This is a genomic window from Nonomuraea sp. NPDC002799, from assembly GCF_053592075.1.
Window position 1 is genome coordinate 453,864 of sequence record NZ_JBSFVA010000002.1, and the last position, 56,328, is coordinate 510,191.

Consider the following 56,328-nt stretch of genomic DNA (forward strand, 5'->3'; position numbering starts at 1 on the left):
ACGGCGACGCCGGCCTGCTGGCCCGAGCTGTCGAGCTGTATCAGGACATCCCCCGGCCGCTGGTGCTGGCGAGCGCCTTGGAGGACACCGGTACGGTCCCCTGTCTGGACGCCGCACTGCGGCTCTACGAGCAGTCGGGGGCCGAGTGCGACGCGGCCCGCGTGCGTGATCGTCTCAAAAGTATGGGCGAGCGCCGATCGCGGGCCGTCTCCAGCGGGCCGGCCGAGGGCTGGGACAGCCTCACCGTCTCCGAACTGCAGATCGTCCGGCTGGTCGCGGGCGGCGCCACCAACAAGCAGGCCGCCGACCGGCTCTTCCTGTCCCCGCACACGGTCAGCACGCATCTGTGGCATGCCTTCACCAAGCTCGGGATCAGCTCACGTGTCGAGCTCACCCGGCTCGTCCTCGTCCACGACGGTCCCTGACCACCTCAGCGGCTTGCTCGGCGAGGTTCGAGCGGCAGGCGAACGGGGCAGGGTGGCGGTGTCACAGATCGGGGCGCTGTCTGGTCTGAGCTGGTACACGGCCGGATCCGTACCGGCCACCCTTTCGCGAAGGAAGCCTCATGAGCAGCGATCACACGCACGCCCTGGAGAACCCCGACAAGAGCGGGCCGCCGCCGAAGATCGAGGTGGTCGCCACCGTGCCGGGAGCGCCGCCCGCGCCCGCAGGGGCCGAGGCGATGACGATCCTGATCACGTTGCCGCCGAACAGCCCTGGCGCGCCGCCGCACCGGCACTCCGGGCCCGCGTACGGGTTCGTGATCAAAGGGGCCATCGACTTCGAGCTCGAAGGCGACCCCGTACGGGTCGTCCGGGCCGGTGAGGCGTTCTGGGAGCCCGGTGGGGACGTGATCCACTACCGGGACGGCAACCACCTCGCCGAGGAGGAGTCGGCGTTCGTGGTGACGATGTTCTGCGCGCCCGGCCAGCCGATGCTGACCCCGGTCAGCGCGGAAGAGCTGGAAGCCCGGCGAGACCGCCGGGCGCCGCAGTCATGATCAGGGTTTCGCTGACCGCGCTCGTGGACGATCTGCTCACGCTGGCCCGTGCGGCGGACAGCGGTCGCAGTGCCACCACCGTCCATGGCGGACACGATCGGTCGTTGCGGCAGACCGTGATGGCGTTACGGCAGGGCGAGCACATCCATGAACCCGATCATCCTGGCGAGGTCACGGTGCACGTGCTGCACGGGCGGGTGCGGCTGGTCGCCGGGCCTGAGTCGTGGGACGGGCTGCCCGGCGACCTGCTGGTCATGCCCGAACGCCGGCACCGCGTGGAGGCCGTGGAGGACTGCGCGTTCCTGTTCAGCACCGCACGGTGAAAGCGGAGGGGCGGGAGGTCGTGACTTATCGGCGGGCCGGGATGATCGCCACGGGGCAGGTGGCGTGGTGCAGGACGGCCTGGCTGACCGAGCCGTGCAGCAGCGCGCTGAGCTCGTGGCGACGGTGAGATCCGACGACGAGCAGAGACGCCTGTGACGTGGCCTGCGTCAGCGCCTTGCCCGGATGGCCGGTGAGCGTTTCCTGGTCGATCGTGACCGAGGGAAAGCGCTCCTGCCACCGGGCCAGGTCGCGTTCGGACAAGGGCGGGCGATGCGAACGGGCTGAGCCCTCCGCACCGACATGCGCCAGCATCAGGGGGTTCGAGGTCTGGGCCGCGTGTTCGAACGCGAAGCGGAGGAGGGCGTCGCTCTCGCCAAGGTCCGCGATGCCGGCCATGACGGGCCCGCGTGGCGTGACGGCCTCGCCTGGCTTGACGGCCTCGCCTGGCTTGACGGGCCCGCGTGGTGTGACGGGTCCGCGCACGACGACGACAGGGCAGGCGGACTCGGTCCCCAGCCGGGCGCCCACCGAGCTCAGGAGCAGGCCGCCTACTTCGCCGAGCCCGCGGCTGCCCACCACGAGGAGCTCCGCTTGATGAGAGTGGTGCAGCAGGGCGGCGACGGGCTCGCTCTCCGGCAGGCCGGTGGTCACCTCGATCTCCGGCGCGACCTCCCGCGCGCGGGCCAGTGCGGTGACCAGGACGTGTTCGGCGGCGTGACGGAGGCCGCCTTCGGGCGGCGCTCCCGGCGCCGGCCCGAGGGGTGCTCCGAGGAGAGGCCAGATGAAGGCGTGCAGGATGTGCAGCGGCCGCCGCCGGCGTCCGGCCTCCCGGGCGGCCCACTCCACAGCCCGCAGGCTGTCCTCGGAGTCGTCCACGCCTACGACTATGGGGCTCATCGTGGTCGTCCTTTCGTCAGCGGTAGGCGGTGTTCCCCTGTGCCGGTCATTCGACGAGCTTGCCGGTGGTCGAGACCTCGCGCATCAGCGCCGCGATCTCGGCGGGAATCGGGGAGATGGCCTCCCGCCGCACCGATCCGGGACCGGACCACACGAGGTTGACCTGCAGTGCGGGGTCGAGCTCGGGGTAGTCGGAGCGGTTGTGGCAGCCGCGGGTCTCCCGGCGTTCGAGTGCGGTCTCGACCGTCGCACGTGCGGCGAGCGTCGCGGACTTCAGGTCGAAGGCGTGCGCCAGGTCCTGGAAGCCGGCGAGGTCCGGATGTACGCCCAGGTCGTCGATGCGCGCCTCCACGGCGGCGAGCCGGTCAAGGCCCTTCAGCAGGCCGCTCTCGTCGCGTACCACGCCGGCGTGCTCCGTCATGAGGTCGCGGAGCGCTCTCTGGAGCGTCCGCACGTTCTCGGGACCGTCGGCGGCGAGGAGCTCGTCGACCTCCGCCCGCGCCGCGTCGAGCGCCTCGGCCGAACGGCGCTGGGCGCCGAGGCCCGCGGAGTACCCGGCCGCCGCCTGCCCGGCGATGCGGCCGTAGACCAGGAGCTCGATGAGGGAGTTGCCGCCGAGGCGGTTGGCGCCGTGCAGGCCGCTGGCCGCCTCCCCGATCGCGTACAGGCCGTCGACCCCGGTGCCGTGGTCCTCGGGCCGCACCCAGACGCCGCCCATCGAGTAATGCGCGGTCGGTGCGATCTCGATCGGCTTCCTGGTGATGTCGAGCATCTGCAGCTCCAGAAGCGTCTGGTAGACGCGGGGCAGGCGCGTCATGATCGTCTCGCGCGGCAGATGCGACACATCCAGCCAGACGCCGCCATTCGGGGTTCCGCGGCCTTCCTGAATCTCCGTGTAGGCGGCCAGGGCGACACGATCTCGCGTGGACAACTCCATGCGCTGCGCGTCGTACCGCGTCATGAACCGTTCGCCGAGCTGGTTGCGCAGGATGCCGCCCTCTCCCCGGGCCGCCTCGGAGACGAGGGTGCCGGCCGCGTTCTCGGGTGCGATGAGACCGGACGGGTGGAACTGCACCAGCTCGGGATCACGGATGCGGCAGCCGGCCAGGACCGCGAGGCGGAAGGAGTCGCCGGTGTTCTCGTCTCTCCGTGAGGAGGTGCGCCGCCAGATCCGGGTGTGGCCGCCGGCGGCCAGGAGCACCGCATCGGCATGGATGACGTAGCGGCTGCCGTCGGTCAGGTCGAACCCGTACGCGCCGAAGACGGCGTTGTCGCGGACGAGGATGCGGGTGACGTACACGGTGTCGAGGACGGGGACCTCAAGCTGGGACGCCCGGTTGATCAGGGTGCGCTGGATCTCCAGCCCGGTGTAGTCGCCGGCGAAGGCGGTGCGCCGGTAGGTGTGGGCCCCGAAGAACCGTTGCGAGATCCGCCCGTCCGCCTCGCGCGCGAACGGCATCCCGAAGCGCTCAAGGTCCTCGATGCCCCGCGCCGCCCCCTCGGTGACGATGCGCACCGTGCGGGGATCGGCGAGCAGGTAACTCTCCTTGAGGGTGTCCGCCGCGTGTTGCCGCCAGTCGTCCTCGGGGTCCATCGTGGCCAGCGCCGCGTTGATGCCGCCCGCCGCGAGTGCGGTGTGCGCGTCCGCCTTCGGCCGCTTGCCCACCGCGAGGACGTCGACCCCCCGCTCGGCGAGCTCGATCGCGGCCCGCAGCCCGGCTCCTCCTGTGCCGATGACCAGGACTGACGTGGCGATCCGGTGTTCTGGCGAATGCATGATGCTCCTTTGACCAGGTCGGCGAAAGCGCTTGCGCGAAGAAGACCGGGTAGCGGCGTGCGTTGTGCATCCGTGCCTGTGCGCACGGTCGCCGGGGATCAGGCGGTGGCCAGCCGCCGGCGGGCACGGAGCCGGCGGCGCTCGGCCGGAGTGGTGCCGCCCCACATGCCGTCCGGTTCGCCGGTGCGCAGGGCCCAGTCGAGGCAGGCCGCCTGGACGGGGCAGGTCTGGCAGATGCGCCGTACCTGCTCTTCGCGTTGACCGGGATGGTCGTCCCACGTGATCGGGAAGAACAGGCCGGGGTCCGCGTCCTGGCAGGCCGCGCGGGCGGTCCAGCGCAGCGGGGACGGGGGCTCTCGGTCCTGACGAAGCTGATGAACGGTCATGATCTCCACCTCGTGAACGATGGGTCGGCAGGGGTTGTGTACGGCGGTTGGTCCCAGGCTGCGGCGAGGGCCTGCTCGACCGTGCCGTACACCGGCAGGAGCGCGTGCAGCCGGACGAGCTGGAGCAGCCGGGCGGGGCCGCCACGGACCCCCGCCAGGCGCGTGCCCGCGTGGCCGGCGGCGGCCCGCCGGGCGATGGACATCAGGGCCCGCAGACCGGCGCAGTCCAGGAAGGACACCTCGGTCAGATCGAGGACCACGTGGTCGCCGGGCCGGCGGACCCGGTTGACGTAGCGGGCCAGCCGGCCGCTGGTGGCGATGTCGATCTCACCGCCGACCGCGATCAGGCTCGTGCCGGGAAGGCGGCGATGCCTCAGGGTCAGCGCCGTGCCGGCGGCTCTCGCGGGATCGGCCGGTAGTTCGAGTCGCAGGGAGGCGGCCATGGGCGCACCGTGAACCTTTCGTGTCGGCGTCCGTTGCCCGGATCTCGGGATGCGGCCGGGGAGCCGAGGACCCCGGCCTCAGGAGGCACGGAAGATCCCGTCCGGGTCGTAGCGGTTCCAGAGGCGGCGGACGCGCTCACCGGTGACGCCGGGGTAGATCCGCGCGAAGGCGTCCGGGCGGGGGTGGCTCTCGGAGCCGATGCGGGCTCCGTCGAACCGACCGGCCAGCGGCTCCCAGGCCGTGTCGGGTTCCGTTGCGAACGCCGAGGCGATGACCAGCGTGTTCTGATGCCGGTGCGGGTACGCGGTCGCGCCGGCGGGCACGTCGTTGACCGCCCCGCCCACGGAGCGCAACTCGACCGAGGGGTGATGAGGCGCTGTCGCGGCCGCCATGATCGCCACCGCGTCATCCTCGGTCATGGCCGTGAGCAGGCCGCCGGCGGTGGTGCTGGGCTGCTGCCCGGGATACCGGCACGTGGTGGCGACCAGGGCGTCGTACGGAGTGAGCCGCACGTTCATGTCCAGCAGCCTGGTGCCGATCCGCAGCAGCGGTTCGACCGCGGTCCGCAGGTGACTTCCGCCCGGGTCGGCGAACACGGCGTCGATGGCCGCGACCAGGGTGGAGCCGCGGGACTGCAGGGTGACGGCGGTGGTCAGCTCGCGCGCGGCGGACGCCATGTGGTCGGCCCACTGCCGCAGCGCGCGGCCGTTCCGCTTGATCTCCACGGCGATCTGCGCGTACGCGACGTCACGCAACTCCATCGCCTCGATCTCGAACGCCACCGCGATGCCCGCCCCCGAGCCGGCACCGCGCACCGCCCACAGCAGGTCGGGTTCGTGCTCGGCGTCGGCACGCACGGTCGTTCCGTCGGCCAGGACGACGTCGGCGGCGCGGACGTGGTCGATGGCCAGTCCGTAGTCGCGGACCAGCCAGCCGACGCCGCCGCCGGTGGCCAGGCCGCCGGCGTCGACGTCGCCGTGGTCGCCGGAGCTGATCGCCAGCCCGTACGGCGCGAGCGCCTGCGCGACCGACGCCCAGCGGGCCCCGGCCTCCACCCGGACCAGCCGCGCGCGCCGGTCGAGCACCTCGACGCGGTTCATCGCCGACAGGTCGATGACCACGCCGCCGTCGTCGGAGGCACGCCCGGACAGGCGGCGCCCTCCGCTGCGCACGGTCACGGGCAGGTCCCGATCGCGGGCGAAGCGGAGCGCGGCGACCACCTCGGCGGTGCTCCCGGGAAGCAGGACGACCGCCGGCTCGGCCACCGTCGCGTACGTGGCGCACATGACGAGATACCGCGGGTCCCTGGGAGTGACGATCTTGCCTTCCAGTTCGGCTGGGGCCGTGGCCAGGTTCGGCGTCATCGCCGGCCCCGGGTCGTGGTCCGGTCGGCGTCCTGTCCGCCGGGTTCGAGGGTCAAGGGGCGTTCGTGGTCGGTCACGGTTCCAGCTTTCTGTGGCGGATCGACGGGTCCGTGGGCAGCGGCCGAGACAATGCGGTGCCCGGCTAGGCGGTGGGCCGGAACAGGGAACCGTTCTCCAGCACCGTGATCGCGGCCAGCAGGCCGCGCAGCCCCACCCGCTCGCGCTCGGTCTCGACGGGATCGACCAGCCACTCGGTGACCGGCAGGTCACGGGGGCTCTGCGAATGACACACGTCGGCCGTGGTCAGTTCGATCGCCACCACGGCCTTGAGCTCGTGCAGGAAGGCGTTCTCATTCGTGGGGCAGCTCATCCTCGATCACTCCCGCGCGTGGTCGGCGGCGTCGCGGATGACGGCGGTCACGGCGTCGGGCTGCGAGACGGCGACCGCGTGTGAGGCGCCGGCGACCTCGCGAGTGCCACGGGAGCCGGCGCGTCCGGCCATGAAGCGCAGCGCCGCGGCCGGGATGTTGAGGTCACGCTCGCCGTGGACGAACCAGGACGGGGTGGTACGCCAGGCGGGCTCGTCCGCCGTCAGGGCGTCGGTCAGCGCCCGCTCGGTCACCGGCCGCTGGGTCGCGGCCATCAGGGCGGCCTCGCCGGGGTCGAGGTCGGCGCAGAACTGGTGGTGGAACTTGTCCGTGGCGATGCGGAACTCGTTGCCGCCGGAGGCGACCGGGTAGGCCTCCAGCGCGCCGCCGAGGGTGCTGCCCTCGAACTTGCCCGACAGCAGGAACGCGTTCTCGCCGGGTTCCGGGGCGAAGGCGGCGACGTAGACCAGGGCGCGCACGGCCGGATTGCCGGCCGCGGCCTGGGTGATCACGATGCCGCCGTAGGAGTGGCCGGCCAGGACGACCGGGCGGCCGATGCCGGCGATCACGTCCCGCACGTACGCGGCGTCGCCCTCCACACCGCGCAGCGGGTTGGCCACGGCGACGGCGGTGAGCCCGTGGCCGTGCAGCCGCTGGATGACGCGGTTCCAGCTGGCCGATTCGGCGAAGGCGCCGTGGACCAGGACGATGACGGGCTGCTCGCTCATGCGCCGGCCTTTCCGGTGTTCAGGGCGGTGCTGATGACGTCGATGGCCTGGGCGGTGGCGGCGCGCGAGGCCTGGGTGTCGCGGACCGGGTTGAGCATCATGAAGTCGTGCAGGGTGCCGTTGTAGCGGACACTCGTGGTGGGGACGCCGGCCGCGATCAGCTTGCGGGCGTAGGCCTCGCCCTCGTCGCGCAGGACGTCGTTCTCGTCGACGATGACGAACGCGGGCGGCAGTCCTTCGAGGTCGTCGAGGGTGGCGCGCAGGGGTGAGGCGGTGATCTCGGCGCGTTGGGCGGGGTCGGTGGTGTAGGCGTCCCAGAACCAGGCCATGGCCTTGGCGGTCAGGTGGGGGCCGTCGGCGAACTCGCGGTAGCTGGCGGTGTCCTGGGCGGCGTCGGTGACCGGGTAGTACAGCGACTGGTGCACGAAGGTCACGTCGCCGCGCCGCTTGGCCAGGATGGTCAGCGCGGCGGTCATGTTCCCGCCGACCGAGTCGCCCGCCACCGCCAGCCGGGAGGCGTCCAGCCCTTCTTGCGCGCCGTGCCGGGTGATCCACTGCGCGGTCGCGTACGCCTGCTCGATCGCCACCGGATAGCGGGCCTCGGGCGAGCGGTCGTACTCCACGAACACCAGCGCCGCTCCCGTGCCCGCGGCCAGCTCGCGCACCAGCCGGTCATGGGTGCCGGCGTCGCCCAGCACCCAGCCGCCGCCGTGGACGTACAGGACGGCCGGGAGCGGGCCGGACGAGGCGGCCGGTTTGACGATCCGCACCCGCACGTCACCGACCGCGGCCGGCACGATGATCCACTTTTCGTCCACGTCCGGCTTGGCGACCGGGGCGGCCTGCAGGTCGTCCAGCACCTTGCGGGCGCCGTCGTAACCCAGTTCGTACAGGAAGGGGGGCTTGGAGGTCGCCTCGGCGAACTGCTGTGCCGCCGGCTCCAGGGTGGGGTTGCTCATGCGAAATGCTCCTTTTCGGCGTGTTTCTCCGTTTGGCTCGCCCCTCTTGGACCGGGCGGCCCCCCGGATCTGTGACACCGGATATCGAGAGACGGGAGTTGTCACGAACACGCGCGATGGCCGGTCTTAGAAGCGAGCCGCGCAGAGCGTCCGGCAAGACGAGAGCGGGGCCGAGGACCGGGTGCGGGAGACGTGGCTGCGATGGACCCGTCAGCGCCGGGCTTCGGCCCGCTCGTTCGTTACTGGGTCTGGTCGGTCGGGCGGATGAGGATCTCGTTGACCGCGACGTGCTGCGGCTGGGTGACCGCGTACACGACAGCGGTGGCGATGTCCTCAGGTCGCAGGGTGCGCATGGCGGCGGCGATCTTCTGCGCGGCGGCCTGCATCATCGGGTCGGTGATGTGGTCGGTCAGTTCGGTCGTGACGAAGCCGGGCTCGACGACCACGACCCGCACACCCCGGGCGGTGACCTCCTGCCGCAGCGACTCGGAGAAGGCGGTGATGCCGAACTTCGTCGCGGCGTAGACGCCGTTGCCGGCGGAGGCGATGCGCCCCGAGGTCGAGGAGACCTGCACGACGACGCCCTGACGTTCCAGCAGGTGCGGCAGCGCCGCGTGGACCATGTACATCGACCCGAGCAGGTTGGTCTCGACCATGCGCGTCCATTCCGTGGTGTCCGCACCCCCGATCAGGCCGGCGAGCATCACCCCGGCGTTGTTCACCAGGACGTCCAGAGCGCCGAAGCGCTCCACGGTCGCCGCGACCGCGGCCCGCACCGACTCCTGGTCGGTCACGTCCAGGTCGAGGGCCAGCACCTCGCCGGGCGCCTTGCGCACCAGGGACGCCAGCCGGTCGGCGCGCCGGGCCCCGATCACGACGCCGGCCCCCTCCGCGGAGAGGGCCAGCGCGGTGGCCTCGCCGATGCCCGACGACGCACCGGTGACGAGGGCGACCTTGCCCTCCAACGTGTTGCTCATGTGCTTCCTCACGATTCCCTTGGGTCCGCCGGGTCACCCGGGTCACCCGGTCGCCAGCTAAGACCGGACAGCCTCCCCGCTTGTGACAGCGGCCGGACAGGCCCGGGCTGAGGTCACGTGAGTCGCTTCTGCCGATGAGCGGTGACCGGGCGGCTGACTATGCTCCTGGCATGAGCGAACCGACTCCCCAGCCTTTCCCGCCTGCGGCCCCCACCGAGGCGGAGTCCCTGCTCTCCATCCTCCAGCGCAACCGGCGAACCTTCGCTTGGAAGACGTCGGAGCTCGACGAGCAGGGTCTGCGTGCGACGACGGCCGCCAGCACGATGACGCTAGGTGGTCTCGTCAAGCATGTGGCTCTGGTCGAGGCGGACTGGCTGGCCGTGAAACTGGCCGGCCGCGAGTACGGCGCCCCTTGGGACACGGTGGACTTCGACGCCGACCCTGACTGGGAATGGCGCACCGGGGCGCTCGACTCTCCGGAAGAGGTCTACGCAGTGTGGCAAGCCGCGGTCGAGCGGTCGCGCGAGATCGTGGCCGAGGTCGTCAAGGAGCGCGGGCTCGATGGACCGGCCTCCTTCACCTGGCCGGACGGCCGCACACCCACGGTCCGCGTCATGCTCCTGGACATGATCGAGGAATACGCGCGGCACACCGGCCACGCGGACATTCTTCGTGAGGCGGTGGACGGCCGCGTGGGTGAAGGCGCGCCCGAGGACTTCGTCTTCTAGCGGGTCCTCGACCGCCAGGGGCGGCGGCGAGCAGGCGGGCCGGCTGCTGCCGGCCAGATCGTGACGGCGACCAGCAACACGCAGACGGCCGCGATCAGCGCGACCACGGCGGCCACGCCGATCCAGGGCGTCGCGAGCGGCAGCAGCAGGACGACGATGACGCATCCCAGAACCGCGGCGGGGAAGATGACGGGTTGCGCGCTGACCAGCACGTGCACCGCCCACAGCAGGGCAAGATACACACCGACCGGGACGGCGACCGCGTAGCCGAGCGCCAGCCGTGACACCGCGGCGTCGTGCCCGCCCTGCTCCACCGCCACTTCGAGCCCGGCGCCGAGGGCGGCCAGGGCGGCGAAGATGCCATAGTGGCCGTATCCCCACAGGTAGGACCGATGGCGGCGGTCACTGAGACCGTCCCCGGCCGGCCCGAGGAAGTACAACCACCAAAGGGCGAACAGCAGGACGAGGCCCGAGATGGCGATGACGACGAAGGGGCCGCTGACGTCACCCGTTTCGAGCGCTCCTTCGACTCCCCGGCTCGCGGCCAGGATGCTCTCACCGAGCAGGATGATCGTGAACAGGCCGTAGCGCTCGGCGATGTGATGCGGATGCCAGTTGGTGGCCCTGACCCGCTCCGCCCACCGTGGCACCGCGAGTTCCAGGGCGACCAGGCAGACGAAGAACGGCAGGGCGAAGGACGAGGGCAGGGCTCCCGTCTCCACGAGGACGAGCCGGACCAGCCAGCCCACCTGCAGGACGGTGATGCCGCCGGCGTAGCGGAACGCGGTGCGGCGGCTCTCCGGGTCCTCGAAACCGGCCCGCAGCCATTGGGCGACGAGCCCGGCCCGCATGATGAGGTAGCCCAGCGTGATGACCCCGTAGTCGGAGTGGGCCGTCGCGCTGGGCACGCCGGCGGCCAGCACCAGCACACCGGCCATCTGCACCACTGTCAGCAGCCGGTAGGCGACGTCGTCGGTGTCGTAGGACGAGGCGAACCAGGTGAAGTTCATCCACGCCCACCAGATCGCGAAGAACACCTGGAGGAACGGCACCAGCCCGGCCAGGCCGTGACCGCCGGCGATGCCGTGCGCGAACTGCGCGGTGACGGCCGCGACCGCGACCACGAAGGTGAGGTCGAACAGCAGCTCCAACTGGCTCGAAACGCGGTGCGGCTCATCGATGGCACGAGCGCTCATCCGGATGCGGATCCGGATCGTGGTGCCTGCTGGGGGCAAGGTCCTGCTCCTGTCGCTTCGCAACGTACGGTCCGTCTCAAAGACAGGATGACGTTCCGATTCGTGACAACACGGCCTTCACGCCGGGGGAGCGGCCCGGCGGTGCCGTGTCCGCTCGCTCATGAGCCGGCCGTCTCCTCGCGGAAGCCGATCTCCCGGTGAGTGCCGTCGCACAGCGGTTTGTTGCCGGAACGGCCACACCGGCACAGTGTCATCCGGTTGCGCGTCTCCAGCGGCCGGCCGTCCGCCCGCAGGACCGGCACGGAGCCGGTGACCCACAACGCGCCGGCCAGCCCGTTCTCCTCCTCCAGGACCGAGATGGCCTGCGGGAGGTCGGGCTCGATCGTCTCGCCGCCGCGTTCGAGCGCGTAGCTGTAGGAACCGGACGGGCAGTGATCGATGCGGCCCATGATGTTCGAGCGTACGTCGCTGTCGCCGGCGTCGGCGAGCATCGAGGCGATCGGCCTGGTGCGGCCGATGCAGAAGGCGGCGTGGATGCACAACTCGCCCACCCGCTGCGCCGAGATGCCCACACCGTCGTGCACGTGCTGCAACTCCTCGTACGGACGCATGACCGGGCCCTCGGCGCCGTCGAACCCGATCACGGCGTGGGTCCCGTCGCAGAACGGCTTGGCGCGCGAGTGGCCGCAGCGGCACAGCGCGTAGGTGCCCTCGGTCTCCAGCGGCTCGCCGGTCTTCCAGGTCAGCGCGTCGTCCTCGGGGGAGACGATCTTGCGTTTGCGCCGGAGCGGGACGCCGCCGTACACGACGTACGGGCCGTCGCGCAGGGCCACGACGCGCCGCTGGTCGCCTACGCTCCACCGCCGGCGTTCCGGCGACACGTACGCGAAGGTGGGGCCGGCCGTGCCGCCCTCGCCGTCAGGCATCGCCATCAGGGCCCGTGCCTGGGCCTTGAGCGCGTACATGGTGCCGGTGGCGACCGGGAGCAGCTTCGGGCTGCCGTTGAACGCCTGCTCCAGCAGATGCAGGATCGCGCCGTAGGTGTGGTTGAACTCGTCCTGGGCCTTACGGATCGTGCTGCCCGGGGCGGCGGGCCGGGGGTTGGGCCGCATCGGGTGTATACCGGCGGGATCGACCCAGATGCTCTCGCCGGTGGGTCCGGACTGCGGGGTGTCGCCTCGCTGGTAGCGCCGGCCGAGCTTGAGCTCCTGGAAGCGGTAGTAATGGGCGACCTCGTCGCGTTCGGGGTGGAAGACGTCCTGGTCGCCGTCCCAGACCTCGCCCCGGGCGGTGCCTTCGCCTTGCTCCACGATCTCCGCCAGCGCGCCCAGCGCGGACTCCAGGTCTTCCACCGCGAACAGTGACCCGGCGGTGTGCCGGAAGTGGCTGCCGCGTATCTGGCGGGCGGGGTCGCCGCAGAAGAGCTTCCGCTCGCCGTGCTGCTCGCACAGGTGGCGCAGTCCTTGTTCGACGGCGTGGTAGAACTGCCCGATCGTCTCGTAGCCGTCGCCCTCTGCCGGGGCGCCGGGCGGTGCGGGCCGTTCCAGGCGCAGGAACATCTCCAGGGCCTGCGGGCCGAAGGGGAGCAGCGACAACTCCAGCTCGCCGTGCGGAAGCTTGCGGGGATGCGGGGGAAGCAGCCGTGGCAGGTCGAGGCGCGGCCGGCCGCCGACGGCGTTGAGCAGGTTGGCCGCCAGCGTCAGGTGCAGCATCTCCTCGGCGAAGACGCTGCCCACCACCTGTGTCGCCTCGGGGTTGCGCTCGGGGTCGAGGGAGTACAGGGCGCACAGGTACGGCGGCAGCGTCGCGTGTTCCAGCTCGATCGCCCACTGCAGGTGCTCGCGCAGGCTGTCGATCGTGTCGATCCGTGTCTCACGCCCCATGATCGCCTGGCCTTGAGCCGTCCTCCAGCACCTCGATCGCGCCGAGCAGACCCCGCAGGCCGATCTCCTCGCGTTCGGCGTCCGCCGGATCGAACAGCCACTCGGTGACCGACAGGTCGACGACCTCCTCCGCGTGACTGGACTCGACCAGGGTCACTTCCGCCTCGACCTCGATCTCCAGTTCGTGCAGATAGTCGTTCTCGCCGCTCGGAGCGCTCATCATTCCTCCATACGTGGCTTGAGTGGTTCCCGGCCGACCACGGCCGCTCGGGGCGGTCGCGACGGCCGCCGCCACTTGCTCGGCGGCGTCGCGACCACGACGGCGGCACCCGGCTGGTGGCGGACCCCGGGCTACTTTCCGGTCGAGTTCTGGCCGATCCAGTCGCGGTAGTGGATCGTGCCGAGAGTGGCGCCGTCCTCAGGAACCAGCGACCGCTCGCTCAACTCGCTGCCGAAATAGCGCGCGTGCGGGTCGGTGACCACTTCGCGCGAGTCGCCCCAGGCGGCCAGCGCCTTACGGAAGAACTCGTCCATCCGGAGCTGATCGGGCCCGGCGATCTCGACCCGGCCGTTCAGCGGCGATCCGACCGCGGTCCTGCCGACCGCCTGGGCCACATCGTCGCCGGCGATCGGCTGGAAGAGCACGGGCGCCACGTGCACCTTGCCGTCCACCGTGGCCTCGTCGGCGATGCCCCGGGCGAACTCGAAGAACTGGGTCGAGTGCACGAGCGAGAACGGGATCCCCGACTTCTCGATCAGCCGCTCCTGAGCGATCTTCGCCGCGAAGTAGCCGTTGTCCGGCATCCGCTCCGTGCCCACGATCGACACCGCGACGTGGTGTCCCACGCCCGCCGCCGCCTCCGCCGCGAGCAGGTTGCCCGTGGAGGTCTCGAAGAAACGCAACACCGCGGCCCGCTCGAACGACGGCGAGTTCGACACGTCGATCACGACCTGCGCACCCTTCAGCACCTCGGCCAGGCCCTCGCCGGTCAGCGTGTTGACGCCGGTGTTCGGCGCCGCGGCCACCGCCTCGTGACCGTGCTCGCCCAGCTTCGTGACCAGCTTCGATCCGATCAGGCCCGTCCCGCCGATAACCACGATCTTCATCGCGACCCCTTCCGTCTGCCAGGCCACCTCGTTGCCACCCGGTCGCCGACTAAGACCGGACAGCCTCCAGGGTTGTGACAGCCGTCGCGAAATTCCTTTCAGCGCGCTGATGACGCCACGTCAGGACGGCTCCGCGCGTATCGGGGGTGGTCAGGCGAAGTAGTGGCCCTCCTTGAGATCGGCGGTCAGTGCCGGGCGGGTCGGCTGCCAGGGGAGCAGGTCGCGGGTGATCTGCGCGGAGGCGGGGCCGTCGAGCCCCCAGAAGGCGCCGAGCCAGCCGACGTACTCTCCGGCCTGTTCGGGGGTGACGGAGACCGCCGGAACGCCGAGGTGCGCGGCGAAGACCTCGGCGACCTCGCGGATCGGCACGCCCTCGTCGCCGACGGCGTGCAGGACCGATCCGGCCGGCGCTGACTCCAGCGCGAGGCGGAACAGGCGCGCGGCGTCGTCGCGGTGCACCGCCGGCCAGCGGTTGGCGCCGTCGCCGACGTAGGCGGCGGCGCCCTTGTGGCGGGCGAAGCCGATCGCGGCCGGGATGAATCCGTTGTCGCCGTCGCCGTGCGTGGCCGGCGGGAGCCGGACGACCGAGGAGCGGACGCCGCGGCCGGCGAGCGCGAGTGTGTAAGCGGCGTTGCCCAGCCGTCCCTGGGCGCCGGCGAGCGGGACTTCGCGGTCCCCGGTGCCGGCCAGCCCGTCCTGCTCGGTGGCGACGGCTCCGGGCGGGAGCCCGAGCACGCCGAGGATGCCGGAGGCGATGACGAACGGCCTGCCGGTGCCGGCGAGGGCTTCGCCGAGAGCCTCGATCGCGGCGCGGTCGGCGTCGCTGGCACCGGCGAAGTCGCCGGAGAAGGCGAGGTCGTGCTTGAACGCGAGGTGGATGACGCCATCGGCGGAGGCGGCGGCCTCATGCAGGATGGCGAGGTCGTCGAGCGATCCTGGCAGGGGCTCGGCGCCCGCGGCGCGCAGGGCCTGGGCCGCCGCTTCGGAGCGGGCGAGCCCGATGACCTCGTGGCCGGCGGCGGTCAGCTCGGGGACGAGCCCGCGGCCGACCCAGCCCGACGCTCCGGTGACGAAAACACGCATGGGGACCTCCAAAACCTGGGCGGCCGCCGGGCTGGTACGCGGCCCGTCGCGTCGGCTGCCATTTCTAGTACGATCGTGATAGGAATTATTGTTAGTACAGTCGTTCTGGAAATGTCAAGGTGAGACGGGGCCCTGGAGGCAGCGATGGCAGGACGGCCCGTAGACCATCAGCGACGGGCCGACCTGCTCGACGCGGTGGTCGACTACACGGTCGAGCATGGTTTCTCGGACCTGTCGTGGCGGCCGGTCGCCGCCGCACTCGGAGTCTCGGCCACCACGCTGGTGCATCATTTCGGCGCCAAGGAGCAGATGCTGGAGGCCATCCTCGGGCGGCTGCGGGAGCGCGTCTTCGAAGCCACCAGCGACGCGCTGGGCGGGCAGCCCGACCTGGCGACGGCGGCGCGGACCGTCTGGACGCGGACCTCCAGCCCGCGACGGGAGCCGGAGTTCCGGCTGTTCTTCGCGGTCTACGGACGCGCTCTGCAGGCGCCGCAGCAGTTCGCGGAGTTCCTGGAGCATGTCGTGGCCGACTGGATGAGAGCCCTGACCGACGCGCAGGGACCAGGCACCGACCCGGCGACGGCGGCGCGCACGGCCACCCTGGTGATCGCGACGATCCGCGGGCTGCTGCTGGACCTGCTCGCCACCGGCGACCGGGACCGCGTCCAGGCCGCCGCCGAAAGTTTCCTCGCCACCCTCGAACCTGAGAGCTAGCTGCCGAGGCGCTCCTCCCAGTCGAGATAACGGATCATGTCGTCGCGGTCGCGTTCGAGCACCCTGGCGCGCCGAGCGAGCAGTTCGACCTCTTCCTTGGCCTCGGCCAGGGGCACGTCGGCGCCATCGAGACCGTCCTCGGTCGGCCCTCCAGCCGCGATCCAGCCGTTGAGGCCACCCTTGAGGATCGCGACGTCCCGATAGCCCAGGTCCAGCAGCGTCCGGGCGGCGAGCGCCGAGCGGAGCTCCCGATCGGAAACGACGACAACGCTGGTCCCGGTCTGTGCGTAGGCGCCGATCCGGCGTTCTAGGTCGCCCCGCGGCAGCCATACCGACCCGGGTATGTGGCTCAGCGCGTATTCGCTGCTTCGCCGCACGTCGACCAGCACGCCGACGTTCGCCCGCAGCCGGTCATGATCGATCGTGCGGACGCCGGGGCCGGTGAACGTGAGGTCGTCCAGGTAGGCGTGCGGGCCGCCGGCGACGACGGCGCCGGTTTCGGCCCACCGGTCAAGGCCGCCGGCCAGCCAGGCGACCCGGTGGTAGCCGATGCGCGACAGCAGGCCGGCGCCGATCCTGGCGCGGGTCTCGTCGTTGGAGTAACACACGAGCACGGCGTCACGCACGGCGACCTGCTCCTCAAGCGCGTTGACGAGCAGCCCCGCAGGGCAGGACAGAGCGCCCGGGAGGTGGCCCGCGGCGTACTCCTCGGCCAGGCGCACGTCGATGACGTAGCAAGCCTGCCCGGCCTCGGCCATGGCGGCGACCTCGGAAGCCTGGATCGGGGCGGCGTCGGTGTCACTGACGAAGGAGCTCGCGAACGCGGCGGCTCTCTCCGGCCCTGCGGGGTCGGCGACCGGGGCGATCCACGGCCTCGGCTCGGTTTCGAGTTCGCGACCCGACAACACCCACGCCATCGTTCCGTTGCGCAGCGCGAAGACGTTGTCGAAGCCGGCCTGCTTCAGCAGGTATGCGCCGACGATGCTCCGCGTCCGACCGGCACAGTGGAGGACGATGGGTGCGGCATGGTCGATGCCGGCGGCGAAGAGGCTGGGGACCAGTTCTTCGGCGGGGACGTGGTGGGCGCCGGGAACGTGGCCTTTCAGATATTCGCCGGCGGTGCGGAGGTCAAAGAGCAGCGGCTTCCCGCTGTCGGCGAGTCCGGCCACCTCATCGATGCCGAGCTGCTGGACCTGGTCGGTGCTCGACAACTTTTCGGCGAACGTCTTGCCGGTGACACTGACTCCGTAGAGCGGCGTGTGTCCCGCTTCCGTCCAGCGGCGGAGCCCGCCTTCGAGGATGGTGACGTCGCGGTGGCCCAGACGCCGGCAGGTCAGCGCGGCCAGGCCGCTTCGATGCTCGTCGTTCGAGTACAGCACCAGCGGGGTGTCCTGCCACGGCACCAGCCGGGGCAGGTGGATCTCGATCAGGCCACGGGGGAGTGGGCAACTGCCGGGGATCTTGCCGAGCGCGTACTCGCCACGCTCGCGCACGTCGAAGAGCGCATGAGGCCGGCTTTCCGCACGCCACCGCTCGATCTCGGCAAAGGTGACAGTCGTCATGGTGCGGTTCCTGTCGTGTCGGTGTCTGCGGCCTGCCGCGTCGTCTAGACGACGGAGAATCCTCCGTCCACGGTGACGGTGGAGCCGGACATGTAGCTGGACTGGTCGCCGACGAGGAAGGCCACGGCGGCGGCGATCTCCTGGGGCTGCCCCATGCGTCCCACGGGCTGCCGGGACGACCAGGTCTCCCGGGTGGCCGCCGGGTCGGCGGAGGAGTCGATGATCATCTTGACCATGGGGGTCTCGGTCGTGCCGGGGTTGACGGCGTTGATACGGACTCCCGACGCGCCGTGGTCGGCCGCCATCGCCCGGGTCAGGCCGAGCACACCGGCCTTGGCCGCGCAGTACGCGGCGCGTTCCCGCAGGCCGATCACGCCGCCGATGCTCGCCAGGTTCACGATGACGCCCGCGCCGCGGGCCAGCAGGTGCGGGAGGATCGCCCGGCTCATCCGGAACGGCGCTGTCAGGTTACTGGTGAGCACATGGGCCCACTCGTCGTCCGATGTGGCGAGGGCGTCGCCCATGTGCAGGACGCCCGCGTTGTTGACGAGCCCGTAGAGGCCGCCCAGCGTCGAGGCGATGTGGCCGACGCAGCGCTCGGCCTCGGTGGTCAGGTCGAAGGGGAAGGTCGCCAGCGGGGCGGCGTCGCCGTGTCGTCGTCCGAGCCGCTCAAGTCCCTGCGCGTCGACGTCGACGGCGGCGACGGCGAATCCGTCGGCGAGCAGCCGGGCGGTGATGGCGGATCCGATGCCGCCCGCCGCGCCGGTGACGATGACGACGCGCCGCCCGTCGTCCGGGCGCGGGCCTGACGTCTGGTTCACCTGGAGGTCCTCCTTGGAGTCAGCCATGATGGAGCTGCGCCCGCCGCTGGTAGATGTTGATCATCTCGTAGGCGATCCCGGCGTCGTAGCCGTCGTTGAAGCGTTGCCGTACGGGCTGGTTGAGGATGCGCTTGGTCCAGGCGAGGGCGTAGAAGGGCCGCCGGATGAGCCGTTCGCACAGGTCCCGCACGGTCGCGTCGAGCTCGTCGCGCGGGACGGCGTAGTTGATCATTCCGGCGGCGGCCATCTCCGTGGTCGTCCAGGTGCGCGCGGCCATCAGGTACTCCTTCGCCACGGGCGGCGGCATGTGGAGCGGGACGAAGATGTTGCCGCCGTCACCCGGGACGAAGCCGAAATCGGACCGCCCGTAGGGCAGATCGCCCATGCCGAGATGATGGTCGCCGATCAGCGCGTCCTGGCTGGCCACGATGAAGTCGCAGGCGAAGACCAGGCTGGAGCCGTAGCCGATGGCATCGCCGTTGACGCGGGCGATCACCGGCTTCTCCAGGTCGATGATCGACAGCAGGGTACGCCGCAGCCCCTCCATCAGCCCCCAGTCCTCCTCCGGCGGCAGGTCCTTGAGCGTCACGGACCGGGTTTTCGACGGGGTGACGAACACCTCCGCGCTTCCCGTGAGGACCACGACGCGGGTCTGCTCGTCGGTCGCCAGCCAGTGGAGCGCCTGCCCGATCTCCTTGTGCTGAGCGAAGAGGACGACGGGCCCGCCCTCTTTCTCCCGGAGGTCGGCGCCGTCGTCGCGCAGCATGCTGACCGTCGTGACGCCGCCGGTCCTGGACAGGCGGATGGACTGGAATCCGTCCGGGCTGATCTGGTGGCCGAGTTCTTCCGCGGGCATGATCCTCCTTCTCGAGTGTGGTCAGAGCCGCTGGTCGGCGAACGCCGACCGCAGCGCCGCGAAGGCGCGGGCCTTGTGGGTGAGGAACTGCTCGGACAGCAGGAAGTCCGGGGTACGCGGCTTGGGCTCGCCGATGACGATCTCGTCCACGACGCGACCGGGCCGGGCGCTCATGACGATGACCCGGTCGCTGACGTAGACCGCCTCGTCGACGTCGTGGGTGATGAACAGGATCGTGGAGCCGTACTCCACCTGCACCCGCATGAGGAACTGCTGCATGCGCAGCCGCAACTGCGCGTCCAGCGCGCTGAACGGCTCGTCCATGAGCAGGACCGCCGGGTCGTTCATGAGGACGCGGGCGATGGCGGCGCGCTGCTGCATGCCGCCCGACAACTGGGAGGGCAGATGACCGGCGAAGTCCGCCAGGCCGAACTCCTCGATCAGGCGCGCCGCGCGTTCCCGGTGGTGTGCGGTGAAGTCGCGGCGGGCCCGCGGGCCGAAGGTGACGTTGTCCTGGAGGGTGAGCCAGGGGAACAGGGCGGCCTGCTGGAAGCAGACGCCGCGGTCCGGGCCGGGCCCGGAGACCTCGCGGCCGGCCACCCGTACGGTTCCGCCGGTCGGCTGCGTGAACCCCGCGACGATGTTCAGGACCGTGGACTTGCCGCAGCCACTCGGGCCGAGGATGGACACGAACTCGCCTTCGGCGATGCTCAGGGTGAAGTCGTCGACGACAGGCAGGCCGGAGAAGCTCTTCGACACGCCTTCGATGGTGACAGCGGACATGGTTCCCGGCTCCTCAGCTCAGGCGCGGATCAGTTTGCGGCCCAGCAGGCCGACCAGCCGGTCCGAGACGAGGCCCAGCAGCCCCAGGGTGAACATGGTGGCGATCATCACGTCCATCCGGCCGAACTGGTACGTCTGATACAGGCTGTATCCGAGGCCGCTCTTGACCCCCACCAGTTCGCTGACCACGACGGCGATCCACGCCATGCCCACGCCGAGCCGCAGCCCGACGAAGATGAACGGCAGAGAGGCGGGCAGGAAGACGCGCAACCAGACGGTCAGCCTCGGCGCGCCGAGCATCCGCGCGGCGTTCGTGTACACGCCGGGGACCTGCTGCACGCCGCTGATGGTGTTGACCACGATGGGGAAGAACGCGACGAGGGAGATCAGCCAGATCGCCGTGATGGGGTTGAGCCCGAAGAACGCCAGCGAGAACGGCACCCAGGCGGGCGCCGGCACGGTGCGGGCGGCGTTGATGAGGGGATCGAGCAGCGACAGCGCGACACGGCTGGCCCCGATGAGCACCCCGGCCGGGATGCCGATCGCCGCCGCGAGCAGGAAGCCCGCCAGGACCCGCTGGCCGCTGGCCGCCACCTGCTCCCACCAGGTCCCGGCGTAGAGGTCGGCGCCGGACTTGGGCGTGCCGGTCACCCAGTGGGCCAGCGCCTCGGCGACGACGGAGGGTGCGGGCACGGTGGCGGTCATCAGCTCCAGGTCCGCGAGGATCTGCCACGCGATGACACCGATGATCGGGAGCACCCAGGACAGTGCCAGGCGCCCCCAGGGGCGGGCCGCCCCGGCCACGCCGTCCTTCGCGCGCGTGCCGGCGGCCGGCGGCGCCACGGCCATCACTCCCGGTCCATGTCAAGGCGGTGGGAACTCATCCGGTCTTCCCCAGTTCCGGCTCGGACTTACCGGTGACCTCGGCCAGGAAGCCGTACTGGTAGCGGTCCTTGACGATCTCCGGCAGCTTCGGGTTTCTCGCGATCCCCTTGCCGACGAGGAACGTGGCGAACGCGCTCAGCTCGTCCTGGGAGAAGCGCACGCCGAGCTGGATGCGCTTGAGTGACTCGTCGGCCACGGACTTGTCGATCCCCGTGTAGCCCTGGAAGGTCGTCGCCCACAGCGCTCGATCGGCGGACAGGCGTTCGATCTGGTCGACGTAATCGCGCAGGACCTTCTTCACGACTTCGGGCCGCTCCAGCATTTTCTCGTTGGCCACGAACAGGGAGTTCTGGCCGCCGAGTGCGGAGGAGTTGATGTCGAGTTCGTCGGCGTACTCGGCGTAGCCCTCCTTCACCCCCTGCGCGATGGCGGGATCGACGTTCATCACGACCTGCGTCCCGCCGGACTTGAGCGTCTGCATGACGTCGAAGATGCTGCCGGCGACCTTGATCTCATCGACGTCGCCGATGTCATATCCCTGTTCGCCGAGCGTCGCGACGGTCTTGACCCAGGCGATGCCCGCTCCGAAGCTGCCGAAGGGGACCTTGCCGGAGGCGAGGTCCTTCCAGGTCAGCGGGCCGGCGCCGGCGCGCTTGGCGATCAGGTCCGCGCCCGTCGCCTCGCCTGCGAGCGCCACCATGCTGGACCTGCCCGTGTCGGCGGACAGCGCCATGTCTCCCGGGCCGATGGTGCCGAAGTCGATCGATCCGTTCTCCAGCGCCACGCGCATGTCGGTGTAGCGGTTGAATTCGACGAGTTCGATGTCCAGCCCGTATTTGCGGCCTTCTTGGGCCATCAGGTAGTTGGCGGAGGTCATCGGCACCTTCTGCCACCCGAGTTTGATTTTCGGCAGGCTGCCGGGGCTGTCTTCTTGCGCGCTGGTTCCCCCGCAGCCGGCGGCCGATATGGCCAGCACGACTCCCAGCGCGATGGCCATCCTTCTCCGCATTCGAACTCCAATAAATAGGTAGGAACAGTGGGTTATGGCCGTGGACGGCCCTGGCGCTCCCCATTTTGGTCACGCCCGGCTCCCGGTTGAGGTCTTGTCATAAGACTGTGCCCTCAGGCGCTTTCGAAGCGCTGATGCTCCGCTGAGGGTGCCTTGACCACCTGCGGAGGTGTGTACGGTGCTTGCATGCGGTTCGGAGTGCTCGGCTCACTGATGGTGTGGGACGACGAGGGTGACCCGGTGAAGGTGCCCGAAATCAAGGTGCGGGCCCTGCTCACCGATCTGCTCACGCACGAGGGCCAGCCGGTCTCCGCGGACCGGCTCATCGATGACCTGTGGGGCGAGGAGCCACCCGGCAATCCGGCCAACGCCCTTCAGGTGAAGGTGTCCCAGTTGCGCCGCGTGCTCGGCCGGGACCGGGTGATGTATCAGCCGGTCGGCTACCGGCTGCGCCTCGGCGACGCCGACGAGGTCGACGCCGTCCTCTTCCAGTCTCTGGTGGCCCAGGCGCGGACGGCCGGCGAAGCGCCGGCGCGGGCCGCGCTGCTCACCCGGGCACTCGACCTGTGGCGCGGGCCCGCCTACGCGGACTTCGCCGACGAGGAGTTCGTGCAGGCGGCCGCACAACGCCTGGCGGAACAGCGCCTGACCGCGCTGGAGGACCAGGCCGAGGCCCGGCTGGAGTCGGGCGAACACCCCCTGCTCATCAGCGAGCTCGCCGACCTGGTGGCTCAGCACCCCCTGCGCGAACGGCTGCGCGCCGTCCAGCTCCGGGCGTTGTACCTGGCCGGGCGGCAGAGCGAGGCGCTGGCCTCGTACGCGCAGCTGCGCATCACCCTCGCGGACGAATTCGGCCTCGACCCCAGCCCCGACCTGGCCGCCCTGTACGAGGCGATCCTGCGCCAGGACCCGTCGCTCACCCCGGCACGCCATCCCGGCGCTGACGGCCCCGCCGAGCAGCCGGCGGCGCCGCAGCCGGACAAGACGACGCCGCGGCCGGACAAGACGACGGCAGTCCGGCCGCGCACGAACCTGCCAGCGCCGCTGAGCACGTTGATCGGCCGCGACCAGGTGCTGAAGGAGCTCGATCGGCGCCTGCACGACACGCGCCTCATCACGCTCACCGGCCCCGGGGGAGTGGGCAAGACCCGGCTCGCCCTGGCGGCCTCCCGTCTCATCCACGATGCCAACGACGACACCCCCCATGAGGTCTGGCTGGTCGAGCTGGCCTCCCAATACGGAGGCGTGACCGAACTCGTCCAGCTCATCGCCGCCACTCTCGGCATCCGGGACATCGCGCCCTCGGGTCCGCCACGGCTCGGCCTGCCGGCCACACCCCCAGAAAGGCTGGCCACCGCGTTGGGCGGCCGCCGGGTCCTGCTGGTCCTGGACAACTGCGAGCACATCGTCGACGCCGTGGCCGAGCTCACGCGCCTGCTGCTGCGTGCCGCGCCCAGGCTGCGCGTCCTGGCCACGAGCCGCGAGCCGCTCAACCTGACGGGCGAGCTCCTCGTCCTCGTCGAACCGCTGGCGCCGTCCGACGCGAGACGGCTCTTCGCCGAGCGCGCCGCGGCGGCCGCGCCGGGTTTCACCCTCGATGGCGCCGGCCCGGACGTTCACGAGGCGGTGACCGAGATCTGCCGCCGCCTCGACGGGATCCCCCTTGCTCTGGAGCTGGCGGCGACCCGGGTTCGCGGGCTGGGCGTGCGCGAGCTGGCCGCGCGCCTGGAGAACCGGTTCCGGGTCCTGACCTTCGGCCGGCGCGGCGCGCCGGCCCGGCAGCAGACGCTGCAGGCGGTGATCGACTGGAGCTGGGAACTGCTCAGCGCTCCCGAGCGGATCGTGCTGCGCCGCCTCGCGGTCCATCAGGACGGATGCACCCTGGCCGCCGCGGAAGCGGTGTGCGCCGGCGACGGGGTCGCGCGTGAGGAGGTCCTCGACCTGATGACGCGCCTGATCGACCGCTCTCTCGTCGTCATGGTCGACGGTCCGGCCGGGCCCCGTTACCGGCTGCTGGAGTCGGTGGCGGCGTACGCGATGGAGCGCCTGCGGGAGATGACCGATCTCGAACCCACCCGGCGCCGGCACCTGTGCCACTACCTGAACCTCGCGGAGACGGCCGAGCCGTATCTGCGGGGCGCCGGCCAGCAGCGGTGGCTGGCCGTGCTGGACGCCGAGGCCGCCAATCTCCGGGCGGCCCTGGACGAGGCGGTGCGCGGGCCCGCCCCGCACGCGGACCACGCCGAGGCCGTCCGTCTCGTCAGCGCGGTGTCCTGGTGGTGGCTGCTTCGCGGGCGGCTGGGAGAGGGACGCCGAGCACTGTCGGCGGTGCTGGAGGTCACGCCCGGGGCCGGCGAGCTGCATGCGCTGCGGGACGCGTTCACGCTGCTGACCGGGCACAAACCGGAGGCGGCGGGTCCTCGCGAGGACGAGATCGACGACCCTGTCCGCCGTGGCCGCGCGTTGTGGCTCCGCGCGTACGCGCTGTTCAGCGCCGGTGCGCCGATCGTGGCGAGTGAGGAGCTCAACGCGCGTGCGCTCTCCTTGTTCACCGAGGCCGGCGACGACTGGGGGATCGCGGCCACGTTGGCGCTCCGGGCCATGCACGCGCTGATCCGGGGCGACCTCGACGCTCTCGCCCGCGACGGAGCGCACAGCGCGGAGATCTTCCGGAAGATGGGCGACCGCTGGGGCGAACTCCAGTCCGTGACGCCGCTGTCGATTCTCGCCGAGATCAAGGGGGACTACGCGGAGGCCGCACGCCGCCAGCATGAGGGCCTGCGCATCGCGCGGGAGCTCGACCTGTCGGCGGAGGTCTCGGCCCGCTACTCCGGTCTCGGCCGGCTGGCCCTGCTCGCCAAGGACTGGGACCGCGCCCGGGACCTGCACGAGCGGGCCCGGCGGCTCGCCTTCGAGCAGGGCTACATCTACGGCGAGATCCACGCGGTGATGGGACTCGCGCTCGGAGCACGCCGGACCGGGGACTTCGACCGCGCGCAGGTCTACCTGAGCCGGCTGCAGAGCGAATATCCGTCGTCGAGTGTGGGGGAGCACCTGCTGCTGGCGGAGATGGGGTTCATCGCCGAGCTGCGCGGGGACGGCGTTCGGGCGGCCGAGCATCACCTGCGCGGGATGGAGGTCGCCCAGGCCATCGCAGAACCCCGGGCGCTGGCTCTCTCCCTGGAGGGCCTGGCAGGCGTCGCGGCGCTGTCCGGCGACGCGGACCGCGTGCGGCTCGCCGGGATCCTGCTCGGCGCGGCGGACGCCGCCCGGCGCAGTGTCGACGCCCCGCTTCCCCGCGCCGAGCGTGGCGACGTCGAGCGGATCACCGCGGCCGCGATCGCTGTCCTGGGGCAGGAGGCGTTCTCCGCGGCATTTCGGCAAGGGGCGGACCTGCCGCCGCAGCAGGCGGCGCACGCCGCCCGGACCGCGCTTCATCGTCGGACGGTTCGCTGACGGAAGGGCCGTCAGCGAACCCTCAGGGCGTCTGTCTACGCTCGGCCCGTCCATGACGAAGACGGGAGTCGCCGAGGCAGACCGGGAAACACCCCACGCTGCTCAGCGCGACCAGGTTGCCGACGAGTGCTTCTCCCGGCCATGCAGGAGGCGAAATGACCCAGCCGCTCTACCCCTACTCCCCGATCGTCTCCAGACCGCCGCTCAGCTTCCCTGACGGCAAGCGGCTGGCCTTCTACGTCGGGCTCAACATCGAGCATTTCCGCACCGACGTACCGCTCGATCGGGCGAACGGCCCCGTGCCGGACCCGCTGTCGTTCGGCTGGCGCGACTACGGCAACCGGGTCGGCATCTGGCGCATGATCGACGTGTTCGACCAGGTCGGCATCCGCGCCTCGGCGATCGTCAACTCCGACGTGTGCACGCGGTATCCAGAGATCATCCAGGCCGGGGTCGAGCGTGGCTGGGCCTGGGTCGCGCACGGCCAGACCAACTCCACGTTCCTGACCGGGATGGCGCTGAAGGACGAGGAGCAACATCTCAAGGAGATGTTCGCGACGCTGGACGCCACCCTTCCCGCGCGTCCCAAGGGCTGGCTCGGTCCCGGGCTGGCCGAGACGCACGACACGCCGAAGCTGCTCGCCGAGGCCGGCCTGACGTACGTCCTCGACTGGTGCGCCGACGACCAGCCGTTCCCGCTGAACGTGCCAGGCCTGATCTCGGTGCCCTACTCGATCGACGTCAACGACTTCCTGATGTACGTGACGAACCCCGGCCTGACCGGCCCGGACTTCGAGCGGGTCGTCCTCGACCAGTTCGAGGTGCTGCTTGAGGAGTCGGCCACCACCGGGAAGGTGATGGCGCTGCCCCTGCACACCTTCATCATGGGCCAGCCGCACCGTGCCAAGTACCTGGCACGCATCCTGAAGACGATCACCTCGACGCCCGAGGTATGGGTGTGCACGAGCGACGACATCGCCGAGCACTATCTCTCCGCCCCGTAACGAGCCGACCTGCCTGGGCGGAGTGACCGGCACGCCTAGAGTGTCGGCATGTGGCCGCGCATGGACGGACGGAGAGTCCTCGAACTGGGCACGGCTGTTAGCCGCTGTCAGCGGTCTGTCGGCGCCGCGTCAGCGGCCACCGGCATCGTCTTCCTCATCGAGGACGAGGAGAGACGATGTACGCGATTCGGGCCGAGGGGCTGGTCAAGCGGTACGGCGACATGCTCGCCCTGGACGGGGTCGATCTGGAGGTCCCCGCGGGCAAGGTGATGGCGGTGCTCGGGCCGAACGGCGCGGGGAAGACCACCGCCGTGCGGATCCTGGCGACGCTGCTGCGCGCCGATGGCGGCCAGGCGGAGGTCGGCGGGTATGACGTGGCGCGGGACCCGGTGCGGGTACGCGGCCTGATCGGCCTGACCGGGCAGTACGCGTCGGTGGACGAGGGCCTGTCCGGCACCGAGAACCTGGTCCTGCTGGGCCGCCTGCTCAACCTGACCAGGCGCGAGGCCAGGTCCCGGGCCGCGCAGCTGCTGGAGCGCTTCGAACTCACCGAGGCCGCCGGCCGGCCGATCGCCACGTTCTCCGGCGGGATGCGGCGGCGGCTGGATCTGGCGGCGAGCCTGGTGGGCCGGCCGCAGATTCTGTTCCTGGACGAGCCGACCACCGGCCTGGACCCGCATACCCGCAACGGCCTGTGGGACCTGGTGCGCGGCTTGGTGGCCGATGGCACCACCGTCCTGCTCACCACGCAGTATCTGGAGGAGGCCGACCAGCTCGCCGACCAGATCACCGTGATCGACCGCGGCCGGGTGGTCGCCGAGGGGCGGCCCGGCGAGCTGAAGCGCCGGATCGGCGGGCAGATCCTGCACGTCCGTCCGACCCTGGACGCCGACCTGGACGCCGTCGCCCGCATCCTGGCCGAGCTCACGGGCGTCACCCCGAGCCGCGATGAGAACAGCGGCCTGCTGAGCGCGCCCGCCGCCGATCCGCTGCTGGTCTCCGCCCTGGCCCGGCGGCTGGACGTGGCCGGCATCCCCGCCGACGAGCTGGGCCTGCGCCTGCCCAGCCTGGACGAGGTCTTCCTGGCGCTCACCGGACGGCACGACGCCATGGAGAGGAACGCAGCATGAGCACCCACGCCTACGCCCCGATCCGCGTGAGTCCCGCGCAAGCCGTACGGCACAGCCTTGCGCTGGCCGGACGCGGCGTCACCAAGTTGCGCAAGTCGCCCGTGCAGCTCGTGGACGTCATCCTGACGCCGGTGGTGTTCCTGCTGATGTTCGTCTACCTGTTCGGCGGCGCGATCGCCGGCGGTGACCAGGACGCCTACCTTCAGGCCATCGTGCCGGGGATCATGGTGATGACGGTCTTCCAGGCCAGCGTGGGCATCGGCGTCTCGCTCAACACCGATTCCGGCACCGGCGTGTTCGACCGCTTCCGCAGCATGCCGGTCGCGCGTTCCGCGCCGCTGGTCGGCGCCGTGCTGGCCGACCTGGTCCGCTACGTGGTGTCGCTGGCCGTCCTGCTCGGCCTGGCCCTGGTCATGGGTTACCGCATCCAGACCGGCCCGGTCGCCGCACTGGCGGGCATCGCGCTGCTGCTGGCCTTCGGGCTGAGCTTCGCCTGGTTGTCGGTCTACATCGGCATGCTGGTCAAGACTCCCGGTTCGGTGACCGGCCTGATGACCATCCTGATCCTGCCGCTCACCTTCGCCAGCAACGTGTTCGTCCCGTCCGAGACGATGCCCGGCTGGTTGCAGGTCTGGTCCGGCGTCAACCCGGTCAGCCTGACGTCGGATGCCATGCGCGGGTTGCTGAACGGCGGCGCGGTCGCCGGATCGTTGCTGGGCGCCGTGGCCTGGATGGCCGGCACGATCGCGGTCTTCCTCCCGCTGGCCATGCGTGCCTATCGCAAGAACGCCGCCTGATCGGCCAGCCGGGCCAGCGCTTCCTGTCTCGGCAGCCCGGCGCCCGTGGCGAACGCCTCCCGGTGGCCGTCCGTACCCAGCCTGTGGGTGAGGACGGCCACGAGCGCGCGCATCTCGGGGTCGCCCTGGTCGAAAGCCCCCCGGATCACCTGGCTCATGCCCAGCGCCGTGGCGGCGCCCACCGGGTCGCCCTCCAGCGACAACAACCAGCCCAGCAGCTCGGCTCCCCAGGCCAGACCGTTGGCGTGGCGATCGCCGAACAGCTCGGACACGACCTGTCCGAGCAGCTCACGGGCCGGTCCCGCCGCTCCTTCGGCGAGCCTGTTGGCCAGGCGGAAGCCCAGGCTGGCGTTGCTGGACCTCCGCTCCGAGGCCGAAAGCCGGCCGGCCAGGTCATCCAGCTGGTCCAGGACCCGGTCAGCCTGCTCCACATCACCGGACAGGCGGTAGGCGATCGCCAGGCTGGAGTGCATGCTGGTCTCGATGCGGCGGTGGCTCTGCTCCTTGGCCTGGCGGATCGCGGCGTGGATGTCGCGGAAGGCGCCGTCCAGATCTCCGCCGTTCATCCGCTCTCTGGCGAGTCTGGTCTTCGTCCAGAGCAGATGCATCTCCGTGCCGAGTTCGGAGCTGATCGCGACCGCGCGTTCCGCGGTGGCGATGGCGAGGGCGCGCTCGGCACGCAAGGAGTGCACGCGGCTGATGCGCAGCAGGCACATCACCATGCCCCAGCGTTCGCCCACCTCCTCGAAGCAGCGCAACGCCTCCAGCCGGGTGTGTTCCCCGGTCTCCAGGTCACCCTCTTCCACGTGGGCGTCGTCTTGTGTCCACAACACGCTGGCCCGCACCCAGGGGTCCGCCGACTCCAGCGCCTGCCGTACCACCTCATGCCGGTTCTCGTGGGGAGCCATCTGCGCCATGCGCAACATCGGCAGCGCGGGGTGGAAGGCCAGGGCGGCCGGTGAGTCCAGGTCCAGGTACGGGCGCTGCGGCGCCGCGAGGGGTGCCGCGCTCTGCGCCACGATGAAAGCGGTACGGGCCTCCTCCGGCAGCGGGTCGCCGAAGGCGAGCACCTCGGCCATGGCGGCGGTGTATTGGGTGACCATCCCCCGCAGTCCCCAGTACCAGAACATCGCGCGGACGAACCGGGCGGCTCGCTGCGCGTCCGCGGTGTCGAAGACCATGCGCAGAGCAAGGGCCAGGTTGTCGTGTTCGGCGTCGAACACCGCGATCGCCCGCAACTGTTCCCTGGCCCGCAACAACGGCTCGTGCTCCTCGGCCAGCGCCAGGAAATACCCGGTGTACGGCACGGCGAGGTCGTCGCCGGAGGCCGCGAGCCTGTCCTGCGCGTAGGCACGGATGGTCTCCAGCATCCGGTACCGGTCACCCGTCTCCAGCACGATGGACTTCTCCACCAAGGACCCGATGACGTAAACGATGTCCGCGGCCGGCAGTGCCGCATCGGCGCAGACCGCCTCCAGCGCGGCCAGCGTCGCCCCGCCGGGGAAGGCCGCCAGGCGCCTGGCCAGCACCCGCTCCTGCTCCTCCAGCAGGTCCCAGCTCCACTCCACCACCGCCAGCAGGGTGCGCTGGCGCGGCAGCGCGGCCCTGCTGCCGGAGGTGAGCAGCCGGAACCGGTCGTCCAGCCGCTCGGCGATCTGGTCCACGCTCATCGAGCGCAGCTTGGCCGCCGCCAGCTCCAGGGCCAGCGGCATGCCGTCCAACCGCCAGCAGATCTCCACCACGGCGTCCACGGTGGCGGCATCGAGCGCGAATCCGGGCCGGACGCTCGCCGCCCGGTCCACGAACAGGCGTACGGCTTCCGCCTCCGCCGCCACCGCCGCGTCCTTGGGCACCTTCAGCGGACCCAGGTGGCACAGCGCCTCGCCGGTGATGGCCAGCGCCTCGCGGCTCGTGGCCAGGATCCGTAGGTGCGGCAGCCGTACCAGCAACTGATCGGCCAGCTCGGCCGCGGCCCCCACCAGGTGCTCGCAGTTGTCCAGCAGGAGGACGGCGTCGCCCACGTCGAGCAACTCGCAGACTCGCTCCAGCGGGGCCGACTGGCCGCCCTCGTAGAGACGGGAGGAGTTGAGCACGCCCAGCACCGCGTCGGCGACCTGGCCGGGCACGCTCACCCCGGCCAGCGAGACGAACCACACGCGGCCGGCCCGGTACGCCGGATCTCTGGCCACGGCCTCCAGCGACAGGCGGGTCTTGCCGGCGCCGCCCGGGCCGACGATCGTGACCAGGCGGCCCGCCGACAGCAGCGCGGCCACCTGCGCCAGCTCCGACTCCCGGCCGACGAAGCTGGTGAGCTGGGCGGGCAGGCGGCTCGGTACGGCCTGCGCCCGGGCCGCGGGCTGCTCCATCTCGCCGCGCAGCAGCGCGAGATGGAGGCCCTGCAGGGCGGGCGTGGGATCGACACCGAGCTCATCGCCCAGCCTGGCCCGGATCTCCTGGTAGACCGCCAGCGCGTCCCCCTGGCGGCTCGCCGCGGCCAGGGCCCGCATCCGCAGCCCGGCCAGCCGCTCACTCAGCGGGTTGCCGGCGGCCAGCGACTCCAGATCGGCCAGCACGTCGGCGTGCCCGCCCAGGTGCAGCTCGGCGTCGATCCGGTCCTCGGCCGCCGCCTGGCGCAGGTTGTGCAGCCTGGTGGCGACAGGGTCGGCGAACGGCGCTTCCCGCACATCGGCCAGCGCGGCGCCCTGCCACATGCCCAGCGCGCCGGCCAGCGTGCCGGCGGCCTCCTTGTGCCGGCCCGCGGCCAGCTCGCGCCGGCCGCGGGCGGCGAGCTCCTCGAACTGGCCGGCGTCCACCTCCCCGGCACGTACGGACAGCCGGTAACCGCCGGCCGCCAGCTCCAGGGTCCCGGCTCCGTCCAGGGCCTTGCGCAGCCGCGACACCAGGCCCTGCAGCGCACCGGCGGCTCCCGCGGGCGCTTGCTCGCCCCACAGATCGTCGATCAGCGTGTCGGCCGAGACGGGACGGCCCGGGTCCAGCGCGAGTCTGGCCAGCAGCATGCGTAATCGCACCCCGCTGATCTCCACGGACTCGCCACTGTCCAGACAGACCTTTACTGGACCTAGCACTACAACGCGCACGGCATCAGCCTGCCAGATACCGCTGATATCCCGCATCAGCGTGCGCTCAGCCCCTTGTCAGTGCGGGGCGCGATCGTCTGGGGCATGGAAACCACCAAGATCCGCCCCCGCGCCGTCACCCTCGCCGGCATCCTGCAGCTGCTGTTCGCCGCGGCCTTCCTGATCGCCCCCGTCGCCGGGCTCTTCTTCGGCGCCGACGTCCAGGCCGCGGCCGAGGCCGAACTCGCCCGGCAGGGCCTGTCACCCTCGCTCCTGGAGCAGCACGGCCTCCACTTCGACGAGGGCGGCTACGCGCTGGTCATCCCCGTCACCACCGCCGTGATCGCCGCGCTGCTGGCCTGGCTCAACCTCGCGGGCAAGCGCGCCGGCCGGATCCTCACCCTGATCATCCAGCCGATCTTCCTGGCCCTCGACGTCTTCATCTTCACCAGCCAGGCCGCCCAGACGGAGTACCTCCAGAACATCCTCGGCGAAGGCGCGAACGCGCAGGCCATCCTCGACGCGGCCGAGCGCGCCTACCCGGCCTGGCTGCTGCCCCTCTCTGACGGCCGCCTGTTCTTCACCCCGCCGGCCTCGATCGCGATCGTCATCCTGCTGCTCCTCCCGTCCGCCCGCGCCTACTTCCGCAAGTGACGCGGAGCGGTTCGCCCGCCGTACGGGACGCGACCTCGCCGGCCCTCGCTCGGGAGGGCCGGCGACGGTCGTCAGCCGGTTGCCTCGTACGGGATGATCTCCGCGAGGGAGGAGGCCCCGCCCATGCCGTAGTCCACGCGCAGCCGCACGTATCTGGCCGTGGTCCCCTCCATGCCGACGTCGTTCGGCACCACCAGGCGCGGCCACTCGACCTGCTTGACGTCCCTGAACGTCGTGCCGTCGTCGCTCACCTGCACCACGCCCTTCAGGACGGTGCCGTTCATGTCGTAGGTCAGTTTGGGCTGGAACCGGACCGCGGACAGCTCACGGACCCGCCCGAGGTCGACCGTGATGGAGTGGGGCTGGGGCACGATCGCCGGATAGTCGGAGTGGTAGTAGGTCGTGACATCGCCGTCGACCGCCCGGGCGGGCTCGCCGACGCCGGGCTTGAAGGTGGTCGCCGTCGCGCTGAGCTCGGCCGGCGGGACCGGGGTGCCGGCCGGGGTGGCGGGCCAGACGCCGGGGGCGTCTTCGGGCTCCTCGCTGACGATCGGCCGGTCGGGGCCCCCGCCCAAGCCGCGGATCACCACGTCGGTGACGACCGCGCTGTGGTCGGAGTAGAACGGATAGGTCTGGTCGAGGGCGCTGCCCTGGTGGCGGGACAGGCGGTGGTCGTCGATGCGCGAGCCGAGGACGCGGACGCTCTTGCCCCGGGTGAACACGTAGTCGGTGCGGGCGGGCGCGGAGCGGTAGCCGCTCAGCGAGCTCCAGGTGCGGCCGGGGTAACGCCCGGCGTCGGCGTTGGCGTAGCGGAAGGTGTCGACGAAGCCGGCATCGGTGAACATCTTGGTCAACGGCCACGGCAACACCAGGCCCGCGTGCCCGCGCGCGTTCTTGAACTGCTCGGTCCAGTCCAGGTGCGGCCAGGCGTTGAGGTCTCCGCCCATGAGCACGGGGGAGGTGTCATTGCCGATGAAGGAGGGCAGCGCCTTTTCCAGGATGGCCTTGCCCATGGCGACGCGACGGAAGCGGTCGTCGTCGAGGAGCTGCGCGTCGGTCTTCGTCCGGGGCTGGCCGTAGATGTTCTGCACGGCCGCCTCGTGGGTGTCCCAGTTGGCGGAGATCTCGTGCCAGGTCCACATGCTGAAGGCGTGGACGTGTCCGCCGTTGGGCAGGCCGAGCCGGGCGCCGCCGAGGTTGAACGAGTTGATGTCCGCGTCGGCGTAGCGCGGGTAGACCTTCTCGACCTTGAGCTTGGTGTACAGCCACAGGTTGTCGCCGTTGACGCTGTAGTCCTCCGGCTTGGTGAGCTGCACCCCGGTGTACCGCTTGCCCGCCGGCCGCCCGGCGTTCAGGCCGTCAAGGATCTTCTGCCCCGATCCGTACCCCTCGACCACGAACAGGACGTCGGGATTGACCTCGTTGAGATACTCGATCATCTGCCTGAGGTTCTCGCCCGTCTTCTCCTGGCCGTTGATCGTGCCGCCGACGAAGAGGTTCCACGCCATCAGCCGCAGCTGCGTGCCCGCGATGGTCTGCGGCAGGCGGGTGATGGAGACGTCGACCGTCACCTGCTGCTCGGGCAGCACGAAGGGACGGCTGCGCGCGTTACTGGTACGGGTGTAGAAGGTGTCTCGCGCCCAGACTTGGTCGTCGGTCCTGACGGTGGTGGTGATCTCCTCAATGCTGTCCGGGCGCGGATTGCCCTCTACGACGACCGTGCAGGTGCTGCCGGGAACGTCGCCGTCGCAGTCCAAGGGGTACGGCCACGGCCCGGCGACGGGAGCGGCGGCCGCCGGTGCCGGGGTCAGCAGCCCGGCCAGGGCCAGGGCGATGGCGAGAGGAGGGATCAATCTGCGCATGCGTGTGTCCTTCGGAGAGGGGGGTGTGCGTTTTCCGGAAAGAAGAGTCGTCAGGCGAGCCGCTGGGGCGCGGCAGGACGGGCGATCGCGCCGTCGGGTGAGAAGAAGTGCTCGTCCACGTGGTCCAGCGCCAGGCAGGCCGCGCCGAGGGCGACGCATTCCTCGCCGAGCGCCGAGGGCCGGATCTCGGGGACGCGCAGGCAGTGGGGTTCGAGGGCGCGGCGCAGTGCGGGCAGCAGGACGTCGGCAGAGCGGGAGAACCCGCCACCGAGGACGACCAGTTCGGGGTCCAGGGTCAGGACCATGGCGGCGGTGCCGAGCGCGAGATGGTGGGCGTAGGTGTCGACGGCCGCCAGGGCGCCGGGGTCGCCGGCCCGGGCGGCCGTGAAGACGAGCCCGGCGGCGTCCTCGGCCGGGGTGCCCTGGGCGGCGGGGGAGCCTTCCAAGTGCGCGGCCATGGTGCGCCAGCCGGTCATCTCCATGAGGCCGACCTCGCCGGTGGCACCGCTGAAGCCGTGGTGCAGGCGGCCGTTGAGGATGAGCGCGGCACCGGGCCGGCGGCCGGCGTGCAGGTAGACGAGGTCGCGGACGCCCGCGGCCACGCCCAGCCGCTGCTCGGCGAGTGCGGCGAGCTTGCTGTCGTTCTCGACGGTGATCGGGCAGGACAGCCGCTGCCCGAGATGGCCGATGAGGTCGACCCCCGGCCAGTCGGGGAGGTCGTTGACCCGGGTGATCAGACCCTCCCGGTTGACGACGCCGATGCTGCCGACGGCGACGCCCCACAGATCGGAGGTGTCCAGGCCGGAGGCGACGAGCGCGGCGTCGACGGCCCGCCACACGGCGTCGAGCCGCTCGGCCCGGGTGGTACGCCCGTCCACGGAGACCCGGCCGCTGGAGACGGTCCGGCCACCCAGGTCGGTGACCACGGCGAGGACCTTGTGGACCCCTATGTCGATGCCCAGCACGTGCCCGGCGTCGGCGCGGAAGCGGTACCGCTTGGCGGGCCGGCCCATGCCGCCCGGCGTGGGCTCGACTTCGCCGATCCAGCCGCGTTCGTGCAGATCGGTGATGACGTCGATGACGGAGTTCCGCGACAGCCGGGTCCGCGCGGCCAGCTCGGTGAGCGTCAGCGGATCGGCTGCCTCACGCAGGGCGCGCAGGCTGCTGAGCGAGTTCAACTGGCGCAGCCGCTGAAGATCCCCACCGCTGACCTGCACAGGCTTGTTCCTCCATTATTGCGGTCTTCAGATTATGTCCGCCCTGGGCGGGCCCTCACTAGCTGGATCATCCGCCAACAGGGCTATTGACTGCAAGACCCATTCGTGACTATCTATGGACTCCGCAATAAGTGGGGGAGAGCGCGGCAATGACAGTGACCGTAGCGGTCGTCGGGGCGGGAGCCCGCGGCCAGATCTACGCCAGGGCGGCCGCGGCCGATGGCCGGGCGCGGATCGTCGCCGTGGCGGATCCCGATCCGGCCAGGCGGGCCAGGCTGGCCGACGAGCACGGCGTGCCGGAACAGGCGCGCTTCGCGGACTGGGCCGAGCTGGCCGCCGTGCCGAGGCTGGCCGACGCCGTGGTCATCGCCACCCAGGACCGGTTGCACGTCGAGCCGGCCGTGGCCTTCGCCGGGCTGGGCTACGCCATCCTGCTGGAGAAGCCCATGGCGCCCACCGAGCCGGAGGCGCGCAGGGTGGTCGAGGCCGTGCAGCGTGCCGGGGTGGTCTTCGCCGTGGGGCACGTCCTGCGCTACACCGCCTACACCAAGGCGTTCAAGCAGCTCGTGGAGAGCGGCCGGTTGGGCACGATCTCCAGCGTCCAGCACCTGGAGCCGGTGGGCTGGTGGCACATGGCCCACTCCTTCGTCCGCGGCCACTGGCGCAACGCGAGCGAGTCCGGGCCCATGTTGCTGACCAAGTCCTGTCACGACATCGACTGGCTGCTCCATCTCATCGGAGACCAGCCGACCGGCGTGTCCTCCTTCGGCTCGCTGACCCACTTCCGGCCGGAGAACCGGCCGCCGGGCGCGGGCAGCCGCTGCGTGAGCTGCGCGGTCGAGCCCACCTGCCCGTACTCCGCCAAGCGCCTCTACCTGGACTGTCTCGGCGACCCCGGCCGCGAGTTCTGGCCGCTCGGCGCGGTGACCTCCGACGCCACGACGGCCGGTGTCACCCGCGCGCTGGAAAGCGGCCCGTACGGCCGCTGCGTCTACGACTGCGACAACGACGTGGTGGACCAGCAGGTGGTGCTGCTGGAGTTCGCGCGGGGCGCGACCGCGTCGTTCACGATGACCGCCTTCACCCCTATGGAACACCGCAAGACCAGGATCTTCGGCACGCACGGCTTCGCGGAGGGCGACGGCCAGGCCATCAGGGTCGTCGACTTCGTGACCGGTGCCGAGGAGCGGATCGACACCGAGACGGGCGCCGGCGCGTCGCTGGCCGACGGGCACGGCGGCGGCGACACGGGCCTCATCACGGCCTTCATCGACGCCGTGACCGCGGGCGACCAGGCGCCGCTCGGAGCCGGCGCGGCTGACGCGCTGGCCGGGCACCTCGTCGTGTGGGCCGCCGAGCGCGCCCGCCAGACCCGGACGGTGCAGGCCCTGTGACGACGATCCCGGCGCCCGCCCGCCGCACCCCGGCGGACGGGCACTTCACCTTCACCGCCACGACCCCGCTGACCGCCGACCCGGCGCTGGCCAGGGCGGCGGCATGGTTACGCGAAAGCCTCACCCCCGCCACCGGCCTGCCGTTGCCCGAGAGCCCCGGCGGGGTCGAGCTCCGGCTGCCCGAGAGCCCTGGCGGGGTCGAGCTCCGGCTGCCCGAGGGCTCCGGTGGCGTCGAGCTCCGGCTGGCCGGCGGGCTCGGGCCGGAGGAGTACCGGCTCACGGTCACGGGGGAGTCGGTGCTGATCGAGGCCGCGACCCCGGCCGGCGCCTTCTACGGGGCGCAGACGCTGCGCCAGCTCCTCGACCCGGCCGCGTTCCGCAGCGGCCGCACCGGAGACAGGACGTGGAGCGTCCCCGCCGTCACGATCGCCGACGCGCCCCGGTACGGCTGGCGCGGCTGCCTCATCGACGTGGCCCGCCATTTCCTGCCCAAGAACGACCTGCTGCGGTACATCGACCTGCTGGCCATGCACAAGCTCAACGTCCTGCACCTGCACCTGACCGACGACCAGGGCTGGCGGTTGCAGATCAGGAAGTATCCGAAGCTGACCGAGGTCGGCGCCTGGCGGCGCGAGTCGCCGCAGAGCACCAGGAGCCACCGCGGCTTCGACGGGCGGCCGCACGGCGGCTATTACAGCCAGGACGACATCAGGGAGATCGTCTCCTACGCCGCCGACCGGTTCATCACCGTCGTCCCGGAGATCGACCTGCCCGGTCACACGCAGGCCGCCATCGCCGCCTACCCGGAGCTCGGCAATCTCGACACCCCGCTGGACGTACGTACGGAATGGGGCGTCGGCGAGAACGTGCTCAACGTCGCCGACGGAACGATCACCTTCTTCACCGACGTTCTCGAGGAGGTTCTGGAGCTCTTCCCCGGCCCGTACGTCTGCGTCGGCGGCGACGAGGCCCCCAAGACCCAGTGGTACGAGAGCGTCCCCGCCAAGGAGCGCATCCGCGAGCTCGGCCTGCGCGACGCCGACGAGCTGCAGACCTGGCTCATGCGGCACCTCACCGACTTCCTGCTCGCCCGCGGGCGCAAGCCGCTCGCCTGGGACGGGCTCATGGAAGGCGGCCTGCCGCCGGGGGTCACCGTGGGCTCCTGGCGCGGGGCCAAGTGCACGGCGCTGGCCGCGCGGACCGGCCACGACGTGGTCGTCTCGCCCTTCGCCGAGACCTACCTGGACTTCCGCCAGGCCGAGGGCGAGCAGGAGCCGGTGCCGATCGGCAGCGTGACGTCCCTGAGCGCGGTGCACGCCTTCGACCCGATCCCCGGTGGCCTCACCGGGGAGGAAAGGGGCCGGATCCTCGGCGCCCAGGCGGCGCTGTGGACCGAGTACATCGACTCGCCCCGGCTCCTCGACTACATGGCCTTCCCCCGCCTGGCCGCTTTCGCCGAGGCGGTGTGGAGCGACGAGCGCGACTTCGAGGACTTCCTCGTCCGGCTCGCCGTACACGAGAAGCGGCTCGACGCGCTGGGCGTGGAATATCGCCCGGCCGCCGGCCCGCACCCCTGGCAGCGACGCCCCGACTCCCCAGGTCACCCGGTGACCAGGGCGGAGATCGACGGCAAGCTCGCCGCCTGGACCGCGAACCTGCGGTTCTAAGCCACCCCCCACCTGGAGAAACCCGTGCGTTTTCGCCTTCCCCTGGCCGGGCTGCTCGGCCTCGCCGTCCTGGCGGCGGGCTGCGGCTCGTCCGGCGAGCCCGCTGCCGACGCCAAGGTCACCATCAGCTACGCCATCTGGGACAAGAACGACCAGCCCAGTGCCGAGAAGATCATCGCCGCCTTCCAGCAGGCCAACCCGAAGGTCACGGTCAAGCTGGAGATCACCCCGTGGGACCAGTACTGGACCAAGCTCCAGACCGCCGCGTCCGGCGGCGCCGCTCCCGACGTCTTCTGGATGAACAGCCTCAACGTCCGCATGTACGCCAAGGGCGGCGTCATCGCCCCGATCGACGCCTCGAAGGCGGAGGGCCTGCCCGATGCGGTGGTCGACGGCTACCGTCTTGACGGCAAGCTGTACGGCCTGCCGCTCAACGTGAGCATCCCGGCGCTCTGGTACGACAAGAAGATCTTCGACGCGGCCGGCGTGAAGTATCCCACCGCCGACTGGACCTGGGACGACGTCAAGGCCGCCGCCACGAAGCTGACCGACCCGGCCAAGAAGCAGTTCGGCATCCTCGCCCCGATGTGGGACCAGGGCGGCTTCTACAACACGATGATCCAGGCGGGCGGCCAGGTGCTCTCGGCCGACGGCAAGAAGAGCGGTTTCGACGAGCCCGGCTCCATCCAGGGCCTGGAGTTCTGGACCGGCCTGATCAAGGACAAGGTCGCGCCCGTCGCGCAGGTCTACACCGACACCGACCCCATCCAGCTCTTCCAGTCCGGTAAGTACGGCATGTACTACGGCGGAGTCTGGTTCGCCTCCACCTTCTGGGCCAACCCCGAGATCCGCGAGCGGATCGACGTGGCTCCGCTGCCCAAGGGGCCCGAGCGGGAGGCCGTCATCCTGCTCGGCCTGGCCAACGCCGTCTCGGCCAAGAGCGAGCACCCGAAGGAGTCGGCGGCGTTCGCCGCGTTCGTCTCCTCCGGGCCGGCGCAGAAGATCCTCAGCGACAGCGGTGGCGGCGCCGTCTCCGTCCGCCCCGGCACGCAGGACGGCTGGTTCGGGGCCTTTTCCTCCTGGCAGCTGAAGGAGACCTACGACGCCTCGATGCCGAACGGCGTGCCGTACCCGGCGTCGCTGAACACCGCGCAGTGGCAGGACGTGCAGAACAAGCTGCTCGCCGACGCCTGGGCGGGCAAGCGGCCGGTGGCCGACGTCGCCAAGGAGATCGCGGCGCAGATGAACGAGATCCTGGCCAAGGAGTAACGGATGCTCTCCAAGCGCGAGTGGGCGTGGGGTTACCTGCTCATCGCCCCCATGGCGCTGGGTCTGGCCGTCTTCTACCTGTGGCCGATCGCCCAGACCCTGTACCTCAGCTTCACCGAGTCGGGTGTCTTCGGCGGCTACACCTGGGTGGGGACGGCCAACTTCGCCGAGTTGCTCGGTGATGAGGAGGTGCTCGGCGCGCTCGGCAACACCCTGCTCTACGCCGTGCTCGTGCTGGCCGGCGTGCCGCTGTCCATCGTCGTCGCCGCCCTGCTGAACGTGCCGGGGCTGCGCGGCCTGAGCGTCTACCGGACCCTGTACTTCCTGCCGGTCGTCACCATGCCGGCCGCGGTAGGCCTGACCTGGCGTTATCTGTTCAACGGCGACTTCGGCGCGATCAACTACCTGCTGGGCAAGGTGGGGATCGAGGGGCCGTACTGGGTGGGCGATCCCGACTTCGCCATCTACGCGATCGCGATCGTCGGCATCTGGAGCACGATCGGCTACAACGCCGTGCTGTTCCTGGCAGGACTGCAGGGCATCCCGCGCCACTACTACGAGGCGGCCTCGATCGACGGCGCGGGGCGGCTGCGGCAGTTCTTCCGCATCACGCTCCCGCTGCTCACGCCGACCACGTTCTTCGTCATCGTGATCACGATGATCAACGCGTTGCAGGTCTTCGACCTGGTCTACCTCATGATCGATCTGAAGAGCCCGGCGCTGAGCGGCAGCCGCACGATCGTCTACCTCTTCTTCGAGAAGGGCTTCGTGCAGAACCAGCGCGGGCTCGCCGCGGCGATCGCCGTCCTGCTGCTCGGGCTGATCCTCGTGCTGACCGCGATCCAGTTCAGGCTGCAGAAGAAGTGGGTGCACTATGAATAGGCCCAGAACCTGGCCGGCCCACGTGCTGCTGGCCGCGGGCGCGCTGGTGATGCTCGCGCCCTTCGCCTGGCAGGTGGTGGTCGCGCTGCAGAGCCTGCCCGACTCGCTGCGCGTGCCGCCGAAGTTCACGCCCTCCTGGCAGTGGTCGAACTTCGGCGACGTCTTCCGCTCCGTGCCACTGGCCAGGCAGTTCCTCAACACCGTCGTGGTCGCCGCGGTCGTCACCGCCGGGCAGTTGTTGTTGTGCTCACTGGCCGCCTACGCCTTCGCCCGGCTGCGTTTTCCCGGCCGGGGGGCCATTTTCCTGCTCTTCCTGGCCGTGCTCATGGTTCCCGGTGAGCTGTTCATCATTCCGCGCTACGAGATCATGCAGGGGCTCGGCTGGCTCAACACGCTGCAGGCGCTGATCGCGCCGGGCGTCTTCGGGGCCTTCGGCACGTTCCTGCTCCGGCAGTTCTTCCTCAGCCTGCCCAAGGAACTCGACGAGGCCGCGCGCCTCGACGGGGCCAGCCCACCGCAGATCTACTGGCACATCATGTTGCCGCTGGTCAGGCCCGGCCTGCTGGCGCTGGGACTGCTGACCGTCATGTGGTCGTGGAGCAGCCTGCTCTGGCCGCTGGTGGTCAACACCGATCCCGAGATGATGACGTTGTCGGCCGGTCTCGCCTCGCTCCGCGGGCAGTTCCAGACCAACTTCCCGATCCTGTTCGCCGGGTCGCTCGTGGCCTCACTGCCCGTGGTCGCGCTCTTCGTGGTCCTGCAACGGCACCTCATCGCCGGCATCGCCTTCACCGGCTCGAAGGGCTGACCCGCGACCCGGACACTCCCCGCCGGACTCGCGAAGGCCCCGCCCCGAGAACGGGGGCCCGCGAGTCCCGTCATGGGCATGGGCCTGCTGTTGGTGTTGCGTCCTCCACAAGCTCGCCCGAAGAGCCCGCGTCGGGCTACTCGGGCCCAGCGCCGTGCGCACCGCCGTGCCGACGCTGAGGAGTGGGAGGTCGCGCAGCAGCGCGGCCGGCTGCTGGACGTGGCGGTGGAGAAGCTCTTGCCCCTGGTGAACAGTGCCGGGGGCGGAATCCGCTGCCGGAGGCCAGGTCGTCGAGTAGCTCGACGAAGAGGCGGGTTGGTCGGCGGAAAACGGTTGGACGGGACGACGATCGTGCTGGTAGCGTGCCGCGAACCGTGACAGACCGCTGAGGAGGTGAGACCCATGAACGCTGTTCGATGTGGGTGCTCCCCCTCGCAGTCACGGCCGGGCGACTGACATAGGTGTCGCCGGGAGCGCCTCGACAAGGCACTCCCGAAAGGCGACAACCAATGAATTCTGCGCATTCCACCTCAGGCATGAGCAAGCATGCCGTCATAGTCACCCGGGTCGCGGAGCAGCAGTGGCATGCGGTGGAGGACGACCAGACGGTCGGCCGTGGCTTCGCCGCGCGCAGGCCCGACGGCCGGATGTTCCTCAGCATCGACGCATGGCACGACGGGGTCTTCGACCGGCTCGCCGAAGCCATGCCGGCGGACCTGCCGAAGCCGCTCTACACCGTGGTCGGCGAGGCTGACCTCGGCTTGACGGGCAACTGGGAGCGAGCCGGTTTCACCATCCGACGCCGCGAGTGGGAGTGCTTCGTGCCCACCGATCCGCGGGTCACGGGCCTCGGCTCGGCCCTTCCCCCTTCGGGCGTGACGATCGGGGCCGTCGGCCAGGCGGAGGAGGGTCCGCTGCGCACGCTGGACCGCGTGATCCGCGAGGAGGTCGAGGCCACCCTCGGATGGCAGGAGATGCCTGCCGAGGTGCTGCCCCGCCCGGACGGCGTCACCGTGCTGGACCCGTCACAGTACGCGGTGGCCGTACAGGCCGATGAATACGTGGGACTCGTCCAGGTGGTGACGGTGGCCCGGCAGCCACGGTGCAAGCGGATCGGGCTGATCGCGGTCCGCGCCGGCCGGCAACGCCGTGGCATCGCTCGGGCGCTGCTCGCTCATGTGCTGGGTTCGCTGCACCGCTGCGGGATCGCAACGGCCTATGCCGAAGTGAACGAGTCCAACAGGGCGGCCATGGCGCTGTTCGAGGGCATCGGCGCCCGGCGGGCGAACAGCAACCTGGAGTTGGTGCTGCGCTGACGACCCGCCCGTTCACCTCGCGACCGCACAGTCACCGACCGGACAAGGACGAGAGCATGGCAAGGACAGCAGGAGGCATCGAAGTCGAGGGCACTGTCGTCGAATGCCTGCGCAATGCCACCTTCAGGGTGGAGCTCGAAAATGGGCACAAGGTGCTGGCGCACATCAGCGGGAAGATACGGAGGAACTACATCAAGATCCTGCCGTACGACCGGGTGCTCGTGGAACTCAGCCCGTACGATCTCACCCGCGGCAGGATCCTCTTCCGCTACAGGACGTAGCGGCGCGCAGGACATATCGCTGACCTGCTGCCGGTCGAAGGCGGCGCCGTCCCAGCGGCTGCCGCCCAGCAGGTCACGCGCCTGATGGTCTGGTGCCGCAGCGCCTGAACGTTGACGGCGGCCCTCAGGTGCCGCCGAACTCGCCGGCGTGGTCACGCACCCACGTGCGGAACGTGCGTGCCGGGGCTCCGGTGACCTCTCCCACCGTGGCCGTGGTCGCTTTCGGCTCGGACACCATCTCGGCCTGAGCCTGGAGGATGCCGTCCACGGCCGCGGGTGGCCAGCCCCGGGTGAGCATCTGCTGCCGCGCGGTCTGCGGCGAGGTCTCCTCCCAACGCACCGGGCGGCCGATCACCTCCCCGATGATGCCTGCCTGTTCGGCCTGGGTCAGTGTCTCGGGCCCGGTCAGCTCATGGATAGCGCCGCCGTGCCCGCCGCCGAGCGCGTGCACCGCGACCGCCGCGAGGTCTCGCTCGTGCAGCGGGGGCATGGCGGCCGCGCCGTACGGCCCGCGCACGACCGCCTCGGCGCGGATCTGCTCGGCCCACCGCAAGGCGTTGGCCGCGAAGGCGTGCGGCCGTAGGAACGTCCATTCCAGCCCGGACCGCTCGATCATCTGCTCGACCTGTCGTTCGTGGTCGCGCACGGCCGCCGAAGACAGGTAGACGACGCGGCGGGCATGCGCGGCGACCACCCTCAGAACCGCGGGCATCCCCTCGGCCGTGGCGAACGGCCAGAGGAGGAACACGGCCTCGACCCCGTCCAGGGGCGCGTGCAGGGTGTGCGGATCGGCCAGGTCGCCCCGCACGACCTCGACGCCGTCCGGCAGGCCGGCCGTTCCGGGATCGCGGGCCGGCGCACGAACCTCGGCCCCCGCCTCCAGCAGGTGCGCCACGACCTGACGGCCGACCGTGCCGGTCGCCCCGATCACCAGAATCCTGTGTTGCCCCGGCATGAACGACTCCCAGCGGTTGATCACTTCGTGTGAGCTCAACCGTATGGGGATAAGGAGAGACACTCAATGTGTAATAATCTCGATTTTATGTGCCTGAGTCTTCATGGAGGCTTCACGATAGACTTTCGATGTGGACGTACTCAGTGATGTGATCGCCGCGATGCGCGCCGGAGAGCCCCGCTCGGCGCGCGTTCAATGGCACGCCCCCTGGGGGCAGCGGTTCCCCACCGTGCGCGGCTCCGCCGGCTTTCAAGTGGTCCTGCAGGGTTCGTGCCGGCTGATCCCCCCTGACGGCGGCGCCCCCATCGCGCTGAACGTCGGCGACGTGGTGTTCCTGCCCCACGGAAGCGGCTACGCGCTGGCCGACAGCCCTGCCACCCCACTGTCCGAACCCGCCTGCGACCCACTGAACGACCCTCGGTTCGAAGACCGCTACGCCTCCGCGACCGTGGGGAATCCCGGCCAGGACGGCTCGCCGGCGGCCACCGTGACCCTCTGCGGCGGATACCAGCTCGACCCCGGCCGAGCCCATCCGCTCCTGGCCGACCTGCCCGAGATCGTCCACCTGCCCGCCCGCCTCGGCCACCGCCCCGAACTGCGCGCCGCCGTCGACCTCCTCGGCGGCGAACTCGACAACCCCCGCCTCGGCGCCGACTCCGTCGTGCCCGCCCTGCTCGACGTGCTGCTGCTCTACATCCTGCGCGCCTGGTTCGACGAACAGTCCGAACGCGGCACGACCGTCGGCTGGGCCGCGGCACTGGGCGACCCGGCGATCAGCGCCGCACTCCACGCCCTCCACCGGGACCCCGCGCTCCCCTGGACGGTCGAGACCCTCGGCACCCAGGCGGGGTTGTCGCGGGCGGCCTTCTCCCGGCGCTTCACCACGCTGATCGGCCAGCCGCCCCTCACCTATCTGACCTGGTGGCGCATGACCACCGCGGCCCGGCATCTCCGCCAGTCCGACGCCCCGCTCGGCGAGGTGGCCACCCGGATCGGCTACACCTCGGAGTTCGCCTTCGCCACCGCCTTCAAGCGGGAGTACGGCACCGCACCCGGCAAATACCGACGACAGAGCCGAGCGGAACCCCAGAGCAGCGAACCCGACGTAGTGGCACCACGCCAGTGATCACATGAAACTCGTCGGGGGTTGTGACGGAAAGTAAGCCTTTCGTCACCGTCTCCAAGTAGAGAAAGTGAATACTTAGCGTAACTATATGAAGACATATAGTTACGGAGGTTTTCCGATGCATCCGGCGTTCACCCTCTGTACCGCTCCGGGCGCCCTGCCATTACTCGGGCATGCGCGGCAACTGCGGGCTGACCCGCTGGGCCTCCTGGCCTCCCTGCCCGGCCATGGCGACATCGTGCGGGTGATGTTCGGGCCGAAGCCGGTCTACGTGTTGTGCCGGCCGGAGTTGGTGCACGAGATGCTCGTCGGCCGGGCCCGGGATTTCGGCAAGGGCGGTCCGTTCGTGGACCGGCTTCGCGCGGTGGCCGAAGACGGGCTGTTCATCGCAGACGGTGCGGATCATCGCTGCCAGCGCCGGATGACCCAGCCCGCCTTCCACCCGGACCGCATCGCCGCCTACGGCACCGTCATGCAGACCAGAGCGGAGGCTCTGGTACGAGGCTGGGCCGGCGGCGAGGTCATCGACGTCAACCGGGCGATGACCGAGCTGACCATGGCGGTGACCGTCCAATGTCTGCTGTCGGCCGAAGCCATCGAGTCGCGGCTCGACCGAACGGCGGCCGACGTGTTCACCGCGGTCAGCATCGTGTTCAGCGAGATCTACCGGCGGCTGACGGCCCCGGTCCCGATGTTGCGGAAGCTCGACGTCAAAGCCGGCCGCCGATATGCGCGAGCCGAGGCGACGCTGCGGAATGTGGTCGAGCAGATCATCGCCGAACGCCGGCACGATCCCCGGGACCGCGGCGACCTGGTGTCGATGTTGCTGACGACACCGGATGAGCGGACGGGCCGGCCGATCACCGCCGCGCTGTTGCACGACCAGATCAAGACCTTCCTGCTCGGCGGGGTCGAGACCACGGCCGGCGCACTTTCCTGGACGCTCCTGCTCCTGGACCAGAACCCGGAATCCCGGCGGCGGCTGTACGCGGAGGTCGACAACCGCCTGCACGGCCGGCCGGTGCGGGCTGCTGATCTGCCGACGCTGGCGTACACCCGGGCGGTCGTCAACGAGTCGCTGCGCCTCTATCCACCCGTGTGGGTGCTCACCCGCACTGCCAAGACCCGGACCACCCTCGGCGGACATGCGATTGCGGCGGGGGCGCACCTGGCCTACAGCCCCTACTTGTTGCACCGCGACCCGCGCGGCTTCCCGGACCCAGAACGGTTCGACCCGGGCCGTTGGCTGGGCGAGCGTGGCGCCGCCATGCCGCGCGGCGCCGCGATCCCCTTCGGCGCCGGTAACCGCAAGTGCATCGCGGATGCCTTCGCGCTGACCAACGCCATGATCGCTCTGGCCACGATCGCCCAGCACCGGCGGCTGAGCCGGCCCGCCTCGGCACGACCGGTGCGTCCGCGGGCGCGGATCACGCTCCGGCCTGACTTCCTGCACATGACCGTCGAGGCGAGATTCGCTCGCCCGCATCCGAAAGGGAACGAGATGACCCTGTCCACCCTGCAGCGCAAGAACATCGCCGCCACGTTCGACGTCTTCGACGCCAACAGGAACGGCACCATCGAGTACGCCGACTTCGCCCGCAAGGCGGACAAGATGTGCCAGGCCCTGGCTTCCGAGCCAGGCTCCCCGGCTCATCAGGCCATCCATGAGGCGTACCTGGGCTGGTGGGATCACCTGCGCCGAAGTTGTGACTCGAACGCCGACGGTACGGTCAGAAGGGAGGAGTTCGTCGTCGCCGTGGCGAACGGGATGACGTCCGATCCGGACTATCTCGACCAGACGCTCAAAACCGTGGCCGAGGCGCTCTTCCTGGGCTGCGACCCGGAGCGTTCCGGCGTCATGAGCCTGGACGTCTACCTGAAGATGTACGACGCCGTCAACATCGACCGGAGCATCGGCCAGGAGGTCTTCAAGCTCATGGATCAGGACGGCGACGGCCTGGTCACCTGCGCCGATTTCGTGACGGCGATGATAGCGATGTTCGCCGAAAGCGACCCCACGCTGCCGGGGCCGCGCATGTTCGGGCACAACGGCTGACAGAGCACACCCCATGCCGCTTTCCCGGCTCACGGTTCCGTTTCCGGCGGGACTGAACCCGCACACCGGCATGCTCGCGAGCAGCCTGCGGGCCTGGGCACGACGGTGCGGGATCCCGCCGGCGGCCGTTGGCCGCGCGGCACGGTACGACCTGCTGGCCGGCCGCATGTACCCACGGGCCCGTCCTGCCGTGCTCGCGCGTATCGCCGAGACCGTGGTCTGGCTGTTCTTGTACGACGACTACTGCGACCCGGGCGGACCGGCCGGAACACCGAGCCGCGCCACCCGGGCCGCCGCCCGGGTGGGTCACGTCCTTTCCGGGCGGGCTCGGCCGCCCAGGGAACGCGTGTTGCGGTGCCTGGGGGATTTGACAGAGCGATGGCTGCCCCTGGTCGATGACGAGTGGCGGCTGCGCTGGGCGGAGAGCGTGCAAGGCTTCGCGGACGGCATCCGTGACGAGGCGGCCGCCCGGGCCGCAGGAGTCAGCCCTGGCCTCCCGGACTACCTGGCCGCACGCCTGCACACCTCCGGCTGGATGACACTCACCGACCTTGTCACGCCGGCCGAGGACGCGAGCCTGCCCGGCGATCTGTACCGCTCCACCGAGTACCTGGCTCTGCGCCGAACCGCCGGTGAGATCGCCTGCGCGATCAATGACGTGTTCTCGCAGGGCAAGGAGGTCGCCGCCGGCGAAGTCCACAACATGGTGCTCATCCGCGGCCGAGACCTGAACGGCGACCTGCGAGCGGCGACCGAGACCACACTGGACTGGATCGCCGGCCGCCTGACCGACTACCAGAGCACCCGGGCGGCGTTCCTCACCCGCTCCCGCCGGACAACCGCGGCTGAGCGCCATCTGAGCGGCATCGAGAGCCTGATCCGCGGAAGCCTCGACTGGAGCTTCGAGACCAGCCGCTACCGGTCCTCCATCACCTGAGCCTGATCGCGCGAAAGGACTGCGGTGCTCACACTCCGGCCCTACGGTCCGCGCCGCAGCTTCCCGCCACCCGTGGTGGAGTCGGCTGCCGCGCTCCGCGAGCACCTGCTCGAAAGGATCTCCCCCGACGGCGCTCTCCGCAGTCCGTGTGACGCGAGGGTGCTCGAAACGGTGCTCGCCTTCACCCTGCTGCGCCGGGTGGGAGGTCATTCCTGCGCCTTCGACCGGCTCGCGGACCATCTGCGGCTCCGGCGCGACCGCTGCGATCCGCTCGACCGGATCCTGATCTCCGCGGCACTGGACGGGCGGCCGGCGCACAGTCCCCTGCTGGTCCAGCAGTTCCTCGCTCAGGTTCCCGGATTCACCAGCGCCCGTAAGCAGATACTCCTGAAAACACTGCTGTGCCTGCTCGGCGCGACGCCCATCGACGCGGACCCGGTCGAGCCGCCAACCCATGGGCTGCACGCCTGGGCCGCCGTCCAGATGGCCGCGCTGGGCGTCATCCGCAACGCTCTGGCCGGCCGGCTCGACCGGGTCCGGGACGAGGACGTACGCCTGCTGCACTCCACACAACGCACGCCCTGGATATGGGAGGGCAACCTGCACATCCACCTGTGGGTCCTCCATGCGCTGGCACGGCTCCCCGGCACCACCCGCGCGGTAGATCGCGGCATCCGAAAACTCCTCACCCACCAGCGGGCCGACGGCGGGATCCCCTTCGTCACCGACACCGACATCTGGTGCACCGCCACCGCCGGAGTCGCCCTCAGCAGCAGCGGAGCACCCACCGGCACCCTGCGCACGATCGCCGACCATCTCGCCCGCCGGCAGCGACCCGACGGCGGCTGGGCCTACACCCCTAAAGCTCGCCAAACCGACGCCGACGACATCTCCGTATGCCTGGAGTTCCTGCAGCGAACGGACCCGGTGCACTATCACCGGCCCATAGAACGCGGCCTGACCGCACTGCTCCGGCTCCGCGGCGCCGACGGCGGCTTCCCCACCTACAACGCCGCGGCGCCCTCGGAACCCTGCATGACCGCCGCAGCCTGCAATGCCCTCGCCCCACAAAAGGCACGCTACGCCGGTCTCATCCGCGACGCCGTCACCTTCCTGACCGCACAACAACTGCCCGACGGCGGATTCCCTCCCGACTGGAGCCGCAGCCGCCTGCACACCGTATTCCGCGCGGTACTCGCCGTTCGCAACAACGGCGCCCCAGCAGGCCCGCCGATCGATCGCGCGCTCCGCCTCGTGCGCGACATGCGCAACGCCGACGGGGGCTGGGGACACCACACCGGCCGGCCCAGCGATGCCATCAGCACGGCGTACGCGCTCATCATCCTGTCCGGGCAACCACCGGGACCCATGATCACCGACGGCGTGCGCTATTTGCTGAGCACGCAACAATCCGACGGGGGAATGCACTCCGTGCCCGATTCCATCGGACCACGCCCCTTCACCTTCCGCGTCGCGGCACTCGCCGACATCTTCCCCCTGCTGGCCCTGGGTCACTTGAGCGCCTGCCCGGAAGCCGAAGGCGGCGCGAACTGAGCTGAGGCGGGGTCACGCCGACCGGCTCAGGGGCGGCAGGCAGCCGGTGTACGACCAGCCCCAGCACGTCCGAGCCATGGAGGTATCCGACGTGACGAGAGTCCGTGCTCCACCCGGAGTTGTCACCGAGAACGAGCAACCGTCCGGCAGGCACGACAGCACCTTCTCCCGAGGGCAGGGACGCACGGAGCGCGGCCGGTACGCCCTCTCCTGGAACGGCCGCGGCGCGTTTGATGACCCACGGGTGATCCGGCACGCCCAGCGGCATCCGCACGACGACCACGTCACGGGAGCGGATGTGACGCAGGCCGCGACGCCGGACAAGGACACGATCACCGCAGCGATAGGCGGGCAGCATGCTGTCACCGGCCACGGTGACCACCACGAACAGCCGCCGTAGCGCCGAGATGAGCAGCAGGCCGCCTGCGAGAACACCCATGACGGCCATCACGTGACGGCCACTTCGTCCGGCTTGCGATAGGCGGCCGCCTGGAGCCGGAACAAGTGTGCATAGGTGCCGTCCGCGGCCATCAGGTCGCCGTGACCGCCCTGCTCGATGACCTGTCCTTGGTCCAGCACGACGATGGCGTCGGCGTCGCGTGCGGCGCATAACCGGTGAGAGATCAGGATGCTTGTCCGGCCTGATCGCAACTGCGTGAGGCGCTGGTGGATCTGGTGCTCGGCCTCCGCGTCGAGCCCGGCGCTGGGCTCGTCGAGGATCATCAGATCGGCGTCGGCCCGCAGGAAGGCGCGAGCCAGCGCCAGCCGCTGCCACTGACCGCCGGACAGCAGGCCGGAGGCGCCGTCCAGATCGTCGGGCTCGTACACCCGGCTCAGCATGGTGTCGTAGCCGCCCGGCAGAGCGGACAGGGCCGCGTCGATGCCCGCCGACTCGGCGGCTGCCCGGATCGCCGCGCGATCGTCGCGGAGGGCCAACCTGCCGAGCCCGATGTTCTCGGCTGCCGTCAGGTCATAGGTCATGAAGTCCTGAAAGACGGCGCCGATGCGGGCCCGCAGCTCATGGGCCGGCAGGCTGCGCAGATCCACGCCGTCCCAGTAGACGGTGCCGGCGGTGGGCTCGTACAACCGGCAAAGGAGCTTGACGAGCGTGCTCTTGCCCGCTCCGTTGCGACCCACGAGCGCGACGGCGGCGCCGTACGGAATGACGAGGTCGACCCCGCGCAGCACCCACGGCTGGTCGTTTCCGTAGCGGAACCACACGTCGCGTAGCTCGATGCCGCGCCGCAGCGGGGGCGTTGTGACCTCCGGCCGTTCCCGCGCGGGCTCGGGCCGGTCGACGAGATCCTGGTAGTGGCGGAAGAGCAGGAGCCCCCGGTAGGCGGTGGCGGACGCGTCGGCGGCGCTGCCGATGGCGGTGTGGACCCCGCCGACGGCCGCCAGGAAAATGGAGACGTCGCCGATGGAGATGCGTCCATTGATCGCGAGGTAGGCGGCGGCCACGGCGCCGCTCGCGGCCACAGCCGCGCCCATCACTTCGAGGAGCAGGTCCAGACGTAGCTCCCGCCGATCCAGGCCGGCCTCGGCCGCGTGAGCACGGCGCAGCTCGCCCAGCGTCCTGCCGTGGAGGTGCGATTCGAGACCGAACAGCCGCACCTCCTTCGCCGCCCTCGCATCGGTGAGCAGGGTCTGGAAGAACCAGAGCCGACGCATCAGTGGTGTGACGCGTTCGTCGAGATGTGCTCGCCGACGACCCTGCAGAAGTTGCAGGAAGATCGTCGGTACGGCCGCCGCGAGGAGCAGGGCGACGATCGGCGGCCAGACGATCATGAGTGCGGTCACGAACCCAGCCGCCATGATCACGCTACGCAGGGTCGACACGATGGCCCCCGGAAGCTCCTCCGGGAGTTGTTCGCCGGACTGCTCGGCCAGCTTGAGCCGGTTGAGCCGGTCGGGATCCTCGAACGGCGCAAGCCCCGGGTAGGCATTGACCCTGCGGAGCAGCCGGTCGCGGGCCAGCAGACCGACAGCGCGGCGGAGGCGGGCGCTGACGAAGCCGTTGACGCTGCCGCGCACACCGAGCAGCAGCCCGGACAGCACGACCATCGTCGTCGCCGTCACCACACGCTCGGTCGAAGCCCCGGCGCCGAGAGCCACCTCGTCGAGGAGCAGCTTGACGCCCCATGCGGCGATCGCGGGCAGCAACCCCTCGACGAGGGCCAGGACCAGCAGGAGGATCGAGCAACCCGGCGCGGCGGCGGCGATGAGCCGGATCGCCCCGCCGGCCCGGCGCACCAGCCCCGTGGGGCCGGAAATCACGCGGGCACCTCTCTCGGGACCGCCGACAGACGGTGCGACGCGCTGCGGATCACCCCGGCACCGACCAGCAGGACCGCGGGAAAGCCGTGTACGCCGAAGTCGCCGGCCAGTCGTTCGCCATCCGGCTGATGGATCACCCGTGCCACGGGCTCCAGCTCCCCGACCAGCCTGTCACGCTCCGGGCCGTCGCCCACGAGCACGGCGATCGGCGACGGACCCTCGTGAACGGGTCGTTCGCGCAGCCCGGCGATCAGGCTGACGCAGGACGCGCAGGACTCCATCAGGAACAGCACGACGACGTCGGGCCCGGCCAGATCGGCCTGCGTGATCCGGTCTCCGGAGGTCGTGGTCGCGTCGAACGCGGGCACCGCCCTGCCCGGCTCAGGCAGGTCAGGCCCGAGTGGCATCCCGCTGGTGTCCAGCATGTCCTTGAGCTCCCGCAACCGGCGTCCCAGGAGGAGAACAAGGCCCAAAGCCACTGCGGCCGTGGCCCCGGTGACCGTCACGGCCGCCCACAGATATGCGATCATGCCTTTTCCTTCCGTACGGCTCAGCGCCGGACCAAGGCGGCGACGTCCTCGAAGAAGATGACAAGACTCGCCGCGAGCCCGGCGGCCGTGGCGGCGATCCCCACGCCGACCGGATCCAGCGGCTGCCGGGACACGGCGGCGGTCATGGCCACAGCCAGCACCGCGACACCCGTCAGGCCGGTATTGCGCACGACGTGGACCCGGGTGAGCCGGCCGCCGCCGGAGCCGAAACACCGGCAGCGCGCCGGAGAGCCCCGCCGTACCGAATGAGCCACCCCGGCGGTCAGCGCGATCATCAGCCCGCTCGCGATCACGGCGCCCGCCAGGCCCGTAGCGGGCCAAGGAGCCAGAGCGGCGACGGTCACCTCCGCGACCACGATGGCCATGGCGACCGGCGGGCACATGCGAGGCGCGATGCCCACGGCGGCCAACTCGCCGACGAAGGCGGCGAACGACCCGCGTCCGGACAGTTTCGTCACCGCCGCGACCAGACACACCACCGCCAGCACCAGGCGCAGCGCCAGCGCCACCGAGGTCACGCGACGCCCTCTCTCAGCAACAGCTGCAGACCTTCTGCCACGAACCGCACACCCTGGTGCCGGCGTCGTTGCAGCAACGCCTCTTGTAGGTCCCGCCCAAGGTGCATCGGTACTCCCAGACGCAGGTGACAGCGCTGGCGGTGATCTGCGGGAATGCCCCGGGAAGGACGCGTGCGACGAGACCACCGAGTCGATCGACGAGAGCAGCCATGGGGTTCCTTTCTGTTCGGGTCGCCTGGCTTGGACGAACACCTGCGAGACAGGCCGACCATGTCTGCCACGGTGACACCCGCCTCTTGATTCCTTCTCACCTCGGCCTGGTTTTTTTCTTGCAATCACCGGGTGCTTTGGTTTGATCTGATTGGCGGGAAAAGCGCCGTGTCCGAAAGGGATCAGCGTGGAGATCCTTCTCCTTGGACAAGTTCAGATCAGGATGGACGGCCGGCCGATCGGCCTCGGGGTTCGTAAGCAGCAGTTCGTGCTGGCGATGCTCGCGCTGGAGGCCAACAAACCGATTTCCACCGATCGGCTCATTGCGCTGGCCTGGCCGCACGACCCGCCGCGCACCGCCCGGGGCATGATCCACACCTGCGTCAGCAGGCTGCGCGGTGTGCTGGCGGGCGCCAACGCCCGCGACCACGGCATCAGCCTGGACACTGAGGACTCGGGATATCTCCTCCGATGCGATCCTTCGCGGATCGATGTCCACCGGTTCCGCACCCTGCTCGCCGGCGCTTATCAGTGCCTCGACGACGAGCACAGGCTGACGCTGCTCGACCAGGCGTTGAGCTTGTGGAGAGGGCCGCCGCTGGCCGGGGCAGCGACCGAGGCGGTTCGTTCGCCGATCGGCAGAAGCCTGGAAGAACTACGGCTGACCGCGATCGAAGAGCGCATCGAGACGAGCCTGCGGCTGGGCAGGCTCGACGGGCTGCTCGCCGAGCTGATGACCTTGACCGGCGAGCATCCACACCGGCCACGCCTGACCTCGGCGCTGATGCGCGAGCTCCATCGCACCGGGCGCACATCTGAGGCGTTGGAGATCTATCGAAGAGCCCGCGAGTGGATGCGTGAGGAGCTCGGGCTGGACCCTCCCGAGCAGTTGCAGCAACTCCACCAGGACCTGCTCCGTGACCCTCCCGCCCCGGTGACCTCCGCCGGGTGGAAGGCGTTGCCTGTTCCACGGGAACTGCCCGGCGATCTGCCGACCTTCACCGGCCGGCCGGCCGAGCTGGAGCAGCTGATCTCGCCGGTGCACGCGGCGATCGTCGCGATAGACGGGATGGCCGGGATCGGCAAGACCGCGCTGGCTGTACATGCCGGTCATCGGCTGGCCGACCGCTTTCCCGACGGTCAGGTCTTCATCGACCTGCACGGCTTCACCCGTGGCGTACGGCAGGTCGAGCCCGGTCACGCGCTCGACCGCATGTTGCGGGCGCTCGGCATACCGGGCGCACAGATTCCACGTGAACTGGACGCCAGAGCCGCGTGCTTCCGCACCCGGCTCGCCGACAAGCGCATGCTCCTCGTGCTGGACAATGTGGTCGACGAGGAGCAGGTCCAGCCGCTTCTGCCCGGCGCTCCGGGTTGCCTGGTGCTCATCACCAGCCGGAGAACGCTGAGCGGCATCGACGGCGGCCGGCAGTTGTCGCTGGACATCCTCCCCGCCCTCGATGCGTCCACCCTGTTCACCCGCATAGCCGGTAGAGATCACCCGCCCGACGTGGTCGAGGAGATCGTCGAGTTGTGCGGGCGAATGCCGCTCGCGATCCGGATCGCAGCAGCCCGTCTCCGCGCAAGGCCGAGCTGGACCGCCCGGTACCTCGCCACGCGACTGCACGACAAGCGCCATCGCTTGGCGGAGCTCAACACCGGCAGCCGCAGCTTCTCCGCCACCGTCGACCTGTCCTATGACCATCTTGGGACCGGTCAGCAGCGCCTCTACCGGCTTCTCGGCCTGCACCCTGGGCCGGACTGCGACACCCTTGCCGCCGCCGCCCTCACCCAGACCTCGAAACAAGAGGTGGAGCGGCTCCTTGACGACCTGACCGGATGTCACCTGCTGCACGAGCCAAGCCCAGGCCGATTCCGGTTCCACGACCTGATCCGTGCGCATGCCGCGGACACCGCACAACGCCTGGAGAACGACGCGAGCCGACGGATCGCGCTGACATCGTTGTTCGACCACTACACCGAGGCCGCAGCGGCCGCGGTGGCCGTCGTTCACCCCGATGATTCCGGCTCGTCGCTCGAGGAGCCGCTGCAGGCCACCGAATGGCTGGACAGCGAGATCACCAACCTGCTGGCCGTGGCCGGCAATGCCGCGGAGAACGACTCGCCGGCGCACACGATGCGGCTGTCGGCGATCTTGCATGACTATCTTCACACCCGTGCGCGCTACGCCGAAGCACACGCCCTTCACACCCAGGCTCTGGACGCCGCCCGCTCGCTGGGTCACCGCGGCTACGAGGCCATCGCCCTGCACGACCTCGGCGAAACCGACTACGGCCATACCCACTACGAGCCCGCCCTTGCCCACTTCAACGAGGCTCTCCACATCGCCAGGGACATCGATCACCGTGCGGTTCTGGCCAAGGCTCTGATCGGACTCGGCCATATTCAGCGGCGCCAGTGCCGGCACAAAGCGGCTGCTGACAGCTACGGCGAGGCCCTGCGGATCGCACGGCGCATCGGCGACCGCACGGGAGAGTTCACCGCCGTACGGGGTCTGGGCAACATCCACTACATGGAGGGCGAGTACGAGTCGGCAGCCGAGCGGTACCGGCAGGTCCTGCAGCTCGCCCGCCTGGCCGGCAACCGCACCGGTGAACTCGCCGGATTGAACAGCCTCGCTCATGTCTTTCGCCGCCAGCGGCGGTACGAGCTCGCCACCGAGCACTTCCACCAGGCCATCGATCTCGCCCGCGCCATCGGCGAACCTGCCAGCGAGCTCAACGCTCTGCACGGCCTCGGCCACACCAACCTGGCCCAAGGCCATCATCGGCAGGCGATCGACCATCTCCAGCACGCCCTGCGTGTGGCGAAGCTGATCGGAGATCGTAATGGCGAGCTCGAGGCTCTCCACGGACTCGCCGACACGGTCAGGGCCACCGGTCACCTGGACCTGGCGCTCTCACGCCACCTGGCCGCTCTCGACCTGGCCAGGAGTCTCGGACAGCCCGGCGACCAGGCTCGCGCTCATGACGGCCTCGCCCAGGTGTTCCGCGATCTCTTCCTGTACGACAAAGCTCGTGAGCACTGGCGCCAGGCACTGGGGATCCTCGACGATCTCGACGTCTCCCAGATCGACGACATCAGCGCAGAGCAGATCGTACGGCAGCTGGCCGAGCTCGACAGCTCGCAGAGCGGCGCTGACTGACCTTCCTCTTCCTCCTCCGTGACCACGATCTCGGCGAGGTGCTCGCCGGCGCGGACGTCGCGGAGCGGGCGTGAGGATCTCATGTCCCGATCGGTGAGCTCATAACTGGTCGCCGCCCGCCGCGGCTCCCGGACTGGACCTTGATCGCAATCCCCACGCCGAGGAGATGCCATGGTCAGGAATCCCTAGAGCTCAGGGCGGCGCCCTGCGGGACGGCACCGCCCGCTTCTCGGAGTTGCGCCGGCGCGTTGAGGGCGTCTCGCAGAAGATGCTCACCCAGACTCTTCGCGGGCTCGAACGGGACGGGCTCGTG

At 70.4% G+C, this 56,328-nt stretch carries 51 protein-coding genes (2 of these 51 running past the window's edge); 23 read left to right on the plus strand and 28 right to left on the minus strand.

Translation table 11 applies throughout. The features are described 5' to 3' along the window. The 3 genes from ACWD0F_RS05900 to ACWD0F_RS05910 all read left to right on the plus strand — a co-directional run. Positions 1–425 carry the end of a helix-turn-helix transcriptional regulator gene (locus ACWD0F_RS05900; protein ID WP_449872775.1) on the plus strand. Its footprint begins 2,386 nt before the window's first position, so only the last 425 of its 2,811 coding nucleotides appear in the window; its start codon lies off the left edge, out of view; the stop codon is at positions 423–425. A 140-nt stretch (positions 426–565) separates the two neighbouring features. Beyond that, the gene (locus tag ACWD0F_RS05905) at positions 566–1,000 is read left to right on the plus strand and encodes a cupin domain-containing protein (RefSeq protein ID WP_449872776.1); all 435 of its coding nucleotides are present in this window, start codon (positions 566–568) and stop codon (positions 998–1,000) included. After that, positions 997–1,323 (plus strand): LuxR family transcriptional regulator, encoded by a 327-nt coding sequence (locus ACWD0F_RS05910; protein WP_449872777.1) that lies wholly within the window; start codon positions 997–999, stop codon positions 1,321–1,323. Before ACWD0F_RS05905 ends, ACWD0F_RS05910 begins: the two co-directional genes overlap by 4 nt. A 25-nt stretch (positions 1,324–1,348) precedes the next feature. Here the strand turns inward: ACWD0F_RS05910 and ACWD0F_RS05915 are convergent, their stop codons facing one another. From ACWD0F_RS05915 to ACWD0F_RS05955, 9 genes are all read right to left on the minus strand, one after another. Then, positions 1,349–2,221, minus strand: a complete 873-nt coding sequence (locus ACWD0F_RS05915) for a universal stress protein (protein WP_449872778.1) — start codon at positions 2,219–2,221, stop codon at positions 1,349–1,351. A gap of 46 nt (positions 2,222–2,267) precedes the next feature. Further along, positions 2,268–3,998, minus strand: a complete 1,731-nt coding sequence (locus ACWD0F_RS05920) for an L-aspartate oxidase (protein WP_449872779.1) — start codon at positions 3,996–3,998, stop codon at positions 2,268–2,270. Positions 3,999–4,096: 98 nt separating this feature from the next. Beyond that, positions 4,097–4,384, minus strand: a complete 288-nt coding sequence (locus ACWD0F_RS05925) for a WhiB family transcriptional regulator (protein ID WP_449872780.1) — start codon at positions 4,382–4,384, stop codon at positions 4,097–4,099. After that, positions 4,381–4,827 (minus strand): STAS domain-containing protein, encoded by a 447-nt coding sequence (locus ACWD0F_RS05930; protein ID WP_449872781.1) that lies wholly within the window; start codon positions 4,825–4,827, stop codon positions 4,381–4,383. Before ACWD0F_RS05930 ends, ACWD0F_RS05925 begins: the two co-directional genes overlap by 4 nt. A 78-nt stretch (positions 4,828–4,905) precedes the next feature. Continuing rightward, a complete protein-coding gene (locus tag ACWD0F_RS05935) occupies positions 4,906–6,192 on the minus strand; it encodes an FAD-binding oxidoreductase (RefSeq protein WP_449872782.1) in 1,287 nt (428 codons plus the stop codon). A gap of 142 nt (positions 6,193–6,334) precedes the next feature. Further along, the gene (locus tag ACWD0F_RS05940) at positions 6,335–6,562 is read right to left on the minus strand and encodes a hypothetical protein (protein ID WP_449872783.1); all 228 of its coding nucleotides are present in this window, start codon (positions 6,560–6,562) and stop codon (positions 6,335–6,337) included. Positions 6,563–6,568: 6 nt separating this feature from the next. Continuing rightward, positions 6,569–7,288, minus strand: a complete 720-nt coding sequence (locus tag ACWD0F_RS05945) for an alpha/beta fold hydrolase (RefSeq protein WP_449872784.1) — start codon at positions 7,286–7,288, stop codon at positions 6,569–6,571. Further along, positions 7,285–8,247, minus strand: a complete 963-nt coding sequence (locus ACWD0F_RS05950; RefSeq protein ID WP_449872785.1) for an alpha/beta hydrolase — start codon at positions 8,245–8,247, stop codon at positions 7,285–7,287. Before ACWD0F_RS05950 ends, ACWD0F_RS05945 begins: the two co-directional genes overlap by 4 nt. Positions 8,248–8,486: 239 nt before the next feature. Next, entirely contained in the window at positions 8,487–9,224 is a 738-nt protein-coding gene (locus tag ACWD0F_RS05955; RefSeq protein ID WP_449872786.1) for an SDR family NAD(P)-dependent oxidoreductase, read from the minus strand. Between the two features lie 170 nt (positions 9,225–9,394). Between ACWD0F_RS05955 and ACWD0F_RS05960 the strand changes: the two genes are divergently transcribed. Beyond that, complete coding sequence (locus ACWD0F_RS05960) at positions 9,395–9,952, plus strand: DinB family protein (protein WP_449872787.1); 558 nt, start codon at positions 9,395–9,397, stop codon at positions 9,950–9,952. Here the strand turns inward: ACWD0F_RS05960 and ACWD0F_RS05965 are convergent. The 5 genes from ACWD0F_RS05965 to ACWD0F_RS05985 all read right to left on the minus strand — a co-directional run bounded on the left by ACWD0F_RS05965 (position 9,949) and on the right by ACWD0F_RS05985 (position 15,221). After that, on the minus strand, positions 9,949–11,187 hold the full coding sequence (locus ACWD0F_RS05965; RefSeq protein WP_449872788.1) for a low temperature requirement protein A: 1,239 nt from the start codon (positions 11,185–11,187) through the stop codon (positions 9,949–9,951). The genes ACWD0F_RS05960 and ACWD0F_RS05965 overlap by 4 nt on opposite strands. A 119-nt stretch (positions 11,188–11,306) precedes the next feature. After that, entirely contained in the window at positions 11,307–13,031 is a 1,725-nt protein-coding gene (locus tag ACWD0F_RS05970; RefSeq protein WP_449872789.1) for a ferritin-like domain-containing protein, read from the minus strand. Then, entirely contained in the window at positions 13,021–13,251 is a 231-nt protein-coding gene (locus ACWD0F_RS05975; protein WP_449872790.1) for a hypothetical protein, read from the minus strand. The genes ACWD0F_RS05970 and ACWD0F_RS05975 overlap by 11 nt, the downstream gene beginning before the upstream one ends. Before the next feature lie 131 nt (positions 13,252–13,382). Next, positions 13,383–14,138 (minus strand): SDR family oxidoreductase, encoded by a 756-nt coding sequence (locus tag ACWD0F_RS05980; protein WP_449872791.1) that lies wholly within the window; start codon positions 14,136–14,138, stop codon positions 13,383–13,385. A 150-nt stretch (positions 14,139–14,288) separates the two neighbouring features. Further along, positions 14,289–15,221: an SDR family oxidoreductase gene (locus ACWD0F_RS05985; RefSeq protein ID WP_449872792.1), complete on the minus strand. Its 933-nt coding sequence runs from the start codon at positions 15,219–15,221 to the stop codon at positions 14,289–14,291. Positions 15,222–15,365: 144 nt separating this feature from the next. Here ACWD0F_RS05985 and ACWD0F_RS05990 point away from each other — a divergent pair, with 144 nt between their 5' ends. Then, entirely contained in the window at positions 15,366–15,935 is a 570-nt protein-coding gene (locus tag ACWD0F_RS05990) for a TetR/AcrR family transcriptional regulator (RefSeq protein WP_449872793.1), read from the plus strand. On the opposite strand, the gene ACWD0F_RS05995 is transcribed toward ACWD0F_RS05990, so the two are convergent. Genes ACWD0F_RS05995 through ACWD0F_RS06020 form a run of 6 tightly spaced genes read right to left on the minus strand, consistent with a single transcriptional unit; the run spans position 15,932 to position 21,851 of the window. Next, the gene (locus ACWD0F_RS05995; protein WP_449872794.1) at positions 15,932–17,497 is read right to left on the minus strand and encodes a rhodanese-like domain-containing protein; all 1,566 of its coding nucleotides are present in this window, start codon (positions 17,495–17,497) and stop codon (positions 15,932–15,934) included. The two genes, ACWD0F_RS05990 and ACWD0F_RS05995, sit on opposite strands and share 4 nt — an antisense overlap. Before the next feature lie 44 nt (positions 17,498–17,541). Beyond that, the gene (locus ACWD0F_RS06000; protein WP_449872795.1) at positions 17,542–18,345 is read right to left on the minus strand and encodes an SDR family NAD(P)-dependent oxidoreductase; all 804 of its coding nucleotides are present in this window, start codon (positions 18,343–18,345) and stop codon (positions 17,542–17,544) included. Further along, positions 18,338–19,174, minus strand: a complete 837-nt coding sequence (locus ACWD0F_RS06005; protein ID WP_449872796.1) for an enoyl-CoA hydratase/isomerase family protein — start codon at positions 19,172–19,174, stop codon at positions 18,338–18,340. The genes ACWD0F_RS06000 and ACWD0F_RS06005 overlap by 8 nt, the downstream gene beginning before the upstream one ends. 21 nt (positions 19,175–19,195) lie before the next feature. Then, positions 19,196–19,957, minus strand: a complete 762-nt coding sequence (locus tag ACWD0F_RS06010; protein ID WP_449872797.1) for an ABC transporter ATP-binding protein — start codon at positions 19,955–19,957, stop codon at positions 19,196–19,198. Positions 19,958–19,975: 18 nt separating this feature from the next. Further along, a complete protein-coding gene (locus ACWD0F_RS06015; protein WP_449872798.1) occupies positions 19,976–20,806 on the minus strand; it encodes an ABC transporter permease in 831 nt (276 codons plus the stop codon). Between the two features lie 31 nt (positions 20,807–20,837). Further along, positions 20,838–21,851, minus strand: a complete 1,014-nt coding sequence (locus tag ACWD0F_RS06020; protein WP_449872799.1) for an ABC transporter substrate-binding protein — start codon at positions 21,849–21,851, stop codon at positions 20,838–20,840. Between the two features lie 186 nt (positions 21,852–22,037). On the opposite strand from ACWD0F_RS06020, the gene ACWD0F_RS06025 reads away from it, so the two are divergent. The 4 genes from ACWD0F_RS06025 (at position 22,038) to ACWD0F_RS06040 (ending at position 28,238) form a co-directional block, all read left to right on the plus strand. Continuing rightward, the gene (locus ACWD0F_RS06025; RefSeq protein WP_449872800.1) at positions 22,038–25,307 is read left to right on the plus strand and encodes a BTAD domain-containing putative transcriptional regulator; all 3,270 of its coding nucleotides are present in this window, start codon (positions 22,038–22,040) and stop codon (positions 25,305–25,307) included. A 155-nt stretch (positions 25,308–25,462) separates the two neighbouring features. Continuing rightward, positions 25,463–26,311, plus strand: coding sequence for a polysaccharide deacetylase family protein (locus ACWD0F_RS06030; RefSeq protein WP_449872801.1), 849 nt, complete (start codon positions 25,463–25,465; stop codon positions 26,309–26,311). A gap of 176 nt (positions 26,312–26,487) precedes the next feature. After that, positions 26,488–27,441: an ATP-binding cassette domain-containing protein gene (locus tag ACWD0F_RS06035; protein WP_449872802.1), complete on the plus strand. Its 954-nt coding sequence runs from the start codon at positions 26,488–26,490 to the stop codon at positions 27,439–27,441. After that, positions 27,438–28,238 carry an ABC transporter permease gene (locus tag ACWD0F_RS06040; protein ID WP_449872803.1) on the plus strand — a complete coding sequence of 267 codons (801 nt, stop codon included), beginning with the start codon at positions 27,438–27,440 and terminating at the stop codon, positions 28,236–28,238. Before ACWD0F_RS06035 ends, ACWD0F_RS06040 begins: the two co-directional genes overlap by 4 nt. Here ACWD0F_RS06040 and ACWD0F_RS06045 read toward each other — a convergent pair. Beyond that, a complete protein-coding gene (locus ACWD0F_RS06045) occupies positions 28,217–31,267 on the minus strand; it encodes a BTAD domain-containing putative transcriptional regulator (protein WP_449872804.1) in 3,051 nt (1,016 codons plus the stop codon). The two genes, ACWD0F_RS06040 and ACWD0F_RS06045, sit on opposite strands and share 22 nt — an antisense overlap. Before the next feature lie 153 nt (positions 31,268–31,420). Here ACWD0F_RS06045 and ACWD0F_RS06050 point away from each other — a divergent pair, with 153 nt between their 5' ends. Further along, positions 31,421–31,969, plus strand: coding sequence for a hypothetical protein (locus tag ACWD0F_RS06050; protein ID WP_449872805.1), 549 nt, complete (start codon positions 31,421–31,423; stop codon positions 31,967–31,969). 71 nt (positions 31,970–32,040) lie between these two features. Here ACWD0F_RS06050 and ACWD0F_RS06055 read toward each other — a convergent pair whose 3' ends face one another. Both ACWD0F_RS06055 and ACWD0F_RS06060 read right to left on the minus strand, forming a co-directional pair. Then, a complete protein-coding gene (locus ACWD0F_RS06055; protein ID WP_449872806.1) occupies positions 32,041–33,831 on the minus strand; it encodes a discoidin domain-containing protein in 1,791 nt (596 codons plus the stop codon). A gap of 50 nt (positions 33,832–33,881) precedes the next feature. Beyond that, positions 33,882–35,048, minus strand: coding sequence for an ROK family protein (locus ACWD0F_RS06060; RefSeq protein ID WP_449872807.1), 1,167 nt, complete (start codon positions 35,046–35,048; stop codon positions 33,882–33,884). A gap of 149 nt (positions 35,049–35,197) precedes the next feature. Here ACWD0F_RS06060 and ACWD0F_RS06065 point away from each other — a divergent pair, with 149 nt between their 5' ends. The 7 genes from ACWD0F_RS06065 to infA all read left to right on the plus strand — a co-directional run bounded on the left by ACWD0F_RS06065 (position 35,198) and on the right by infA (position 42,665). Continuing rightward, positions 35,198–36,442 (plus strand): Gfo/Idh/MocA family protein, encoded by a 1,245-nt coding sequence (locus tag ACWD0F_RS06065; protein WP_449872808.1) that lies wholly within the window; start codon positions 35,198–35,200, stop codon positions 36,440–36,442. Beyond that, positions 36,439–38,109 carry a beta-N-acetylhexosaminidase gene (locus ACWD0F_RS06070; RefSeq protein ID WP_449872809.1) on the plus strand — a complete coding sequence of 557 codons (1,671 nt, stop codon included), beginning with the start codon at positions 36,439–36,441 and terminating at the stop codon, positions 38,107–38,109. The genes ACWD0F_RS06065 and ACWD0F_RS06070 overlap by 4 nt, the downstream gene beginning before the upstream one ends. Positions 38,110–38,133: 24 nt before the next feature. Next, entirely contained in the window at positions 38,134–39,378 is a 1,245-nt protein-coding gene (locus ACWD0F_RS06075) for an ABC transporter substrate-binding protein (protein ID WP_449872810.1), read from the plus strand. A 3-nt stretch (positions 39,379–39,381) separates the two neighbouring features. Next, entirely contained in the window at positions 39,382–40,260 is an 879-nt protein-coding gene (locus tag ACWD0F_RS06080; RefSeq protein ID WP_449872811.1) for a carbohydrate ABC transporter permease, read from the plus strand. Beyond that, the gene (locus tag ACWD0F_RS06085) at positions 40,253–41,068 is read left to right on the plus strand and encodes a carbohydrate ABC transporter permease (protein WP_449872812.1); all 816 of its coding nucleotides are present in this window, start codon (positions 40,253–40,255) and stop codon (positions 41,066–41,068) included. Before ACWD0F_RS06080 ends, ACWD0F_RS06085 begins: the two co-directional genes overlap by 8 nt. Positions 41,069–41,604: 536 nt before the next feature. Then, the gene (locus tag ACWD0F_RS06090; RefSeq protein ID WP_449872813.1) at positions 41,605–42,384 is read left to right on the plus strand and encodes a GNAT family N-acetyltransferase; all 780 of its coding nucleotides are present in this window, start codon (positions 41,605–41,607) and stop codon (positions 42,382–42,384) included. Positions 42,385–42,440: 56 nt separating this feature from the next. Continuing rightward, a complete protein-coding gene (gene infA / locus ACWD0F_RS06095; RefSeq protein WP_449872814.1) occupies positions 42,441–42,665 on the plus strand; it encodes a translation initiation factor IF-1 in 225 nt (74 codons plus the stop codon). A 124-nt stretch (positions 42,666–42,789) separates the two neighbouring features. Here infA and ACWD0F_RS06100 read toward each other — a convergent pair whose 3' ends face one another. Continuing rightward, positions 42,790–43,659 (minus strand): NAD(P)H-binding protein, encoded by an 870-nt coding sequence (locus tag ACWD0F_RS06100; protein WP_449872815.1) that lies wholly within the window; start codon positions 43,657–43,659, stop codon positions 42,790–42,792. A gap of 91 nt (positions 43,660–43,750) precedes the next feature. On the opposite strand from ACWD0F_RS06100, the gene ACWD0F_RS06105 reads away from it, so the two are divergent. The 4 genes from ACWD0F_RS06105 to ACWD0F_RS06120 all read left to right on the plus strand — a co-directional run bounded on the left by ACWD0F_RS06105 (position 43,751) and on the right by ACWD0F_RS06120 (position 49,293). After that, complete coding sequence (locus ACWD0F_RS06105; protein ID WP_449872816.1) at positions 43,751–44,746, plus strand: AraC family transcriptional regulator; 996 nt, start codon at positions 43,751–43,753, stop codon at positions 44,744–44,746. Positions 44,747–44,864: 118 nt separating this feature from the next. Continuing rightward, positions 44,865–46,802, plus strand: coding sequence for a cytochrome P450 (locus tag ACWD0F_RS06110; RefSeq protein ID WP_449872817.1), 1,938 nt, complete (start codon positions 44,865–44,867; stop codon positions 46,800–46,802). A gap of 13 nt (positions 46,803–46,815) precedes the next feature. Beyond that, the gene (locus ACWD0F_RS06115; protein ID WP_449872818.1) at positions 46,816–47,739 is read left to right on the plus strand and encodes a terpene synthase family protein; all 924 of its coding nucleotides are present in this window, start codon (positions 46,816–46,818) and stop codon (positions 47,737–47,739) included. A gap of 24 nt (positions 47,740–47,763) precedes the next feature. Then, complete coding sequence (locus tag ACWD0F_RS06120) at positions 47,764–49,293, plus strand: prenyltransferase/squalene oxidase repeat-containing protein (RefSeq protein ID WP_449872819.1); 1,530 nt, start codon at positions 47,764–47,766, stop codon at positions 49,291–49,293. On the opposite strand, the gene ACWD0F_RS06125 is transcribed toward ACWD0F_RS06120, so the two are convergent. Genes ACWD0F_RS06125 through ACWD0F_RS06140 form a run of 4 tightly spaced genes read right to left on the minus strand, consistent with a single transcriptional unit; the run spans position 49,199 to position 52,639 of the window. Continuing rightward, positions 49,199–49,741: a S26 family signal peptidase gene (locus ACWD0F_RS06125; protein WP_449872943.1), complete on the minus strand. Its 543-nt coding sequence runs from the start codon at positions 49,739–49,741 to the stop codon at positions 49,199–49,201. The genes ACWD0F_RS06120 and ACWD0F_RS06125 overlap by 95 nt on opposite strands. After that, a complete protein-coding gene (locus ACWD0F_RS06130) occupies positions 49,741–51,570 on the minus strand; it encodes an ABC transporter ATP-binding protein (protein ID WP_449872820.1) in 1,830 nt (609 codons plus the stop codon). Before ACWD0F_RS06130 ends, ACWD0F_RS06125 begins: the two co-directional genes overlap by 1 nt. Beyond that, positions 51,567–52,100: a TlpA family protein disulfide reductase gene (locus ACWD0F_RS06135; RefSeq protein WP_449872821.1), complete on the minus strand. Its 534-nt coding sequence runs from the start codon at positions 52,098–52,100 to the stop codon at positions 51,567–51,569. Before ACWD0F_RS06135 ends, ACWD0F_RS06130 begins: the two co-directional genes overlap by 4 nt. 20 nt (positions 52,101–52,120) lie before the next feature. After that, positions 52,121–52,639 carry a MauE/DoxX family redox-associated membrane protein gene (locus ACWD0F_RS06140; protein WP_449872822.1) on the minus strand — a complete coding sequence of 173 codons (519 nt, stop codon included), beginning with the start codon at positions 52,637–52,639 and terminating at the stop codon, positions 52,121–52,123. Between the two features lie 397 nt (positions 52,640–53,036). Between ACWD0F_RS06140 and ACWD0F_RS06145 the strand changes: the two genes are divergently transcribed. Together ACWD0F_RS06145 and ACWD0F_RS06150 are read left to right on the plus strand one after the other, a co-directional pair. Continuing rightward, entirely contained in the window at positions 53,037–56,015 is a 2,979-nt protein-coding gene (locus ACWD0F_RS06145) for a tetratricopeptide repeat protein (protein WP_449872823.1), read from the plus strand. A gap of 166 nt (positions 56,016–56,181) precedes the next feature. Then, positions 56,182–56,328, plus strand: the beginning of a protein-coding gene (locus ACWD0F_RS06150; RefSeq protein WP_449872824.1) for a winged helix-turn-helix transcriptional regulator. Its footprint extends 159 nt past the window's final position; the window shows 147 of its 306 coding nt (coding positions 1–147); it begins with the start codon at positions 56,182–56,184; its stop codon lies beyond the right edge, outside the window.

What these genes read in the sequence shown, in the direction of transcription:
- ACWD0F_RS05905 (WP_449872776.1), top strand. Translation starts at nt 566, where the DNA reads ATGAGCAGCGATCACACGCACGCCCTGGAGAACCCCGACAAGAGCGGG.
- ACWD0F_RS05910 (WP_449872777.1), top strand. Translation starts at nt 997, where the DNA reads ATGATCAGGGTTTCGCTGACCGCGCTCGTGGACGATCTGCTCACGCTG.
- ACWD0F_RS05915 (WP_449872778.1), bottom strand. Translation starts at nt 2,221, where the DNA reads ATGAGCCCCATAGTCGTAGGCGTGGACGACTCCGAGGACAGCCTGCGG.
- ACWD0F_RS05920 (WP_449872779.1), bottom strand. Translation starts at nt 3,998, where the DNA reads ATGCATTCGCCAGAACACCGGATCGCCACGTCAGTCCTGGTCATCGGC.
- ACWD0F_RS05925 (WP_449872780.1), bottom strand. Translation starts at nt 4,384, where the DNA reads ATGACCGTTCATCAGCTTCGTCAGGACCGAGAGCCCCCGTCCCCGCTG.
- ACWD0F_RS05930 (WP_449872781.1), bottom strand. Translation starts at nt 4,827, where the DNA reads ATGGCCGCCTCCCTGCGACTCGAACTACCGGCCGATCCCGCGAGAGCC.
- ACWD0F_RS05935 (WP_449872782.1), bottom strand. Translation starts at nt 6,192, where the DNA reads ATGACGCCGAACCTGGCCACGGCCCCAGCCGAACTGGAAGGCAAGATC.
- ACWD0F_RS05940 (WP_449872783.1), bottom strand. Translation starts at nt 6,562, where the DNA reads ATGAGCTGCCCCACGAATGAGAACGCCTTCCTGCACGAGCTCAAGGCC.
- ACWD0F_RS05945 (WP_449872784.1), bottom strand. Translation starts at nt 7,288, where the DNA reads ATGAGCGAGCAGCCCGTCATCGTCCTGGTCCACGGCGCCTTCGCCGAA.
- ACWD0F_RS05950 (WP_449872785.1), bottom strand. Translation starts at nt 8,247, where the DNA reads ATGAGCAACCCCACCCTGGAGCCGGCGGCACAGCAGTTCGCCGAGGCG.
- ACWD0F_RS05955 (WP_449872786.1), bottom strand. Translation starts at nt 9,224, where the DNA reads ATGAGCAACACGTTGGAGGGCAAGGTCGCCCTCGTCACCGGTGCGTCG.
- ACWD0F_RS05960 (WP_449872787.1), top strand. Translation starts at nt 9,395, where the DNA reads ATGAGCGAACCGACTCCCCAGCCTTTCCCGCCTGCGGCCCCCACCGAG.
- ACWD0F_RS05970 (WP_449872789.1), bottom strand. Translation starts at nt 13,031, where the DNA reads ATGGGGCGTGAGACACGGATCGACACGATCGACAGCCTGCGCGAGCAC.
- ACWD0F_RS05975 (WP_449872790.1), bottom strand. Translation starts at nt 13,251, where the DNA reads ATGAGCGCTCCGAGCGGCGAGAACGACTATCTGCACGAACTGGAGATC.
- ACWD0F_RS05980 (WP_449872791.1), bottom strand. Translation starts at nt 14,138, where the DNA reads ATGAAGATCGTGGTTATCGGCGGGACGGGCCTGATCGGATCGAAGCTG.
- ACWD0F_RS05985 (WP_449872792.1), bottom strand. Translation starts at nt 15,221, where the DNA reads ATGCGTGTTTTCGTCACCGGAGCGTCGGGCTGGGTCGGCCGCGGGCTC.
- ACWD0F_RS05990 (WP_449872793.1), top strand. Translation starts at nt 15,366, where the DNA reads ATGGCAGGACGGCCCGTAGACCATCAGCGACGGGCCGACCTGCTCGAC.
- ACWD0F_RS05995 (WP_449872794.1), bottom strand. Translation starts at nt 17,497, where the DNA reads ATGACGACTGTCACCTTTGCCGAGATCGAGCGGTGGCGTGCGGAAAGC.
- ACWD0F_RS06000 (WP_449872795.1), bottom strand. Translation starts at nt 18,345, where the DNA reads ATGGCTGACTCCAAGGAGGACCTCCAGGTGAACCAGACGTCAGGCCCG.
- ACWD0F_RS06005 (WP_449872796.1), bottom strand. Translation starts at nt 19,174, where the DNA reads ATGCCCGCGGAAGAACTCGGCCACCAGATCAGCCCGGACGGATTCCAG.
- ACWD0F_RS06010 (WP_449872797.1), bottom strand. Translation starts at nt 19,957, where the DNA reads ATGTCCGCTGTCACCATCGAAGGCGTGTCGAAGAGCTTCTCCGGCCTG.
- ACWD0F_RS06015 (WP_449872798.1), bottom strand. Translation starts at nt 20,806, where the DNA reads ATGGCCGTGGCGCCGCCGGCCGCCGGCACGCGCGCGAAGGACGGCGTG.
- ACWD0F_RS06020 (WP_449872799.1), bottom strand. Translation starts at nt 21,851, where the DNA reads ATGCGGAGAAGGATGGCCATCGCGCTGGGAGTCGTGCTGGCCATATCG.
- ACWD0F_RS06025 (WP_449872800.1), top strand. Translation starts at nt 22,038, where the DNA reads ATGCGGTTCGGAGTGCTCGGCTCACTGATGGTGTGGGACGACGAGGGT.
- ACWD0F_RS06030 (WP_449872801.1), top strand. Translation starts at nt 25,463, where the DNA reads ATGACCCAGCCGCTCTACCCCTACTCCCCGATCGTCTCCAGACCGCCG.
- ACWD0F_RS06035 (WP_449872802.1), top strand. Translation starts at nt 26,488, where the DNA reads ATGTACGCGATTCGGGCCGAGGGGCTGGTCAAGCGGTACGGCGACATG.
- ACWD0F_RS06040 (WP_449872803.1), top strand. Translation starts at nt 27,438, where the DNA reads ATGAGCACCCACGCCTACGCCCCGATCCGCGTGAGTCCCGCGCAAGCC.
- ACWD0F_RS06050 (WP_449872805.1), top strand. Translation starts at nt 31,421, where the DNA reads ATGGAAACCACCAAGATCCGCCCCCGCGCCGTCACCCTCGCCGGCATC.
- ACWD0F_RS06055 (WP_449872806.1), bottom strand. Translation starts at nt 33,831, where the DNA reads ATGCGCAGATTGATCCCTCCTCTCGCCATCGCCCTGGCCCTGGCCGGG.
- ACWD0F_RS06065 (WP_449872808.1), top strand. Translation starts at nt 35,198, where the DNA reads ATGACAGTGACCGTAGCGGTCGTCGGGGCGGGAGCCCGCGGCCAGATC.
- ACWD0F_RS06080 (WP_449872811.1), top strand. Translation starts at nt 39,382, where the DNA reads ATGCTCTCCAAGCGCGAGTGGGCGTGGGGTTACCTGCTCATCGCCCCC.
- ACWD0F_RS06085 (WP_449872812.1), top strand. Translation starts at nt 40,253, where the DNA reads ATGAATAGGCCCAGAACCTGGCCGGCCCACGTGCTGCTGGCCGCGGGC.
- ACWD0F_RS06090 (WP_449872813.1), top strand. Translation starts at nt 41,605, where the DNA reads ATGAGCAAGCATGCCGTCATAGTCACCCGGGTCGCGGAGCAGCAGTGG.
- infA (WP_449872814.1), top strand. Translation starts at nt 42,441, where the DNA reads ATGGCAAGGACAGCAGGAGGCATCGAAGTCGAGGGCACTGTCGTCGAA.
- ACWD0F_RS06110 (WP_449872817.1), top strand. Translation starts at nt 44,865, where the DNA reads ATGCATCCGGCGTTCACCCTCTGTACCGCTCCGGGCGCCCTGCCATTA.
- ACWD0F_RS06115 (WP_449872818.1), top strand. Translation starts at nt 46,816, where the DNA reads ATGCCGCTTTCCCGGCTCACGGTTCCGTTTCCGGCGGGACTGAACCCG.
- ACWD0F_RS06125 (WP_449872943.1), bottom strand. Translation starts at nt 49,741, where the DNA reads ATGGCCGTCATGGGTGTTCTCGCAGGCGGCCTGCTGCTCATCTCGGCG.
- ACWD0F_RS06135 (WP_449872821.1), bottom strand. Translation starts at nt 52,100, where the DNA reads ATGATCGCATATCTGTGGGCGGCCGTGACGGTCACCGGGGCCACGGCC.